Below are 57671 nucleotides of genomic sequence, written 5' to 3' on the forward strand. Positions count from 1 at the left end.
CTGCGGTGCCTTACATCGTCTTAATGCCCGATGCGCTGCCATTGTGAAACTAAGAGAAAAACAAGGTTTTTCGAACATTCTTTGGCAGGCTTCCGCCAAACCAATAACCGCCAATCTCCGGAGGGGGCGACCAATTGGGGGGCGGGATGCGCAAAAAACAAGCGGACTTTTTGAAACATGTTCAAATGAAAGGCTCATTCACATTCCAAGCGTCACAGAAGTGATTGCGGCAATTCAATGCGAGCGAAACAGAAGGCTCGGCTCGCAACCTGCATCAACTCGACCGCACACAACCATCATGATGGTTGTTCCGCAGCGACTTCAGCGACTCGATCACGTCGCGGTAATTTGCGCCGGCGCGATCACATCGGCGTCTTCTGGGACGCCTGACCATTTGGGCAGGTCCGTGGCAGTGGCTTGCCAACCCGGATGGACCAACTTGGCTTGACCGGATGCGGCGGAAGACTCACCGACCCAGCGGTAACGCGCAGGGGAGGCATCTGAAGATACCGGGATCGATTCGTTCTCTTTGGCATCGACCAGCTTCTCAATTTTCAGCATCCGGTCGAGTGATTGACGGCATTGTTTCAAGCATGGCCGCGCCGCAGCACCGACTTGGGCGTCTTGGTATTGATCGAGGTCTTCGTGGATCAAATCGATCAATCGAGCTTCCCTCTGCAACGTCGCCAACAACGTGATCGCCGGGTTCTGTGCCGGCGCGGCCGGTTTTTTCTCCGGCGCAGGCTGTGGTTTCTCGGGCGTGTGCGAGATCGCAGGCACGGGGTTTTCGCCGTCGAGCGCCAACGCCATCCGCTCGGCCGCTTCGCGGTCAAACATCGCTTTGAAAAACGCCCTGAAGGCTAAACCGATACGCATTGATTCGTTAAATAGTGAAGAGTTAGAAGATCGGACGGACTCGACAGATCAGACCAATCGGTCCGATCTTGGTTATCCGATCATGATCCGACGGCCAATTCGGGATTACTCGGTTTGGACGACGCCAGGCACTTTCCGATTTGGCGGACCGCTTGGCGGAGACGATGTTCGTTCTCCACCAACGACATTCGCAAATAGCCTTCACCGGCCGCACCGAATCCGCTGCCGGGACTGACGGCAACGTTGCCTTCCTCGAGTAACTTCATCGCAAAGTCCATCGTGCTCATTTGGCTCTTCCACGGTTCGGGCACTTCGGCCCAAACGAACATGCCGGCCTTGGGCGGATTGACGTTCCATCCCAGTCGCCGCAAACCGCTGACGAGGACGTCGCGGCGCCCTTGATAAATTTTGGATTGGGCGAGCACGTTCTCTTCGGTGTCTCGGAGTGCCACGATGGCCGCGATTTGGATGGCCGCAAACATGCCGTAATCGTAATAGCCTTTGATCGTCCCGAGTCCGCGGACCATCTCGGCGTTACCGGCACAAAAACCGACCCGCCATCCGGCCATGTTGTAGCCCTTGCTCATCGTCGTGAACTCGACGCCCACGTCTTTGGCACCGGGCGCGGACAAAAAACTAGGCGGCAGATAACCGTCGAAAGCGACGTCTGCGTAGGCGAAGTCGTGAATGACCATCAAACCGTACTTTTTGGCCAGACGCACGACTTCGACGAAGAAATCCGGTTCGATCACGGCCGACGACGGGTTGTGCGGGTAATTGACGATCAAAATCTTCGGCACCGGCGTCATGTTCTCGCACGTGTAAGCCACGTTGCTCAAGAACTTGTCGGGATCGGCGACGTCCAGCGCGACCACGTTGCCCGACGCCAAAATCACACCATACATGTGCACAGGGAAATACGGCGATGGAATGATCGCCGTGTCGCCGGGGCCCATCAGCGCCAGACACATGTGCGAAAATCCTTCCTTGCTGCCCAAACAGGAAATGATTTCGCTTTCGGAATCCAGTTCGACGCCGTACTTGCGTTGGTATTTTTTGGCGACCTCGCGGCGGAGGTTTCGAATTCCGTTTGATTTGCTGTAGCCGTGGTTGCCTTCGTCGGCGGCCGCATCGGCGAGCTTTTGAATCACGCTCGGATCAGGCGGGTCGGACGGATTGCCCATGCCCAAATCGATCACGTCGTCGCCGGCACAACGTTTTTGGTACAGCGAATTGTTGATCCGACCGAACATGTACGGCGGCAAACGATCCACGCGAGAGGCAAACTTCACCTCAAATGGGTGGGGAACCGGATCGGTCGTCGGCGAACCGATCGCCGGTGCGTCGATGTTGGGATGATCGGAATCGAAGGAGTCACTCATGTCGACGCTGGAAAAACGTGTGGAGGGAAATGGACGGCAAAATTCAACCGGACGGGTGCATTGTCACACGCATTGCCGGTTGGCGTGTAGGGGGAGCGAGCGGTTTTTCGGTCAAAAGGTTCGTGCCAGCCAATCGGTTACCGTGATCGCGCCGGCAGCGACCACCGCCACGGAGAGGATTTTTCGTGCCGCCATCGAAGGCCAATCTCCGGTCCAAACGCATTTCAGCCCCATCAAGACGACGGTGATCGCCACCGCCGCCAACGCGGTCCCGCCCGCATTGACACGAAGACTCGTGGCGAGCTCGCCCCTCATGAAATGGCTCCACGACGTCGTCATCCCGCAAGCCGGGCAGCGGATGTCAAACAGGACTCGCATCGAGCACGGCGGCAGCCCGAGTTGCTGATGCGTGCCGAGGCCGGCAGGATCGGGGCTCAACAATCGGGCTGTCAGAAGAGGAACCGACAACACCATTGCCACGGCCGCCCCGAGGATCCGAACCCGGGCGGCCTGGGAGGGACGTCTGGCCGCGTCAGGTCCCACGTCGATTGCCGTACCAGCGGATCTGCATGCGGTCGCAATAGCGATATCCATGGGCTTCGCACCACGGACGCAACCACGGGGCCGCCGCGTCCAATTGATCGTTCGTGACGCCTTGAGGCATGATCCACACGGCCGAAGATTCAACGGTTAACGACTTGACGACCGATTCGATCTCTTCAAATTCATCGGGCGAGTCGACGACGAATTTTACCTGAAACGAAGGTGCCCGCTCGATCAAACGTCGCATCGTTTCGACCGGCAGACGGCGTTGTTCGTGTTTTATTGCCCATCCAGGATGCTCGGCCGGGTCCGGCGTGCTGGCCGACAACTTGGGGCTCAGCGACAACAAATCGCACCCGATCGCGACATCGACGGTGCCGGCCGTTTCGATCGTTACGTGAAAGCCTCCGGCACGAAGTTGATCGGCTAAATCGCCGATGCCGGCCGCGACAAGCGGTTCGCCGCCCGTCAGGACGACGTGGGAAATCGGCTCGTCCGAACCGGCCACGCGGGCCGTTCGGGCTTCGTCGACCAACGATTCGATCGACCGCCGCTGGCCTTCGGGGTTCCAAGACGCGTAAGGTGTATCGCAGAACCAACATCGCAGATTGCAACCGCTGGTTCGGATGAAGAAGCTCGGTGTGCCCGTCAAAAGACCTTCGCCTTGGCGGCTGGCGAACGTTTCGGCGATCCGCAAGGTGGCCGAATCGTCGGCAAACGAAGAAGCGTCGGCGAATGCCGAATCGGAAGAACTCAACGATTCCCGCCCCTTCATGGTTTTCGCGGCGATCGGTACAACAACACTCTGTCTGACCAAAACGATTGACCCATTTGATTTGTGATTGAATCTCCGTGAGCAGTTTCCGCGACACCCTCGAAGTTTTCGACAACCCGGCCCCGCAGCGTGATTTCAAGATCGAGCACCATTGCCCCGAGTTTACCTCGGTGTGCCCCAAAACCGGGCAGCCGGATTACGGCACGATCGTGTTCACCTACATTCCCGACGAAGTCTGCGTCGAGCTAAAGAGCCTCAAAATGTACCTGCAACGCTTTCGAAATGAAGGCATATTCTACGAACAGGTCACCAACCGGATTCTGGACGACTTCGTCGCCGTCGTCAAACCACGCCAACTCCGCGTCGAAAGCCGCTGGACCCCCCGAGGCGGACTCAACAGCAACGTGATCGTGGAGTATTCCGCCAGCGACCGTGGCGTCGAGCTTTAGTGCGTCGACAGCCTACCTGATGTACTCGACAAACGTCCAAATGATCTGAATTCGGGCCCAATGGTAACCCGCAGCGTGAGCGAGGGATGAGCCGGAATCCCTCGCTTACACAGCGGGTTACTATGTCAGCGCTGCCTACCTATCTCGGGGGACACCATAGCGCTGTGCACATTTGGTCCGGTTGTTGCGTAAAGTGACGTGTTGGTTGCTCGAATGCCAAATTGACGCTTCCAAACGTTGATTTTTGGCGGGCGAACCAAGATTCGATTTCGCATTACGAATTCGAACAAAACTACTCACACTCACCAACAGGGTCTCCCACCTCGATGATTTACTTTCTGTTCGTTTTGCCTCCCTTCCTGCTTGGTCTTTACGCCCAGTACAAGGTGAAATCGTCGTTTACGGCGATGAGCAAGGTGCCCGCACGGATGTCCGGTGCGACGGCGGCTCGCCGGATGCTCGACGCGGCCGGGTTGCAGTCGGTCGGGATTGAGCAAGTCCCCGGCCAATTGTCCGATCATTACGACCCCCGCGCGAAGGTTTTGCGTTTGAGCCCGGACGTTTACGGCGGGCATTCGATGGCTGCCCTCGGGGTGGCTTGCCACGAAGCGGGACACGCGTTCCAGGATGCCGAGCGATACGCTCCGCTGGTGATTCGCAACATGGCGGTGCCGGCGGCGAATTTCGGCAGTGGCATCGGGGCGACGTTGTTATTTGCCGGTGCGATCTTCGCGATCCAGCCGCTGATGTGGATCGGCGTGATACTGTTTTCGGCCGTCGTGTTCTTCCAGGTCGTCAACTTGCCGGTCGAATTCGACGCCTCTAATCGGGCCCGAGCCCACTTGGTCGAGTACGGTTTAATCTCCGCTCAAGAAGAAAGGTATGTCGCGAAGGTTCTCAACGCGGCGGCGCTGACGTATGTTGCGGCGACTTTACAGTCGATCATGACGCTCGCGTATTACCTTTACATCTTGACTGGACGACGTGACTGAGATTCCATCGAACTTCCTCACGCCTGAGGATTATTTCGCCGCCCTGGATTCTCCGGAATCTCTGGCGACCAAAGCGGACGGCCCCACCGGACAATTACCGCTGACCGACGAGATCCTTCGTCAATGGACCAGCGGAGATTTGTTCGGTTTGACCCAAAGCGTCGGCATGGGATTCGACCCTCGACGCGTTCTTGGGGATCAATACTTGATCCTCAGCACCCAGGGCGGCGTCCGCAACCCTGACGGAACGCCCGTGGCGCTGGGCTATCACACCGGGCACTGGGAGGTCGGCTTGCTCGTGCGGGCCGCCGCCGAGCAAATCGAAAAGCACGACGGCGTTCCGTTTGCCGCGTTCGTCAGCGATCCCTGCGACGGTCGCACCCAAGGCACGCATGGGATGTTCGATTCGTTGCCCTATCGCAACGACGCAGCGATCGTGATGCGGCGGCTGATCCGTTCACTGCCGCAGCGAAAAGGCGTGATCGGGATCGCGACGTGCGACAAAGGTTTGCCTGCGATGATGATGGCACTCGCCGGAACCGGCAATCTGGCCAACGTGCTGGTCCCCGGTGGCGTGACGTTGCCCCCGACCGTCGGCGAGGACGCCGGCAAAGTCCAAACGATCGGGGCTCGATACTCGCGCGGCGAAATGACCTTGGAGGAAGCGTCCGTCGCCGGTTGCCGGGCGTGCGGAACGCCAGGCGGCGGTTGCCAATTCTTGGGCACGGCGGCGACCAGCCAAGTCATTGCCGAAGCACTCGGGATGACCGTGCCGCACGCGGCGCTGGCCCCCAGCGGCCAACCGATCTGGACTCGGATGGCCCGCGATTCGGCTTCGGCCGCTGCGGCGATGCACGCGGCTGGCATGTCGATGCGAGACGTGTTGACCGAGGCCGCCTTTGAAAACGCGATGCGGATGCACGCGGCCGTCGGCGGCAGCACCAATCTATTGCTTCACATCCCCGCCATCGCCGCAGCCGCCGGCATCCGCCGTCCCACCGCCGCCGATTTCCGACGCGTTAACCAACAGGTGCCCCGGTTTGTTGATTGCCTGCCTAACGGTCCGGTCGGCCATCCGACCGTGCAATTGTTTTTAGCCGGCGGGGTGCCTGAGGTGGCTTGGCACTTGCGCCAAGCCGGACTCTGGAACGGCGACGCCAAGACCGTCACAGGGATGACCTGGAACGAACTTCTCGATGCCTGGGAATCCTCGCCCCGTCGGGAAGTTTGTCGCGAACGATTGCGGTTGGCCGACGGCATCGACCCCGACGACGTGATCATGTCGCCCGCCGTCGCCAAGCAACGCGGCCTGACGAGCACGGTGTGTTTTCCCGCCGGTAACTTGTGCCCGGAAGGCTCCGTCATCAAGGCCACCTCGATCGACCCATCGGTCATCGATGCCGACGGGGTTTATCGAAAACGCGGCAAAGCGAGAGTGTTTGTGACCGAACGCGATGCCATCGCGGCGGTCAAAGGCCAATCCGCACAACCGATCCAAGAAGGCGAAGTCATCGTGTTGATCGGACGCGGGCCGATCGGCTGTGGAATGGAAGAGACCTATCAAATCACTTCCGCCTTGAAGTACCTCTCGTTCGGAAAGACGATCGCGTTGGTCACCGACGCCCGATTCAGCGGCGTGAGCACCGGGGCATGCATCGGGCACGTCGGTCCGGAAGCGCTCGCCGGCGGACCGATCGCCAAAATCCGCGACGGCGACGTGATCGAAATCAGGGTCGATCGAAATACGCTCGACGGCAGCGTTGATTTGGTGCAACCGTTTGATGGAATCAGCGTCGCCGAAGCATTGCGAGATCGGCCGCCGCATCCGAGCCTACACGTCGAAGACGCGATCCCCGACGACACCAGGTTGTGGGCCGCCTTACAACAAATCGGCGGCGGTACATGGGGCGGCTGCGTCTATGACGTCGACGAGATTCTGCGTACGCTTGAGGCTGGCCAAAAAGCCCTTCAATCCGAATCCGCCACGACTTCTGCTCGGTGAGTTTCCCGCCATGATCGACGATCCCATTGCTTACCGTCCCGAAGCGATCGAACGCGTGGGTGATTCGGGCATCCGAATCCGCTGGAGCGACGGCGAGACGTCCGACTGGAACGCCCGACAACTCCGCGATGCATGCCCGTGCGCCACCTGCCGCGAAAAACACAGCAAGTCGGCATCGGACGCCGAAAAATCCGCCGCCAATCCCAAATCGCTGATGTTACCGGTCCTCAGCGCCGCCGAAGCCCGCCCGATGCGGATCGAAGGCATGCAACCGGTCGGCACCTACGCCTACAACATCGCCTTCAGCGACGGTCACAACTCAGGCCTATTCACGTTCGCAAGACTGCGACGCGAAGGGTTGTGACCACCAGAACTCCGTATGTGGTTCTGTTTGTCCTCGAAATGAAGTAGGCGAAACCGAGGACCAGAGCATCGGGCCTTGATGCTCGCCGTTTCATCGACTTGCTCGTGCCGGTGAAACACCGAACCGAATGACCGATTATAGTGCTTTGTTTAAGCCCGCCGTCCCCCTATCGGTATGCGATATGAAATTCAGATCACTTCAAACACTCTGCTCCCTTTCGTTCTTCTTTGTCGCGATCCACTTCGTCGTCGCGTTCTCGACACCCTTGACCGCGAATGCCGACTCGCCCAATGCGAGTGAATCAGCTTCTCGTCCGAATGTCCTGTTCATGATCTCCGATGATCTGAACTGTCGTTTGGGTTGCTACGGTGATCCGCTTGTCAAAACGCCCAACATCGATCGTTTGGCGGCCCGAGGTGTTCGATTTGAAAACGCCTACTGCCAATTCCCGCTCTGTGGCCCGTCCCGCAATTCGATGCTGTGCGGACTGTATCCAGACGCGACTGGGATTCTGCGAAACGCGGAAATCTTTCGACAGTCGATCCCGCAACACATTAGTTTGCCTCAGGCGTTTCGCTTGAGCGGTTATTTCGCCGCCCGGATCGGAAAGCTGTATCACTACAACGTGCCCAATAGCATCGGCACGAACGGTCACGACGATCCAGGCTCTTGGGAAATGGAAATCAACCCCGCCGGTTGCGACCGCATGATCGAGGAATCGGATATTTTCACGCTCAAGAAAAACAGTTTCGGAGGCACGTTGTCTTGGTACGCTTCACCACGGCCGGACGCGGAACACACCGACGGGATGATGGCCGAGGAAGCCGCTTGGGTACTGGAACGTTGCGCGAAACGGAAAGACCGACCGTTCTTCTTGGCCGTTGGTTTCTTTCGTCCTCACACGCCGTACGTTGCACCCAAGGAATACTTCGAACCCTACGCGTTGGATGAGATGCCGCTGTACGACGACGTCGAACAAGATCGACTGGACTTACCCGCACCTGCATTGATGAGCCACAAGCGGGAGCATGATCTGCTCAATGATGATCTTCGGCGACAAGCGATTCAGGCGTACTATGCCAGCACGACTTTCATGGACGCTCAAGTCGGCAAGGTACTCGACGCCCTCGATGCCAACGGTTTGAGTGACAACACGATCGTGGTCTTTACCAGCGATCACGGCTACCACTTAGGCCAAAAAGGCTTGTGGCAGAAACAAAGCCTATTCGAGGAATCCGCCCGCGTTCCAATGATCATCGCCGGGCCGGGTTTTGATGGCGAGGGCAAAGCCGCCGAGGCTCCAGTTGGATTGATCGATCTCTACCCGACCCTTGCCGATTTGTGCGACGTTGAGGCACCCTCGAATCTTGCCGGACAATCGTTGTCACCGATCTTGAACGACGTCTCCGAGCCAGGCCGTGGTTACACGATCTCGCAGGTCATGCGTGGCCGCTCGATCGAACAAGACGCCTTCCTGGGTTACTCGATCCGCACACCCCAGTATCGTTTGACGCTATGGGACGACGGCGAGCGAGGCATCGAGCTTTACGACCACCAAGCCGATCCGTTGGAAAAGCGAAATTTGGCTTATCGGTCCGACTCATCCGACATCGATCCGGCGACCCAGACCACGATTGATTCACTTGCGAAGACATTGCGAAACCAAATCAAAGAAGCGACCCCCAAGGAAGGCCGACCGATGGTGTTGCAAACAGACTGGGCACCGAATCTAACCAATCCGTGATCCGATCGGATTCACATTCGGATCATTCATATGACATCTGTTCATGATGATTTCGGCGCCACCACGGCGATCAACATCCCGGCCAGTAAGCCGCCGACGTGGGCACCGTTGGCGATGCCGCCGAGCAGACCGGTCATGCACAGCACCAAGAACCCGAGCATGAACTTCACGTTGAACGAAGGGATCTCGACCGGGTAGCCTGATTCGACTTTCGGTCGAATCCATACGAATCCGAACACCCCGAACACCGCACCGGAGGCCCCAATCGCGAGCGGCCATTCGAGCCAATCGGGCAGTAGGATTTGCGTCAACGTCGCGGCGGCTTGGCAGATCAACAACAATAGCAAATAAAACCGTCCCCCGTGGATTCGCTCGACGACACCGCCGAGGATGTACAGGTTGAACATATTGAAGACCAAGTGCATCGGGCTGCCGTGCAGTAAGGCCGGTGAGAACAACCGCCAGACCTCGCCCTGCTTCATCGACAACAGAGCGTCGCCGGTTCGTTGCCACACGCTCGGCTCGACGCATGACAACGCGTTGTAGATCCGTTCTTCGAGCAACTTCGGACCATTCAATGTGACTGCCGGATCAGCAAACTTGGTCGCGAAGGCAACGATCGTGGCCGCGACGATGATGGTGATCGTAACCGGGATCGGCCGGTTCATTAGCCCGGGACCGCCGAGACTGCCTACCCCTTGTCCGGCCGACGTGCTGCGAAGTTTCATCTTCGCTTTCTTCTGCAGTTTCAGCTTTCGCGCGACTTCCTCAGATCTCTCGCGTCGGAGCCGTTCCGCTTCCTTGCCGACGTCGTAAACCGACGACGTCGGATCGGCCTGAAACGATTCGAAAAAGTTTTGAGCTTGGGCAACGTCCTGCTCGTGACGAATCCAGATATCATGGGGCGTTTCCGCAGGCGAATCAGCCGGGGCTCCCGCTTCGGCTTTCGCTTCGATGGATTTGGTTTGCAAAAAGTCGCAAAAACGATTGGCAGTCGCGTCGCCCGTCAGGGTGCCGATTCGCCGCATAGGAAACGTCCAATTTTCAAATAGTAAAGAATTCTTTGGTCATGTTCTACGAATTTACGCGTCTGGACGCACCCCGGCCTACCAAGGTCGCGGCGATTTTCGCGATTCTTGTCTATTCGCTCGCAATCACTTTCTCGGCGACACTCGCCCAGTCTCCCGATTCCTTCCCCCAGGTGGACGACACCGAACCGCTCGCTGACGAAACCCCGCTGCCGACGCCAACTGAGTCAGCGGCCGCAATCTCGCTGCCCAACGATTTTCGCGTTAAGGTATTCGCCGCCGAACCGGAGGTCCGCAACCCGATCGATTTGGCGTGGGACTTTCAAGGTCGTTTGTGGATCGCCGAGAACTACACCTACGGCCAACGATCGCTCAGGTTTCGTGACGATTTGCGAGATCGCGTGCTCGTGTTTCAGGACGATGACCAAGACGGCACGCCGGAGAAACGGACCGTCTTCCTGGACAATGTTTCTAAGTTGACAAGCGTGGAGGTCGGTCGAGGCGGCGTTTGGTTGATGTGTCCACCTCGATTGTTGTTCGTTCCCGACGCCGACCACGACGCCGTGCCCGACGGGCCGCCGCAAACGGTGTTGGACGGATTCACCGTCGCCGATCAAAACTATCACAACTTCGCCAATGGATTGCGGTTCGGTCCCGACGGCTGGCTATATGGCCGGTGCGGCGGATCGTGCCCCGGCAACGTCGGGCCACCCGGCGCATCGGAATCCGAACGTGTGGCACTCGAAGGCGGAATTTGGAGATATAGCGTCGACCAAAACCGTTTTGAGGTCGTCTGTCACGGCACGACCAACCCCTGGGGACACGACTTCAACGAGATCGGCGAGTTGTTCTTCATCAACACCGTCAACGGACATTTATGGCACGGCATTCATGGCGCCCATTTCATGCGTCCCTTTACACTCGACCCGAACCTGGACGCATATGAACTGATCGACCAACACGCCGACCATTATCACTTCGATACAACGGGCAAATGGACCGACTCACGCGACGGGGCCGCCAATGATTTCGGTGGCGGTCATGCTCACTCGGGCATGATGATTTACCAAGCCGACGCGTGGCCGGCCGCGTACCGCGGATCGTTGATGACGTTGAACTTCCATGGACGTCGCGCGAACGTTGAAAAACTCGTCCCGAGCGGAACCGGATATGTGGGCACCCACCAGCCGGATTTCTTTGTTTCGTCGGACGTTTGGTTTCGTGGAATGGAGATGTCGCCGGGGCCTGATGGCAACGTCTTCGTGCTCGATTGGAGCGACCTCGGTGAATGCCATGAACACACCGGCGTGCACCGCAACAGCGGCCGAATCTTCAAAATCGTCCACGCTGGCGAAGGCTCCCCGCCGTTTAACCCGAATGAACCGTTCACGGCGATCGGTTCGGCCGGTCCGCTCGAATTGGCCCGCACTCAACTCAGCACGAATCGATGGCATTCCCACCAAGCTCGAATGCGGTTAGTCGAAATGTGCCGATCGGGAAAACACGGCGAGGCCATCAACGAGGCCGTCAAGTTCTTGCAAGCGACCGCCGCGAACTCGTCCGACGTTCCGGAAATATGCCGATGTTTGTGGACGCTTGATCAAATCGATCCCGAGTTTTCGCCAAAAGATTGGATGAATCACGCGTCGCCGGTGGTTCGCGGTTGGGCGATCCGGATGATGACCCAGCGATGGCCGATCGACGATTGCTACGGACCGACCGCTGACAGTCGAGCGTCATGGAAAGACATTCACGCCGAGGTCTCCACGTGGATCGCGGATTGGGAAACTTTGAACCTTGATCAAGACGCCGCGTTGCGTTTGATCGTCGCGTCGACGTTGCAGCGATTGCCCGGCGATCTTCGCTCCGGTGCAGCGGAACGTTTATTGACGATCAGTCGTGATCGCGACGCCGGTGATCACAACCAAGGCAAATTGATTTGGTACGGGATCATGAGCCGAGCCGCCGAGCATCCCGACGAGATGATTCGCGTTCTGCGTGTGTCCAAGCTGCCCGATTTGACCAGCCTGATCGCCCGCAGTTTGGGCGAACAAATTCAATCGAAACCAGAATTGCTGGACGAAATTTTAGAGTCCCCGATCGCGGCAGCGGACGCGGATTGGTGCCGAGCCGTCTTGACCGGTTTACAAAAAGGGGTCGTGGGTTTGCAACGTGTCCCCATGCCCGCAGCGTGGCCTGATTTTCGGCAACGGGCGGTTACGTTGGACCCGACCTCGGCACCGTTATGCGAACCATTGGACAAACTCTTCAGCGACGGGCTCAGCCCGAGCGAACTGATCGGAATGGTCCACGACTCGTCTGCCGACATTCAAGATCGGCTGTCCGCCATGGTGGGGTTGATCGAGAACTATCACCGAGACGATGTTCAACCAAACGACGGGCCGGACGACCGGGCTGGAGACTTGATTCGTTTGGCCAAACCGTTGATCGGCGATGCGCGAATCAACCTAACGCTCGCCAGATCACTGAGCACCATTGCCGACGTTCGGGTCGGCGATTTGCTGATCGATCAGTACCAGCGATTCCGGGCGCCGCTTCGTTCGAGCGTCGTTTCGCTGTTGTGCGGCCGAGTCGAATTTGCGGGTGTGTTGCTCGATGCGATCGAGGAAAAGAAGCTCGGCAAAGACGTTTTATCGGCGGCGCAAGTGCGAGATGTGATCGCGTTGGCCGACGAAGCGTTGACGCGCCGGATCGAAACGGTGTGGGGCCGCGTAAGGGAAACATCCGGCGAACGACTCGCTGAGATCGATCGCTTAAAGGATCACTTAAAACCCACCGTGATCGCCGCCGCGGATCTTTCGGCCGGACGTGTTTTGTATGACCGGGCGTGTGCGTCGTGCCATCCATTATTCGGCAGTGGTGAGAAGGTCGGACCTGATTTGACGGGCGCGCAGCGTTCAAGCTTGGATTACTTGCTGCACAACATCATCGATCCTGATTCGGTTGTCGGTGCGGACTACCGCGCCAAGAAAATCCTAACGGTCGACGGCCGACTGCTGGTCGGATTGGTAACCCAGCGAACACGTCGCACACTGACATTGGCCTCGGCGACTCGTATTCAAACGATTCCGTTGGACGAGATCGAAAACGAATTCGATACCGAGCAATCCCCCATGCCCAGCGGTTTGTTAACGCCGATGTCCGACGAGCAGATTACCAACCTGGTCGCTTACTTGATGTCGCCGACGCAGGTTGAGTTGGAATGATCCTGGCGAAGCAATCGATTTAGTAACCGGTTACTTGGCACGTTTATGTGGTCCCGAAACCGGGGCTAGCGGGCTGTTGATTGAGTGCACGATTGGGCGTTTTCGTTTAACGGCAAGCCGCAGGCGTCTGCGTTCTCAAGCTCTGTCGCCTGCGGCTTGCCGTTAAACGACTAAATCAACAGCCCGCTAGCGTTGGCCTGTCAAAACGTTGATCTAGACAGAGGCCTTTCACCATTGCGTTTCTTCGATTGGTCGCTGCGCTGTCAAAAAGTTGGCATTGACACTGTGATTCCTGTCGATGTTTTACTTCCGCGTGTCACCTCTCCCGAACGCAGTTTGGGGGAGGTCGAGCGACGACGTTCAGGATTCCGCGAGGGAGGGGGCTCCGGCGTTGTTTGGTTGGATCGGCTTGGTTTGCCCTGGGGATGCCCCCTCCCGGATCTTGCTTCGCTCGATCCGACCTCCCCCAACTTCGCTGGTGGAGGTGACAGGAAACTCTCGTAACCTATAAATCGCCGTATCAACAACGTTTTGACAGTCCAGGGCACGCCCGACGGTAGCATCGCTTGGAGCAGAGTATGTGCATTGGCACAAACTCGAAACGCGAAAACCCCAAGTTTTGAACAGCCCAGCTAACGCCCAAAACGGCTAATTCGATCAACGGTCTCTGCGGTAGCGGATCAATCCGCCTACCGTTTGCACGAATGCTTTCCAACTCGGGGCCAGCGATTCGTCGAGCATCTCGCCTTCAAAGCTGGTCGGGACTTCCATCACCACTCTGGCCCGGCGGGCCATCTTGGCGGTGACTTCGGCGTCAAATCCTCGGTCGCACTCTTGTAGTTTGATCGAGCGGATCAAGTCGCCACGGAACGCCTTATGCGAACTCTCTAAATCGGAGAGTTTCAGCCCCGTTGTCCAGTTCGCTACCAACGTGGTCATGCGATTGGACAGACGGGCCACGAGTCCGACCCCACGTCGCGTGTCGCGACGCAAACGGCGCGACCCGTAAACGGCATCGGCTTGGTCTTCCAGGATCGGCCAAATTGCTCCCAATAAATCCGCAGGATCATAAGCCATGTCGGCATCTTGAATCGCCACAACGCGTCCGGTCGAATGACGTAGCCCCATACGGATCGCCGATCCGCGACCGTGACTTCGTTTACGCTGCAGCAGCGTTAAGTTGGGACGGTGATTCAGACCGCGGACGTAGTGCGAACTGCCATCGGTGCTGGCGTCGTCGACGACGATGATTTCGCAGGACGTCGGCATGACTTCGTCGATTCGGGCGAGCACCTCAGGCAGGGTTTCGCGAGCATTGCGAACGGGAATGATGATCGAAATGTCGATCTGACCGACGGGCATGCGGGTTTGGTCGATCGCTTGCGCCTCTGCGATCAGATCCAACGTATCGTCGATGCGTTGCAGAATCTCGTCTGTATCGAGCCGCTCAATCTGCGGCTTGTACGTCAACGAACCGTCGTCTTGGGTGAACAACAAATCGCGTTCGCCGTGGCACGGGTCGGTGTTTTGGTCGGCCGAACCGGGCGAGTTGGTCGGGATCGAGTGAAGGATCGTGGAGGTTGCCATAGCCAATGCCCATAGATTCGAAGTCGGCGAAAATCAATTCGGCGACTCGTCAGGTGGGGATCACAATCGGATCGACCCAAGGTTCGCCATGGGAACTATGGGTCACGATCGCGGGGTAAGTCGCACTGGGAGGCAAAAACCGAGCAAAACAAGACGGCTCTAACCATCCAAATAATCGGAAGATGACAGTTATGACGAATGCATCAAGGCGAACTACATACCCACATTCAGTTAGACCTCTTCAGGAAAACCACTGGCCTGACGGTATTGGTCCCGGTCGTATTGCTGACCTAACCATCCATGATCGCTTCTTTGATCATCCGCACCACCGCCTGACGCGAAAGCGCGACCGCTTCGAGTTGATCGACGTCGAGCCCTAGCTCTCGGCCGATTCGTTTAGCCAGATCGACGTCACGAACGCCGTAGTACTGATTAACGGCGCGACGACCGTGCTGTTCATCGGCAACGTAAATCGTTTGGCTGCTGATGCGAAAACTGGATTCATAGGCATCGGCAAGCTCGTCGATCCACTGCGGCGGCACACGACGGAGCTGGCAATGCTCGATGCTCCATAGGTCGTCGCCGGTGCACTCGTCGAGCAACGACAACGCCACATCTGGCCGAATCGTCATTTGAAGATCTCGTCAATTTTTGCGGCCAAAATAAAATCGTTCTCGCTCAGCCCGCCGATCGCATGGGTGGTTAATTGAATCGTCAGATGACGATATCCAGTCAAATGCAGGTCGGGATGATGCTGTTCCGATTCGGCTAATTCGGCGATCCGATTGATCGACTCAATGACGCCCATGAAGGTTCGGCCGTTGACTTTTTTGGCGATCATTTTCGATTCCCCGTCGAGTTCCCAGCCCGGCAGAGACTCAAGATACGCTTCTGCTTCGGTCCGATGAACGGCCGGTACTCCCCCTTCGCAGGGCACGCAGTGGCGATGAATCAAATCGGTCATGAGGGCTCCTTGAAAGGGTAGATCTTGTGTCGTTCGATTGTAGGGCGGCGGGTAGCGAAAGTCTCCAAGACTCTCGGCGACCGGCACTCGGCCGAAACTCTCGGCGAGTTTCGTTATCCTAAGATTCAATTTTGGCTGAAGACAGGTTCCGTCTATCTTAGAGCCTATCCGAAAAGGGGTCTGACCCTCTTCGGCGAAACCAGAAAAGCAACGAAAATTGACTCGCCTTCAAAGAGTCAGACCCCTTTTCGGATAGGCTCTTAAGAAACCGGGTAGCCGTCATGCTATCGAAACCGCTCGGAGTTGTTAAATTGCGTGGATGAGCAACGCGAATCGTAAAGCAAGCGGGAACCCCCAGGCGAATCAATCGGCCGACTTCTCGGACTCCGACGCGGCGTCGGCGGAAGAGGCTCGTTGGGTTGAATCGATTCGCTCGGGCGACGAAGCGGCTTGGCGAAAACTGATCGATAGCTACGAAGGGCGTTTGCTCGCTTACGTCCAACGGCGACTTCATGATCGCAGCATCAGCGAAGACATCGTGCAAGAAACCTTCGTCGGATTCCTAGTCTCATTGCCCAACTACGACCCGCGGCGTCGGCTGGAAAATTATCTCTTCTCGATCTGCAGCTACAAGCTGACCGATCATTTGCGAGCCTCCGGACGCCGGCCGACGCTGCCGCTGATGGGGCGTGGTGAGTCCTTCGGAACGTCCGGTTCCATGTTGCCGATCCCCGGTCCCGGGCGGGTGGCCAGTTCCATCGCTCGCAGCGCCGAGCGACAGGACCTCGAACAAAATGTGATCGCCGATGCCATCCGGGAACAAATCGAGCGATGGCGAGAAACGGATAACCTGATCAAACTCAAAGCCATCGAGATGATCTTCGTCGGCGGAGCGGGCAACATCGAAGTGTCTGAAAAACTTAGCTTGACTCAGCAACAGGTCGCGAACCTAAAGAGCGATTTTTTGACACGGCTCAAGGCGATCATCTCGCGTCAAGACCTCGACACGGGCGTGTTCCCCGAATTGGCGGAACCACCCTGTTAAAGTCCGTTTGAGTAATGTTCCGTTTGCGTTAATGCCCATCGACAAACTTCATGTCGTCACGGACCGTCAGTCGGCCCAAGATATCGGTGGCGATCGACGTCTCCAGCGTGCGTACGCTGCCGTCACAAAAAACGAAGTTCACACCACCGGTATGGTAGCTTCCGAAACTCAGTTGACGATCTTCCATAGGGAACCGGGCTAACGGATAACCGGGACCACCGCAACGCGAGAAGCTGCCCGGATGATCGCCGTTGTAGATCGCACCGTCTTCCTGCGCGATACCTTGACGTGTCGGACGGACGTGTTTTTCGCCGACCAAGATCGTATGACTCGTTCCGTCGGTCAGGCTCGCGTAAGTCGTCCGGCTGCTCCAACTCACCAGCTTTGCTCCCGGTGGCGCGTAGTTGCCTTCTGGGAAGGTTTCCGGATCGGTGACACCGCGTCCCATCACCAATGCGCCTTTGGAATGAATCCAATTCCAACCATCGCCGAAGCCTGCCGAACACGCGTAGTCGCTGACGATGCCGGGCACATGACCGCTGGTTTCAAAGGGCGACAGGATGTCATCGTTCTGAATGCTTATCACACCGCCTTCACGCCGTGAGGGGCATGAATACACCGGGATGTTGGTTTGCCGTGCCGTGTCGCTCTGGTAATAGTATTTCAACTGGTCGTCCCACTGGTCCGGCAACGCGATCTGCTCCAAGAACGGCAAGATCAAAAATGCCCAGCTCGTGTAGTGGTCGTAGTTGCGGCTGGGCGGCAGCTCTTTGCGTTGGCTTTCGAAGTTCTGCACCGCGAGCCCGATTTGTTTCAGATGATTGATACACTGGGTTTGCCTGGCCGATTCGCGAGACGCCTGAACTGCGGGCAAAAGCAATCCGATCATCACGCCGATAATAGCGATCACAATCAACAATTCGATGATCGTAAACGCCGATCGATGCGGTCGTAAACAAGATCGCTCCGATGAGACGCTCCGATAGGCGGCTCTGGAACGGCCCCAACTCGAGTTCGACATCAACCCATTAAAAAGAATTTCATTACCCATCGGGTCGCCTACCTGTTAAAAAAGGTACCGAAATGAAGCGGCGAGACATCCGTCGCTCTGGACTCGATCTCAGTGATTCGTCACCCCATGACATTGTTTTACATTAAAACCGACCTTGATGTTGCTGGTCCATTCACCGGAATTGAAATCCGGGAAGCTTCCTTGGCCGGCATTATCCGTCCACAAACTTACCTTTCCGGTTCCGCCGACGGCCCTTGGGTGGCCGCCGAACATGCGGGTTTGTTTTCCGAAACGGGCGTGGCATTGCCCCATCCTCCAGGGACCGCCGTGCCGATGTTTCAGACGCGAGGAATGCCCGGCGCGTTCATGGGGCCCTTCAAATTAAGGGAGTTAATCGGTTTTGCGTGTCAGGGAATGCTGCCGCCCGGAACGGAACTGCAGAGCGATCCGTCGCGTCCCTGGATTCCGATCACCGGCACGGGGATCCTGCCGGCTTGTTTGCGAGGCGACTTGGTTCGCATCGAAGAGAACGGGCGGTTGTGCCTGCGGACGGTGATTCCGGCGGACTTGGAACAACGCCGGCAACAACTCGAAACCCTCCAATCGCCGATCGACCGAGCCAAACAAATTAAAGCTTCCGGTGCGACCGCCGCTCCGTCGCATTCCAAAGCGGTCGTCCGAACGGACCAGGACGCGGCCGTCGTCCCTCCGCCGATTACTTCGCCATCGATCGCCGCATCACCGACGCCTTCCCGTTCCGATGCGACTACGGACGCGGTCGCATCGGCAGTCCCGGTATGGAATCGTTCGCTTGGCGGCCTTTCAACGAGCCTCGTTCGCCTGGGGGCGTTGGTCACTCGGCCCAAGGTGGCTGCGGCGGTCTTGCTGGTGGCCATGTTGACGATCGGGTTGCCGGTCGCCTATTCGTCTTGGGCGCGTCAGCCGATCCCACGTCAGAAAATCTTGGGCGAGTGGGTGTCATCTCTCCCGAGCACATCCGAAACCGCAAGGCCCTCCGTCGGAGTCGGTTTTTTCGAGGACGGATCTTGCGTCTTGGTTAATGCTTCGGGAGAGTCCTGGACCGGCGATTTCGAATGGGCCGAACGCACCGATCAGGGCAGCAAGTTCCGCCCGCTCGATCAGGTGACCGTCCGCTACGATTCTGCCGCGCCGGGCCACGTTGAAGACACTGTTGTCCCGAGCGACGGTTATTTGCGGTTAAGTGGCTTCGTGAAAGAGCCACCGCGTTTGAACGGTCACCCGGTCCGCGATTTGTTTGTCCGGCGGTCCGGCGATCTTCTGAAAGTGGGCTATTTGACGCAATCCCATTGGGTCGACGGGCGTCATGGATTGCTCGCGGCTTGGGTAGAACTGCAGCGAGTGCCAGAGACTTCACGATCGGTCGAAGATATCCTGCGGGACCTGCCCGAAGAGTTGCCAACGGGAAATCAGTCGGCCGAGAACGCGAAAACCATTTGCCTCGCGATCGATGAAGCCATCCGCGGGCGTGAATTCGAATTCAAAAACCAGAAAGCATTTCGTCACGGATGCTTTACGTTTTCCCAAACCGTCGACGCGGGCTATCTACTCAAGCACCTCGGTGTGCCGGATGTCGCCCGCCCGTTACGCGAATTTGAAAAACAGCCGTCTTACAATGGTCCGTCGATGGACGGAGCTCAGTTGTTTCGGTACGACTTCATCGACCTGTTCCTCAGCCCCGAGGGCGAGCTGATGTTTATCGAAGTGGATTTAGACGCAGTATAGATTCGATGCCGCGCTGACTAGATGTTGTCCCGCGACGGACTCATTAGCCTTCGACGATGATGCCCATGCTGCGGGCGGTTCCTTCGATCATCATCGCGGCTTGGCCGATGCTGCGAGCGTTGAGGTCTTCCATCTTCGTTTGCGCGATCTCTTCGCACTGCGCACGGGTCACTTTGCCGACCTTGTCCTTGTTGGGAACACTGCTTCCCTTGGCGATTCCAGCGGCAGCCTTGAGCATCGACGCAGCGGGTGGGCTCTTGGTGATGAAGTCAAAACTGCGATCGTTGTAAATGGTGACGACGACCGGAATCGGCGTTCCGTTGTATTCCTTGGTGCGATCGTTGAATTGCTGAACGAACTGGCCCAAGTTGACGCCGTACTTACCCAGCGATGTACCGACCGGAGGTGCTGGGGTGGCTTGTCCGCCGCGGACTTGGAACTTTGCTTGACCGGTAACTTGTTTTGCCATGGGAGTAGCTGTTAGCTGTTAGCGATTGGCGAATTGCCTGTTTCGAAGGTCAGCGGAACGCTGACGGCAATGCAATCAATGGTTGGTGGGATGGGTTAAATGAAGATGGTTTGAAAGCAAGCAGCTAACGGCCAAAAGCCAATAGCCAATAGCCCTCCTAAAGCGGTTCGACTTGCCAGTGATCGAGTTCCATCGGGACGCTGCGTCCGAAGATGTTGATGATCACGGTCACGCGACCGTTGGCTTCGTCGACCACGTCGACCTCGCCTTCTTGGTTTTCAAAGTTGCCTTCCTTGACACGAACGCGATCTCCGACCTTGAAAGGGATTGAAGTTTTGATCGGAGTGTCGTCTTCGTCGTCGACCAGTGGTCGATTAATGAATCGTTCGACGTCCTCGGGTTCCATCGGCATCGGCTTACCGGCGGCACCGGTGAAGTCGCTGATTCCACCCGTTTCGCGGACTAGGAACCAAGTGTCGTCGTTGATGGCCATGTAGACCATGATATAGCCTGGCAACAACTTGCGTTTGGTAACGCGACGCTTGCCATCGCGGCTGAACGTCGCAACGTCCTCGCTCGGAACGACGATATCGCCGATCTGATCTTCCATGCCTTCCATCTTGACTCGCTTGCGCAGCGCGTCGGCGATGGAGTCTTCGCGGTTAAACGCCACCTTCAAGATGTACCAATCCAGCGTCGACTCGTCGGCATCCTTGGGCGCAGGTGCGTTAGGATCCTTCGGAGCCGGGGGCGGTAACGAAGGCGCGGATGTCTGCGTTACTTCGCCTTGCTCCGAGGAGTTGGGTTCCGAGGAGTCGGATTCGGAGGCGGATTCGTCGTTGATGATTTCGTTCTCGATTGATTCGTGGTCGCTCACGAGGTAACCCCGACGGAGCTAAAGATGAATTGCCAGATGACGTCGAACGCGAAAAGCGTAATCGCCAAGAAGAAGATTGTGAAGATCACCACAATCGCCGCGCGGATCAGCTCGTCCTTACTCGGCCACGTCACCTTGTTCATTTCGGCTTCAACGGCGATCAAAAAGTCCGCAAATCGCGGCCAATTGACTAGTCGAAATCCGAACCACAAACCAGCCGCCAACAGGACTCCGGCGATCGAGCGAGCGACCACGGCGTTGTTCATCATCCCCGGCAAGAACGTGTACAACCGCCAACATCCCAGAGCGACGATGACAAAAATCGCCAGCGCGGTTAATTGACGAACGATCCGTCCCTGCGTCGGTTTGTAAACCGCCGAGTGAAACAGCTCGCTCATCAGCGGTGATCCGGCAGTCCCGGATTGAGTTAAATCTTTCGACATCCGTATGGTCCTTCGCCGCCAATCATTTGACGACCAACGTTTTACGTAGTAGGCGTTTCGGTGTGGTGGTTAGCAGGGGCGGCGAGAGTCGAACTCACAACCGCTGGTTTTGGAAACCAGTGCTCTGCCAATTGAGCTACGCCCCTGTGGGAAGCTATTAACGTTTGGCCAATAGCTTTTGGCTTGTATCGACGCTTCAGCCTTGGTCGGAAACTCCGACCAAGGCTGTCGCGAGGCTTTTTTATCCTACAGGCTTGGATCGATCGGCCAAATGCCAATCGCTAAAAGCCAATCGCTTATTGAACGATCTTCGTCACAACGCCCGAACCGACGGTACGGCCGCCTTCGCGAATCGCGAAACGAACACCGTCATCGATCGCGATCGGCTTGTGAAGCTCGACGGTGACCTTGACGTTGTCGCCGGGCATGCACATGTCGGCATCGACGAGGTTCGCCGTTCCGGTCACGTCCGTGGTACGGAAGTAGAACTGAGGGCGATAACCGCTGAAGAACGGCGTGTGCCGTCCACCTTCGTCTTTGCTGAGGCAGTAAACCTCGGCTTCGAACTTGGTGTGTGGGTTGATGCTCTTGGGCTTGGCCAAAACTTGGCCGCGTTGGATGTCTTCACGTTTGACACCACGAAGCAGGCAACCGACGTTGTCACCTGACCGACCTTCGGTCATTTCCTTGCGGAACATTTCGACACCGGTGCAGATCGTCTTTACCGGGGTGTCGGACAAACCGACGATTTCGACTTCTTCGCCGACTTTGACCACACCACGCTCGATTCGACCGGTCGCCACGGTACCGCGGCCTTCGATCGAGAAGACGTCTTCGATCGCCATCAAGAACGGCTTATCGTCTTCACGGGTCGGCTCAGGAATGTACTCGTCGAGTGCATCCATCAGTTCGCTGATGCCCCTGCTGGCGTCCGGATCCGAAGGATTGTTGTAAGCCGGCAGCGAGCTACCCTTGATGACGGGAACGTCATCGCCGGGGAAATCGTACTTGCTGAGCAATTCGCGGACTTCGAGTTCGACCAATTCGAGCAGCTCTTCGTCGTCGACGAGGTCGCACTTGTTCAGGTAAACGACGATGTAAGGCACACCGACCTGGCGGGCCAACAGCACGTGTTCTTTGGTTTGGGGCATTGGTCCGTCGGCGGCCGAAACGACGAGAATCGCTCCGTCCATCTGGGCGGCACCGGTGATCATGTTCTTGACGAAGTCGGCGTGGCCGGGGCAGTCAATGTGGGCATAGTGACGATTGGCGGTTTCGTACTCAACGTGAGCAACCGCGATCGTCACGGTCTTGGTGGCGTCACGAACGGTACCGCCCTTGGCGATATCCGCGTAGCCTTTGGCCTTAGCCAGACCCTTGGCCGCTTGCACGGCAAGGATGGCACCGGTGGTGGTGGTTTTACCATGGTCAATGTGGCCGATCGTGCCGACGTTGACGTGGGGTTTAGTACGCTGAAATGCTTCCTTAGCCATCTTGTTCACCTGCATTCGCGACCCATGCCACTATTCCCCAGAGATACGCCCTGAAAGAACCCTCCTCGCCCTCGACCGTGTTCACACCCACGGTGGTCCGATGACGACTCGGCCGCACGAATCGCATTCGATTGATTCAATCGAAACGAAACGGAAATTGTGTCAGACGCTCAGGTTCAACTGAACGCCAAAAAGCTGCTGATGGGATTTGAACCCATGACCTCATCCTTACCAAGGAGGCGCTCTACCCCTGAGCTACAGCAGCGAAGCGGCGTTGCCGCAGCGATTGGCTTTTGGCGGTTAGCGATTGGCTCGAGGAAACAAGCCTCGAAAGCCAATTGCTAAACACCAATCGCACAAAGCTTCGGCGACGCCGCAAAGCGGGTGAAGGGAATCGAACCCTCGTATTCAGCTTGGAAGGCTGCTGCACTACCATTGTGCTACACCCGCAAAAATCGTTTTTCGGCAATCATTTGTTGACAGTCGGCTTTTCAGCCCGCCCTTGGCGGCCATGTATTTTCGAAAGCTAACGGCTAACAGCTAATCGCTAAAAGCTTCTTCAATGGGGGCTACAGGATTCGAACCTGTGTAGGCATAGCCAGCGGATTTACAGTCCGCCCCCTTTAACCACTCGGGCAAACCCCCCAAAAACTTGTCGGTCGTGTATGGAACTGATTTACTTAGTAAACGGCAATCTCTTCGTGATTCATCAGGTTGTTTGAAATCGGGCTGACGCAGAAAGCCAACGGAGGGATTCGAACCCACGACCGGCTGATTACAAATCAGCAGCTCTGCCAACTGAGCTACGTTGGCCGGTGTTCCCCATTGACTGGGGACGCTTGGCCGGCAATTTCATCGCTGAAACGCCTGGTCACTGCTTGTAGCAACTTCCTACAACTTCCTGTTCAAAATTTCAATGCTTCCCTTCGGCATTCGTCCAAATGGACCGAATCTTGGGCGGTTCGGCTAGGTTCGTCGGCGAAGGGAAGGCAGAGTGTACCGATCAGCCGTTCGGCGACAAGATGGAATTGAAGCAAAAATCTGCCTTGAAAATAAAAAATTCTGGTCGCTTACGCCTTTATGGTCCGAGAACGGTTGTTCAAGACCGAACGAGAGCTAACCCAGCTCGTCTTGATGCGACGACGGATGACTTTTTTTGAAAGAATCAAAAAAGGCCACCTTGGTTCGCCGCCGGACCCCTGGTATCACAGCCAAGATGATTGAAAACACTGAAAATTCTTTTCCCCCGGACTCTCCGGCGGACGAACAACCGGCTGACGGCCACGCGGCGGGGGAACAACCCGCTGGCGAACATCCTGCTGTCGATTACCCGGCGGACGCGCGAATCGACAACCAGGGCGAGGATACTTTCGAGGCCGCGTTGGCTCGTTACGGGATGGAGTTAGATGAACCTCTCGCTGCGTCGCTGAAAACCTACGCCGAAACGATGTGGCGATTCAATGAGCAGTTGAATCTGACCCGCCATACGACCTGGGACTTGTTCGTCGGTCGCGACCTGCGGGATTGCTTGCAATTAGCCCACCTGATCCAACCTGACGAAGAGATTCTCGATTTGGGCAGCGGCAACGGAGTGCCCGGCATCCCGTTGGCAATCATCCGTCCGGATATTGAAGTGAGCTTGGCCGAATCGGTCGGCAAACGGGCGAAAGTCCTGGACGAATTGGTTACCGAGCTCAATCTGAACGTGCCGGTCTACGCCGCTCGTGGGGAACATCTGCTGGATGACTTTCGCTTCACCACCATTGTCAGTCGTGCCGTTGGCAGTCTGTTGAAATTCTGTCGCTGGGTCGAGCCGCATTGGGGGAGCTTTGATCGATTGCTGCTTGTCAAAGGACCTAAATGGATCGAAGAACGTGGCGAAGCCCGCCACCACGGCGTCCTCAAGGGACTCGAATTGCGGGTCGTCGCAAGCTATCCGTTGGGGAACCCACTTGAAGCCGAAGAAACGATCGATACTGATCCAGCATCCGGCAGCGGCGAAGGCGTGATCTTGCAGTTGTCACGCAAAGGACACTTAACTTGAAGCGGCTACGCCGCGATAACTGAGTCCAGCTAACCCAATCGGGCAGATCACACGCAAGCGGACGAAACACCCGCCCTGCGAAAAACAGATACTGCGGACTATACTCCCGACGGCCACTCCGATTTTCAGCGGCCCCTTTTCGACGGCCGACTTTGCCTTACTCCCTCAGCCCTTCCGAACCATGTCAGATTACAGCCTCACTCACTTAAAACAGCTCGAGGCCGAGAGCATCCACATCTTCCGGGAAGTCGTCTCGGAATTTCGAAACCCTGTCATGCTCTACTCGATCGGCAAGGACTCGGCGGTGTTGCTGCACCTTGCACTCAAGGCGTTTCATCCCGGCAAGCTGCCCTTTCCGCTCTTGCACGTCGACACGACCTACAAGTTCAAGGACATGATCGACTTCCGCGAGAACTACGTGCGGAAGGAATTGGGGATCGACGTTCTCGTGCATACCAACCATGAGGCGTTGAAACTCAATATCTATCCATGGGTCGATTCCGAACGACACACCGAATTGATGAAAACCGACGCGCTCAAGGCCGCTTTGGACCATCACCAATTTGACGCCGCTTTCGGCGGTGCCCGCCGTGACGAAGAAAAAAGCCGGGCCAAAGAACGTGTATTCAGCTTCCGTGACAAATCTCACCGTTGGGACCCCAAGAACCAACGCCCCGAACTTTGGAACCTATACAACGGTCGGGTCAACAAAGGCGAATCGATCCGCGTCTTTCCGATGAGCAATTGGACCGAACTGGACGTTTGGCAATACATTCACATGGAAAACATTCCCATCGTGCCGCTGTATCTATCGGCCCCTCGGAAGGTCGTCAAACGTGACGGCATTTTGTTGATGCGGGACGACGACCGCATGCCGCTGTTGCCCGGTGAAGTCGAAGAAACCAGAATGGTCCGCTTCCGAACCCTCGGTTGCTACCCGCTCTCGGGTGCCGTCGAAAGCAACGCGACGACGCTGCCCGAAGTCATCCAAGAGATGCTGTTAACGAGAACCAGCGAACGCCAAGGCCGGATCATCGACCAAGACGAAGGCGGCGTCGGCATGCAAAAGAAAAAAGAACGCGGCTATTTTTGATCGCTGCGCGATCGCGATTGGCTGTTGGCTGTTGGCTTTTTGAAAAGCCCGGTCTAATTGCAAACAACGAATCGCGTCGTTGGACCCAAACCTTTACCCGATTCATCCTTGTCGGCTGTTAGCCAACGGCCAACCGCCAACCGCCAACCGCTACCTATGTCTCATCAATCTGATCTGATCGCGACCGACATCGACGCTTACCTGAAACAGCACGAGCAAAAGCAATTGCTGCGTTTCATCACGTGCGGCAGTGTCGACGACGGCAAGAGCACTCTGATCGGTCGCTTGCTTTACGATTCCAAGTTGGTCTATGAAGACGAACTCGCCAAAGTCCAAAGCGATTCGGTGCGTCAAGGTAGCGTCGCCGGAGGTTTCGATCCTTCACTGTTCATGGACGGCCTGAAAGAAGAACGCGAGCAGGGCATCACGATCGACGTGGCGTACCGATATTTCAGCACCGCCAAACGCAAGTTCATCATCGCCGACACTCCCGGCCACGAACAATACACCCGCAACATGGCGACCGGGGCGAGCACCGCTGACCTGGCAATCATCTTGATCGATGCACGGCACGGCGTCTTGACCCAAACTCGCCGTCACTCGTTCATCGTATCCCTGCTGGGTATCCGTCACGTGGTCGTCGCGATCAACAAAATGGACTTGGCGGAATACAGCGAAGATCGTTTCAACGAAATCTGTGCCGACTATCGATCCTTCGCGACACGCCTGGATCTGCCCGATCTGAACTTCATCCCGATCAGCGCCCTCAACGGTGATAACTTGGTCGATCGCAGCGAGTCGATGCCGTGGTACACCGGCAGCACGTTGATGAACTTCTTAGAAACCGTCTACATCGGTTCGGACCGCAACCTGCAAGATTTCCGAATGCCGGTCCAGTATGTCAATCGCCCCAACCTGAACTTCCGCGGTTTCTGTGGCACGATCGCTTCGGGCATCATTCGTCCGGGCGAAGAAATCACCGTCTTGCCGAGCAAACAAAAATCCAGGGTCAAGAAGATCGTTACGTACGACGGAGACCTCGACGAAGCGTTCGCACCGTTGTCGGTCACGTTGACGCTCGAAGACGAAATCGACGCCAGTCGCGGCAACATGATTGTTCGCAGCGGCAACTTGCCTCGTAGCGAAAGGAACGTCGAAGCGATGCTCGTCTGGATGGGCGAGGATGCGATGGTTCCCGGCAAATCCTATTTGATCAAACACACCACGCAGACATTGCCCGGCAGCATCCAAACGTTGAAGTACCGCGTCGACGTGAACTCGTTGCACCGCACCCCCGCGCCGACGCTCGAGCTCAATGAGATCGGACGTGTGTCGCTGGAATTATCCGGCCCGATTCACATGGATCCCTATCGCCGAAACCGCTCGACCGGCGCATTGATTGTCGTCGACCGGATCACCAACGCGACCGTCGCGGCCGGCATGATCCTCGACCGCGGTGCGACCGGTCCCCAGCGTTCCGTGTGGGACGATGATCTCGAGTCGGCCGATGCCGATGGGAGCGAAGTATCAAGCGTCTCGAGCGAAGAACGAGCCGCTCGGTTCGGCCAAAAGCCAGCGACGGTCTTGTTGACCGGATTGACCGGCAGTGGCAAGACCTCAATCGCCCAAGCCGTCGAACGTAGGTTGTTCGATGCCGGTCGCGCCGTCGCGGTGATCGACGGCGAACAAATCCGCCGCGGACTAAGTCTTGATCTCGGCTTCACCGCCGAAGACCGCAGCGAGAACCTCCGCCGTGGCGGTCACCTCGCCCACACGCTCAACGACGCCGGGTTCATTTGCGTGGCATCGATGGTGGCGCCCTCGGAAGACGTTCGTCAAAAGGTCGCCAAGTTGATCGGCGAAGACCGATTCCTCGTCGTTCACGTCGCGACGCCGGTGGAGGTGTGTCGCCAACGTGACACGAAGGGCCAATACGCTCAAGCTGACGCCGGTGAACTGGAGAATTTCCCCGGCGTGACGGCGGAGTATGAACCACCCTCTGCACCTGATTTGGTGATCGACACTTCGAAACAATCCATCGGCAATTGTGCCGACGCAATCATCGAGTTACTCAAGTCCAAAGAAATCATCAAAGCGTAGCCCCATACTTCACGTCCGGTTGATGTCATCGTAACCCGACGCGTGACGGCGTGTTGATTGAGTGCACGTTTGGGCGTTTTCGTTTAACGGCAAGCCGCAGACGCCTGCGTTTTCAAACTCTGTCGCCTGCGGCTTGCCATTAAACGATTCAATCAACAGCCCCCTTAAACTTAAACTTAAACTTAAACTTAAACTTAAACTTAAACCTAAACCTAAACCTAAACCTAAACCTAAACCTAAACCCCCAGAAACAACCGCCCCCCCCCGCTCGAAGTTTAGGTTTAAGTTTAGGTTTAAGTTTAAGTTTAAGTTATATTGGGCAGAGCGATCACGATCCTTGAACCTAAGGCAATCAATCAGTCGATGACCATCTTTCACCCAACCACTTCCAAGCTCGCCATGTTTTCGGCGGGCTTGTTTCTTTTTTCAACGTTCGCCTACGTTCAGGAACCCGCCGTGAGTGCTCCATCGAATTCGTCTGACATGCTTGCCTCCTGGCCCGGTCCCTACGGCGGTGTCCCGCCGTTTTCAACTGTTCGTGTCGATGAATTCTCCGCCGCCTTCGCGGAGGCCTTGGCCGATGCGGCGACGGAGTTCGAAGCGATCGCGAACCATCCCGATCCTCCTACGTTCGAAAACACAATCTTGGCCATGGAGACGGCGGGCAAGACGCTCGATCGTTTGGAAGTCCTGTTCGACGTTCACGCTTCGAACCTCAACGTCGGTCCGATTCCCGACTTGGAACGTGAGATCAGCCCCAAGCTCGCCGCGCACTCCGATTCGATCACCCAAAACGCCAAACTGTTCGAGCGGATCGAAGCGATCCACCGCGACGTGTTTGAATCGCAAACGGTCTCTTTGGAGCCCGATGCAAAACGTTTGCTCGATGAAACATTCAAGAACTTTGTGCGGTCGGGAGCCCGCCTGAACGAGGGCGACAAAGCCAAACTGTCCCAGATCAACACTCGCTTGGCGCGACTGTTCACGGACTTCAATCAAAACGTTCTCGAAGAAGAAAAACAGCACGTCACTTGGATCAACGATCAATCGGACTTGGCCGGTTTGTCGGAATCAACGATCGAATCGATGGCGGCGGCGGCCAAGGCAAAGGGCGGCAAAGCGTCCTACGCGATCACCAATACCCGATCCTCGATGGATCCGTTTTTGACCTATGCCGAAAACCGAGATCTCCGCGAACAAGTTTGGCGAAATTTTTATTATCGATGCGACAACGGCGGTGAGCACGATAACCACGCGATCATCCGTGAAATCTTGAGCCTGCGGGCCGCCCGTGCGACGCTACTCGACTATGAATCGCACGCTCACTGGCGGATGGAATCCACGATGGCGGCGAAGCCTGAAGCGGCAATGGATTTGATGATGCGAGTTTGGAAGCCCGCCGTCGCCCGCGTCGCCGATGAAGTGGCCGACATGCAGGCCATCGCCGATGCCCAGTGCGACGCCGCCGGACAACCGCGTATCAAGATCGAACCTTGGGATTATCGCTACTACGCCGAGAAGGTCCGTAAACAAAAGTACGATCTCGATATGGCGGAGGTCCGACCGTACTTGCAATTGAGCAAGATGACCGAAGCGATGATGTACTGCGCCGAAGAACTGTTCGGGATGAAGTTCCAACGGATCGGCAACCTGCCGACGTTTCATCCTGATGTCACAGTTTACGAAGTCATCCGCGATGGCCAACACATGGGTTTGTTCTACCTCGATCCGTTCGCCCGCGAAGGCAAACGCAGCGGCGCGTGGATGACCGACTACCGCGAACAATCCGGTTTGGGACTCAGCGGTGACAGCGGCATCCCGGTGCAAACTCCGATCGTTTCGAACAATAGCAACTTTGTCGCCGGTGGTGCCGGTGACGGCGACGAGTCGTCAGCCGTGTTGATTTCCTGGGACGACGCGACCACTCTATTCCACGAATTCGGACACGCCCTGCATGGGCTATGCAGTCGCGTCCACTATCCCTCTCAATCGGGCACCAACGTGGCTCGCGATTTCGTCGAGTTTCCTTCGCAGATATTGGAACATTGGCTATCGACACCCGAAGTCCTCAGCCGCTTCGCGGTCCATTTTGAAACCGGCGAACCGATGCCGCGCGAACTGCTCGACAAGATCGAACGCTCGTCCAAGTTCAATAGCGGATTCGAAACGGTGGAGTACCTAGCCTGTGCGATCTTGGATATGAAGTTGCACGACCGCGACGCGGCAGGCATCGACATCACCGAGTTTGAAAAAACCGAACTGGCGGCGATCGGAATGCCCGATGAATTGCCGATGCGGCACAGACTGCCGCACTTCAGCCATTTGTTCAGCAGCGATGCTTACTCGGCCGGCTATTACAGTTATCTGTGGAGTGACGCGTTGACCGCCGATGCCGCCGAGATGTTTGAACAAGCCGACGGTAAATACTTCAATGAAGAAGTAGCCGGTAAATTGTTTGATCACATTTTGAGCGTCGGTAATACGATCGACCCGGCGGAAACCTACCGAGCGTTCCGAGGCCGCGACGTCAACACGGACGCACTGCTCCGCAAACGCGGCTTTCCGGTTCAGCGGTGAGGGCTGGGCTCAGTTTCCAAATAACTTATCCAACCGCAATCTTTCGAGGCTTTTGTTGAGTCCTTGTTCGAGTTGTTGTTGGCCGCGTCCGAGTTGTTCTTGAAGGAAGTTTCCGGCGGCGTCCTGGGCCGCTTTCATGCCCAATTGGGAAACGACTTTCTGAATCCCGGCTGAGTCGAGACTGGGCCGATTGAGCGTTCCGTCGATCGGCAGGCTCATCGTTTGACCGGCAAGTGATCGCAGATCGCTGCCCAACCATTTTGCGTCGAGCGGCACTTGGGCCATCAGATTCAAGCGGCCGTCGAAGTCGACTTGACCACTGGTGATGACGCGGGCGCGATCAACGTCGAGTAGCAGCGCGCGGTGATCGACGACGCCACCGGCGACTTGAAACTCGATCGTTTGGGCGGGTAACGAGATCAACGTGCTTCCGGTGCTCGGCGGGCGGACGTTCGATCCGATCGCCGCGAGGGCTTGCAATTGTCGTGCGCCGGCGATCACTTGATCGGCCAACGGGCCTGCGGTCATGCGAACCTGGTCGATTTCCAAACGACCGCGAATTTGGCTGCGACGGGGGTCGTCGATGTAGACGACGGCTTGCTGCAGATCGGCTCCGAAACTTCCTTCGACGCGGGCGGCGTCCGACGCGATCGGGGCGAGATATTTGAGCCACTTGTTGGTCATGTCGGGCGTTAGCTTGACGTTCTTGGCGACCGGCCCGGGCGTTAACTCGATCCATAATTCAGGCCGGTAATGAACGTCGCCGGCAACGTAGATCTCGCCATGGCCCGGGCTGATGCTCGAGCCCGCGATCGGTTCCAGCGGGGCGACTTGGGGGCCGATCATTCGCGGCGTCAGACGGCTCGGCCCGAGCACCGGAATCGTGCTCGGTGAGATCGAGACGGTGTCTTCGGTCATCTTGAACGGCACCTCGGCCGGCCCGAACAACATCCCCGCCGTGTCAACGGTTTCCCAACCCAAGTTTCCTTTCACGGTAAACGCGTACTGGCCCTGCTTGTTTTGGGCGTACATGATCTCCAGTGGTGTTTCGTGCATGCCTTCGGCGACGATGCTCGTGCCGCTGAGCTTGGTCAATCGGTTCGAAACCTGGTCCATTTGGAACCGTGCCGGGCCGCGGAGTTGGACGTCGGCGATCTCGTTGAAATACGAAGCCGTGCCGGCGAGGTTCACGCCGCACCAATCTGTCGACGCTTGCAACGATTCGCTCTGAATACTCATCCGGGCGATGTCGAGTTTGAATTTACCCTCGACCTCGACGGCCGGTTCAGACCATACCGAGACAGTGGTTTTGCCGGTCTCGAGCAACTCAACATTTCTCGCCGAGATTTTGGTGTCGACGTGCAAGTTCAACGAGTCACCGACCAAGGTGGTGTTGCCTTCGAGTTTGCCGCGAACTTTCCATTCGCTCGTGTTCGCAGTGGCGTTGGCGGGTCGAGTGAAGTTGGTCAGCGCGGTCGGCCGGTCACCGGCCACATCGCGGGCAATTCGTTTGGCGGTCGTCGTTTGCAATCGATCCAAGTCGGCCCGCCATGCGATCTCGATATCGGTCATCGAGTTGATCCACTCGCCTTGCATCGCTGCAGATAAGGCGTCGCCGACGACGGTCATCGATTGAATCGTGACTTCCTGGCGTGGCCAGATCGCTTTGCCGTCGAAGTGAACCTTCACGAGTTCTTGTTGAAAGTCACGATCGGACATTGGCACTCTCAACGAGCTGAGTTGACCGTCGATCGCTTGCAGCGAGACTTCACCATTTCCGTTGAACGATGCTCGCGCGGTCACGTTCAGTCCGCCACGGCATCCGATCAGGGACTCGGGCATCCATGGCATCGCCAAGTCGATCAGCGACTCGATTTTTCCTTCACTGCGAACGCGCAGCGGGATCATTTGATTGCGGTCGAGCCCTACGATCGTTTGAACCAACTCGGCGTCCGCTCGAAAGCCGTCTCCGGCAAGTGTGATCACGCCACGCGAAAGTTCCTCCAACGACCAACCGCCCGCCGAAGTCGACGTACTGGCGCGATTGATCAATCGTCCTTCGACGTCGATGATGGATTTAAGTTGCTTTTGTTGCCACAGAGTTTGTGGGGCGACTTGGAGGGCCAAGTCGTTGATGTCGCTTTCCCCTTGCAATCGCCAAATTCCGTTGGTCGAGGAGTTCCATCGTAACTTCGCAACGATATCGCCCTGAAGTTCTTGGCCGTTTGTTTGAATGATCGGTTGCAACATGCGGGCGAGTTTGCCGAAGTTGATTTCCAGTTCGGCGGAACCCGACGCGAGATCACCCAGGCCACGGATGCGAGCGAAGGGACTGAGCATTTCAAACTGTTCGGCTCGCAATTGGGTCGCGTCACTGGCGACGATCGCGGTCGCGTCCATCGGAGCGATTCGGACGGGCTTCCCATCGGCCGTCGCTTCGATCACGTCGCTTTGCACCACCAAGCGACGACGACGCTGAGAGTTTTGATTCGATGAATTTCGAGTGGCCACCGATGGCGCCATCGGTTCGATTGTCGCGCGGACGACGCCTCGCTGCAGCGTCGCGCCCTCCCGCAGCGGAAGCAATTCAGGTAGCGCGGTATTCAATCGTGGCAAATCGATTTCGATGTTCGCCGTCGCGTCGACTTGGTCCAACCAAGCCAAAGGATTGGACTGGGAACCGGAGAGAGAGATCGAATCAGCGAAGGAACCGTCGATCGACACGGCCGCAAAGTCGGTCTTGGCGGTGACCTGGCGAGCGAATAGGCGCCCCGGTTGCCAGGTTGCGTCACCGTTGACTTGCATCAACTCGTTGCTCCACAAACGGCGACGGTCATTCGAATCGAAAGCCGCCAAGTTGCGAAGTTCGATCTTTCGCAACGACACGTTCGGGTAACCCGATGAAGGAATATCCAGTGTTGCGGTTCCTGACAAATCTCCCGTAATCACCGCCGGCAATTCACTTTCAGGGAATCGCCGCGCGACCAAACTCAAGATCGACATCGGCAGCGATTTCGATTCGATCGAGAGCGATGCCGGCAAGGCGTCCGCCATCATCGAACAGACCAACGTTCCTTGGACCGATCCGTCGCTGCCACCGGGTTGGCTGAGGACGCCCTGCCATTGCGATTGCAGTTCGGTCGGCGTGATGACCGCCGAGGCGTTGGCCTGTTTGAAAGACCACATGGCATTGGTGACCGCGTCGGTCAAGTCGATTTGCAGTCCTTGGATTTGAACATTGCCATCGGGCGTGAAGGTGGTCGGCTCGTCGGTCGGTGCCAGCAAGTCCACCAAATCTTCTTCGACCGATGAGTTGCGATCAGAGATCCGGCCGCTCAATCGCACGTCTCGCAAGACGATCTCGCCGAATTTCCCGGCATTGACTTCGCCACCGAGCAATTGCGGCAGGGTGAGGTTGGTTTGTAATTCGCCGATGGAAACTTCGGTACCGGCGCGCGCGCCGACCATTCGCAAACCGACCACGCGGGCAGGCGTAATCCAACCGATTTGCAGTGAATCGGCGTCAGCCTGCCAGCCGTACGCTTGCATCGTTTGTGCTAAATAAGAACGCCCGATCGGTGATCGGCTGACCAAACTCGGTAGCGCCAGCACGACCAAAGCAACAAATACGAGCGTCGTGATCGCCACGGTCCGCTGCCGTCGCGAACGGTCGGCCCGTCGGTGAAGAGTGCGTTCGGTTTGAGCCCGCTGGATTTGGGACAGTTCGTAGTCGATTGCCGAGCTGTCCATTGCCGGTCTGCGTCGCATCGGTGCGTCTCGCTGAAAAGAGTAGATCCCAACCTTCTCTATAGCGAATCGAGCTGCCTCAGCGCAAGACCGAATTATTTTCCACCGATCCAATCCTCCTGGAACCAAAATTGGATCCGCAGACCTAGCGGGTATCCGGCCGTGAGGGTTTCAGCCTGGAATCGAATGCCTGCTTGATGACCGATCGATGGATGCCGGGGAGTTACTAAGAGACCTTGAAAATGAGGCTGAACCAAACGCAAGCCGTCATCCCCGGATGCATCACGGTCGTGCTTGGTCGGCAGGGGGCCTCCGTTGAGGGCCGCGAGGGCGGGGAAAGGAAGACGGTCCGAAGCGCGCGGTTGGATGACTTTCCAACGCGTTTCAAACGACTCGCGCGACGCCGTACGAATCCGAATCGGTTCCCCACAAGTCGGACGCAAGGTGCCCATGTGTTCGGGCGACAACAGCGCGATCAACTCCAGGTCCCCTTCACCGACGATGTTCATCAACGTATCGCCTTCACTTAGATACGTGCCACGAAGGGAGGCGAGATTTGCCGCGACGACATGTCCATCACGATCCGCCCGGACCAATAAATCGGAATGACGACGCTTGACCTGTTGCCATTGTTGTTCGATCGCGACGGCTTGCTGTTTCAAACTCAAAACCTCCGCCTCGTCGCTTTGACTGAATGCTTGTCGCAACAGCACTTCGACGCGTTGTTGATCGATCTGCAGCGACCGGAGTTCTTGATCGAGTTCTTCGTTGACCAATCGCAGCAAGGGTTGACCTGTTAAGACTTGCTGTTGATCGGCGACATAGATTTTGTCCACAAAACCGCTCGCGCGGACGCGAACAACGGTCGACGGTGAGAATTCCGAAATCACCGGAATGCAGACGAGCGACGGCAGTGGCATCCAAAACACAAACGCGAGGCTCACCAGGCCCGTCGCACCACCGAGAACGATCCCTCGAAAGAACTGAATCGGGTTTCGATCTTTCAAAGTCCGCATGAATCCGATTAGGCGCGCGGCCGGGACGCCTAGCCACAAGACGCCGCCGATGACCGCGATGACGACGCCCGCGCCGTGAAACATGACCGACGCGGCGAGACTCAACGTCAAGCAGACGAGCACCTTCCATACGATCGCCGCGATTCCGTAAACCTGAGTGAATCGCTGCCGCCAACCGATCAAGCCGCTTGCGCGCCTTTCCGATTGCCCTAGAAAAAAGCGGCGGGCAAATCGTCCAACGCTGGCTTGCCCTTCGCCGGCCAGGTTGGGGATGTCCACCCAATCGGCGAGGATGTGATAACCGTCGAATCGCATCAGCACGTTGGCATTGAAAAGAATCGTCGTGACACCGGCCGTCATCACCACGCCTTGGCAGATCGAACGTGACAAAGGCTCGTCGTGAATCGTCCAAACGATCATCGCCGCCGCTGCGATGACGGCCTCGACCCACATCCCGGCGGCCGACACCCACATCCGTGACCAACGTGATTCCAATCGCCAACAACTCGTCACGTCGACAAACGCCAATGGGGCCATCAAGACAAATACGACACCTCCACGATTGACTCGACAACCTTGTCGATAACAGGCGATCGCATGGCCGAGTTCATGGATCGCTTTCAATCCGACAAAACCGATGCCCAACCAAACCCACTTGCGAGGGTCAAACAGTTCCACGCTTTCGCTGACAAACTCCACATGATGGCATCCGAACAGGATCAACGCGATCAAGATCAAGACGGCACCGGCCCAAATCGCTGGCGGAGCGAGGACCGGAGCCAAGCCGATCGCAAGCGGCGCGAGCCAACGTTCGACTCGCGGGATCGAAAATGGAACCCAAAACGGATTGAAACGGCCCATCAGCCCGCCGATCGTTTTCGGTTTCCCGGCCACAGAACTCGAACCAGAATGATCGGTTGATCGATCAGGGTACCGATGGCTGCGCCGCGACTGACCCAATGCTTGCTCGTCGACGTCGTGAACGATCTTGTTTTGCAATAACCATCGGACGATGGTATTGGCCTCGTCGGCCGTTGGTGCTTCGCGTCCGAGTCTCGCGGTTGCCAAACTGCACGCCTGCGGCAACGAGGTTTGTCCGTCGAGCAACGACATCAGAAAGTATTCGCGATAGCCGACGCGAAAGAACTGGTGCGAATGTGGGAGCTCGACGCGGTAAACCAATTCACCACGTTCGTGGACAGGCCACACTCGGACGTCGTCGGCAACACACAAACGCATCGTCTACCACCTCACCCAATCACGTAGGGCGTACCACGGTCGATGGAACCAATTCCAACCGATGGCATATTGATCGGAATAGATCTTGCCGCGGCCGCGCATTCCAGGTTGCAGTCGATTGTCACGATTGGGCAACCGCACCTCGGCGACGAACACATTATCATGATCCCGAATCTCGGCCCGGGGGTGAACGTGCTCGATCGTGCCGACATGTTGCTGGTCCGGATCGGCGTGCGTGGCGATTCGGACGGTCATCCCGGTTCGAACGTATGCGATCTCGGACTCGGGAATCCACAACTGCACGATCATCTCGTCAAGCGGGGCGACTTCGAACAGCGTCTCGCCGCGAGACAACGGCATCCCCTCGCTGCTTCGCCAATCACCGCTGACGATCATACCAGCGACGGGGCTTTTGATTTCTAAATTGGTTTGACGTTCGATCAACCGTTGCGTTTGGGACTTCAGACGCCGCGACTCCAGTTCGGCCAGTTGTCCGGCGGCGAAATCGTGTTCGGCGATCCGGCCCTTGCGGGCTTGTTCGGCCTGTTCCCATTGCGATCGTACGCCGACCAACTCGTATTGAATTTCGCGTGGATCGATCTCGGCCAACACCTCGCCTTGGGCCACCACGTCCCCGGGACGCACCCGGCACTTTTTCAATGGGCCATCGAACGGCACGGCGACATACCGCCGCATCACCGGCTGCAGTTCCAACGGAACCGAGACGCTGTACGTTGCAGGCATGAACAAGAACGCGACGAACATGACGACCGCGATTGCCATCATTCGCCATCTCGCCGGTGAAACGGTCGAACGCGTGATCGATCGCCAAAGCGTTTCCAAACGTCCCGGTTGCAGTCGTTCGATCGCGACCAAACGGCCCGTCAGCAACGGAGCCATCGCATCCAAAAAGCGGGAGACGGAATCCGAGCGAGGTTCGACCACAATGAGCACCCCGCGGCACCCATCGCCGTCGTCGATCAGCGGGATTGCGATCAAAGATTGGCTTTGGGTCGATCGAGCGAACTGTTCGATCGCGAGCGTTCCACCGCGACGACTCGGTCGATCGGAATGCCAATCAATCCGTTCGCCGATCACCGCGATTTCTTCCCCCGCAGCGATGGTCTCGGCGATCTCCGCTTGAACGTTAGGCCGGTCGCGTGGCGAACCATGAAGGTCGAACGTCGTGTCCGCCAATAATCGCATCGGCGAGGTGTCGCCGGTCCGCCAAAGTATGCAAACGCGATCCGCCAACACGATGTCAGCCAATCGATCTGCGAGTATGCCCGCCGCGTCTTGCAATCGGTCGGCTTGGTCGAGCTGCGAGTTCAATTCGATCGCCGCCGCCAAAGCTTCGTTCTCGCTCATGACGTCGGAGCTTGATAAACCAGACGTACACGTAGGCCCCGGATGGAAAGACTCCAGTAGGTTGTCGGCGATCGGCGAAAATGAAGTGTTGTTCATTAACGTTTCAATGCACCGGACACATTCTTCGCTTTTTCGCTTACAAAACTCGCCGGTGATCGTTCCAGGTCCCAGCGGCAGACGACACCACTTCGCAACTTACCGTCGGAGTTTTCGATCCGAACCGTGACTCGGACGGAAGCACTCTCGGCGTCGGCTACGGGAGCGATCGTTTCGATGACTCCCGTGGTCGAAAGGTTTTGGAAACCTGTTTGCAGCGAAACTCGCTGATTGGTTTCCCATTGGTCGACTTGATTGACAGGCACCGAAAAGATAACCTTCAGGCGATCAAGTTGAACGATCTGCATCACCACCGGATCGGTCGGAGAAACAAACTCGCCGACATCCTTGGTGATCGAAAGCACCACTCCGTTTAGCGGAGAAGCGATTCGTCGCTGTTGGATTTGTGCGCTGATTCGCTTCAGTTCCAAGTCACGAATTTGCATGTCTTCTTGGACGGCGAGCAACCTCGTCGTCGCTTGCCAGAAGTTATTCTCGGCGCGATCGACTTCTCGCTGCGTTGCATTGCCGGCGGTGAATAGCTCTCGATAGCTGCGGAGCTGCTGTTCGGTCAGCGATCGTTCGGCTTCAGCCGCACGCTGGGAACTGACCGCGTCCCGGCTTGCCTGGGCCAAGGACTTTGACACCTGCAAAACAGTGTCGTCGAGGCGGGCGACCAACTGGCCTTGGCGAACCGTACCACCCTCACGCACGAGAATCTCCGCGAGCACACCCATCTCCGCCGCCGGAACGTCGATGCTCGCGTACGGCTGGGTGAACGATTCCAATTCGATCGCGGAGGCTTTGCCCGGCAAGATCCCTGAAACCACCAAGACCGCTGAAACAATCGCCGAAACGGTAGTGAAGAACGCTCGCAATGAGTATGACGAAAACATTTAGATGGCCCAACATTCGGTCGGTCGGTCAGAAGCAGTGCTAGACGAAAGCGATGATTGATCGCTGATCTCAACGGCCAATGCATCAGCCCGCCGCGTCGCCAAGCGTTGTTGTTGTTCGGTTTGAATCCGCTCGATCGCTCGGACGATGGCCGGTCCAGCGATCTCTTGTCCACGACGAAAGACCCGCTCGATCGCGCGGCAGACCCAAGGTCCATGATCGACCAATAAGGGGTCTTCGGCGGAGACGAAACATCGGGCCGATCCCGGATCGCCGCAACGGGCCCCGCGTCCGATCAGTTGTCGGTCGACCCGAGCAAGCGAGTGCATTTGCGTCACGATTACGTGCAACCCGCCCCGGTCACGGACGTCGGGTTCCAATGCGATGTCGGTTCCTCGGCCGGCCATGCTCGTCGCGACGGTGATTTGTCCGGTCCGGCCTGCGGCCGCGATCACGCTCGCTTCGTCGGCGTCTTGGACTCCGTTGAGCACTTGATGAGGCTGCGACACGGCGGCCAGTCTCGCCGATACGTCACGGCTCTGATCGATACTCAACGTTCCAATCAGAACGGCACGTCCTTGGGAGGCGAACTTGATCGCCTCGTCAACGACGGCATCGTATTTGAGCGTCCTGGTGATAAAACACTTCATCGGCAGAAGTTCTCGACGACTGGGCAAGCGGGTCGGAATCTCGTGCACGATCAGTTGGTAGTTCCGTACAAGTTCTCGTTCACAACCTCGGGCCGTACCGGTCATGCCGGCAAGGAATGGGTAGCGACGGAAGTAGCTTTGCTTGGTCGTTCGCGCCAACGTTGTCGGCTCAGGCGTGACCGCGAGCCCCTGGTAAGTTTCGACGGCTTGCTGAAGACCACGCGACCATGTTCGATCTTGGAACAAACGACCGGTGGCACCATCGATCAACTGGACTTTGCCCTCATGGATGATGTAATGGACATCACGTAGGAACGCATGACGCGCCCGTAAGGCGGCGTCCACGTATTCGTGCCAAGTGCGTTTCATGGGCGTCGACGGCGTGAAGTCCCGGTAGATGACGTCCATCCCCGCCGGAGTCAATGAGCAGGCTTGGTTGCCGGAGAGCTGATACTCCGTCCCGGCTTGTAAGTGTGCGGCGACTTCCTGGGCCAGATTGAGGGTTGCGGAGTCGTCCAAGTTGGAATCGCTCGAATACGGATCCACACCGCTCAAGATCAGCGGCGAAATGGCGTCGTCTAGGAGCACATCGTCGACCTCGTCAATGATCGCTGCGTGAGGGCGACGCTGTCTGGGCGTGAACGAATTCTGTCCTCGCAACGCGTTGAGAAGTCGGGACCCAGGTTGTCGGGAAACATGTATCTTTCGCTTCCACGCGTCACGGAGGAAATCAAACCCGAACGTGTGTGAGGCGGCGAAGGTCACATCAGCACGATAGCCCAGACAGGCTTCCCGGTCGTTCGCTTGATCATGAACGTATCCACACGTCAGACCGAGCACCGCGTAGACATCGCTAAGGAGCACGTGATCGCGTCTTGCAAGGTATTGGTTTGGGGCGGCAACATGAACGCCCGCTCCACTTATCGCTTGGACCACGGTCGGCAACACCGCCGACAACGTTTTGCCTTCGCCGGTTTGCATTTCCGCGACGCCGCCCTGGCACATCACGAGCCCGGCTTGAATCTGAGTATCGAACAGTTCGATCCTGTGAACCCGCTTGATCGCCTCAACCACGATAGCCGCCGCTTGAACCCAAGTTGGTTCTTGATCGGCACGAATACAGTCGCGAAGGGATCGCAGGACATCATCGGGTCGTTCGGCCAGATCCTCGGCAAGCTCGCGGATACGTTGGATCGTCGGTTCAAAGATGTTTTTCAAGGGATCGACTCCATTACGTCGCTCGCCGGTTCGAATGGAACGTCGACTTCCGTATGAACCTGCAAGAGGATTCCCATGGCCTTGCGAAGTTGAATCCACGACATCGCGTAGGCGGCCTGCGATGCGGCAACGGCGCGTTCTTCATCCGCCGTTCGTTCTTGGGCATCGAGCAAATCTTCGATCAACAAGACTGCCGACTCGGAGGGATCGGGCAACCAACGCCAACGCTGATACAGGTAGTCGACTTCCGCTGCGGCGGCGGCCACGGACTGTTTGCGTGCATTGAGTTCGGCGTAGCTGGCCTGGGTTTCCCGGACCGCGATTTCGACGGCGGTGATCGCCGACTCGGTGGTCTGCTGAAACTCATAAATGCTGCGGGTCAATTCCCACTTGCCGCGTTGCAAACGGGCTTCATTGGCACGATTTCCGACCGGACGTTCGAACACGAATCCACCGGCAAACGAAGGGCCGCCTTGGGTGAACTGGTTGCCGATCGCTCCGAACGTGTTCGTGCTGCCATCGAGCCCGGCGACGTAGCCGCTCAAAATCAAATCCAAACGCGGCAAGACTTGATTGCGCGCCGCACCGACTCGCGTTGAAACGGCCTGGATCTCCCGGAGAGAACTCGCGATGTCAGGGCGTTGATCCAACGCCGTCAAAGTTGCCTCACGCGTCGAAACATCGATCGGTTGATCCATCGGCATGTCCTGTGGCAACCACTCCCAACCGGAGGCACTAACCACCGCAGCATCGCCGGTTAATAAACGTAGCCGGGACTGTGCATTGGCGATCCGAGTTTGGATGCGAATCAGTTCACTACGTCGCCGGGTGATCGCGACCTCCGCTCTCAGGATCTGCCGCTGTTGCGAATCCAACTCGACGCGGCCCTTCAGCGTCGCGTGCAAGTCGATCGCGGCTTGAGTCAGTCGCATCCGTTGCACATACTCGGCGCGGGCTTGGTACAGTTCCCAATACGCTCGCGTGACATCCACAAGATGGTCTTCGATGTCGTTTCGTACTTCCGCTTCGGTAAGTTTGACATCGATCGATGCCAAAACCACACGCGTCATGTTGACCGCCCGCCCGCGATCGCGAAGCAAAGGTTGCGAAAAGTTGAGTTCTAGTCGAGAAGTCCCTTGGCCGTTGGGAACCAGGAACGTGGAGTTGTTCGACTGAAAGCCTCCTCGCTGAACCAGTTCCACGTTTCCGCCTGTGCGGTTTTGTTTTCGCAAACCGATCGCGGAGCCGAATAGGTCATCGCGAAATCGAGTCGATGCATCACCGGTCGTCAACACGCTACCGATCGGATCGTTCGTGCCGGTGAACTTGGCGTCGATGAACGAGAGCGTGTCAAACTGAGCGTCCGCGATAACGAAGTCGTTGCACCGGATCTTCGGCTCGGTCAACAGGCCTAAAATGTACGGAGACGACATCAACGAAGTCTCAACAAGCAACGTTGCGTCGACCGGGACGGGACGACCCAGATCCAACGGTTGCGCGACCATGACTTGCCACCACATCGGCCCGGCGACCTGGGGAGAAGCAAGTGGAGTGTTCACCGGCAACGTTGCTACGGGCGGAGGAGCCGTATCGCTTTGAATTCTTGATCGATAACTATCGAGCCGATGGGAATGTGGTCCCGGATAGACAGGCGGCGGGATATCGGCGGAGACCGATAAGCCAGCAGGAAACGCGGGACCGTCTGCCATCGCCGCCCATGGTACCCAAGCCGTGACGGCGAACACAACCAACGCGAGTCCATCAATCAGCGCAGCAAGCAACGATCGCCGAAGGCGACTGAGCGATTTCGCTCTCGTTGGTTGCCCGGTTTGGAACAAAGTTTCACAAACGTTGTCAAAGGAAGACGCCCGGCAGGGAGCGTCGAAACCCGCGTTGCTAGTACAACGCAATCAACATGAGTTTTCGGCACAAACGGCGGGTGATGAACATACGGTACTCAGTTTTTTCGTCAGTCCCGTGAGGGAAGCCTCGGAATAGTCGCCCCAAAGCGAACCAACGGAATCGTTCAGCCAATCTTCCCAACTTGCCTGACCCAGAGTTTCGGCGTGTTCCTGCATCATCGGGTAGCGTTCCCTGGACCATTCTCTCCCGCGCGCAGTTTCACATGGTGTTTCAAGATCACGACTGGTTGCAACGATTTCGCATCACGACGGATCAATTGCTGACAAAGCTCCGCCGTGAGGTCGCCAGCGACGCGGCGACCGTGCGGCTCGGGAAATTGGAACCGCGGTTGCTATTTAGCGCCACGCCGATCGACCCCGCGCTGGCGGAACCTGCTTTCGTTGACAGCCAAGAAGATGCGGCAATGGTGATGTCGGTCGTTTCCGAGGACATTCAAGACGGTGCCGTCGCCTCGACCGTCGCCGGACCGACATCCCAAGCGACCGACTTGATCATCATTGATTCATTGGTACCCAATCTGCAGGAATTACTCGATGACCTGAACCGGTCACGTCCCGACGCGTCCGTCTTCATCTTGGACGGAAACCGCGACGGTGTGCAGCAGATCACCGAAATCTTGGACTCCCATTCGGGCCTCGCGTCGATTCACATCGTCTCGCATGCCGAAGATTCCGCCGTTCGTTTGGGCGACGCTTGGCTCGGCCCTGACAATGTGAACGCTTACGCCGGTCAACTCGCACAGTGGCAGTCGGCATTGTCGGTCGACGCCGATATTCTGTTCTATGGATGCGACCTCGCCTCAGAAAGTTCAGGACGTGAGTTCCTGGAATCGCTCGCCGCGTTGACGGGTGCGGATGTCGCCGCCAGTGACGATGACACGGGCCATTCGCGGTACGGCGGTGATTGGGATTTGGAATTCACCGTCGGCATGATCGATTCGCCGATCGCCGTGAGTGAATCATTCCAAGAGAGTTGGCTGGGCAAATTGGCGATCATCCAAGTCGATACGTTTGACGACGAGGACAACTCCAATGCGACCACGTCTTTACGTGAAGCAGTCGAGCAAGCGAACTCGGGCGATACCATCCTACTAGGCGTGGGGACCTATGAAATACGATTCGGTTTGATCCAAATCAACGAAGACATCCGCATCGAAGGTGCCGGTGCCGGATCAACCACGATCGCACGGACCCAAAATAACGGACGAATATTCGAAACGAACAATACCGCCGTTGTTAGTATCTCCGGCGTCACCATCCAAGGCGGAGAGGAAAACAACGGGGGAGGAATCTTCGTGAATAACGACAGCGTTTTGTATCTTTCTGACGCCGTGCTGCAGGACAATACGAGCAACAAGGGCGGTGCGATTCACGTTCACGGGACCGCTCACTTGAATCGGGTCTTGCTCTTCAACAATACCTCTACGAACGACGGCGGCGCGATCTCGTTTCACGGTAGCAACGGCGGATCACTCACCAACGTCACGATCAGTGGCAACACCACCGCCGGACTGGGCGGTGGTCTATGGACGGATTCGGACGTGACGATCACGAATTCAACAATCACTAACAATGCCGCCGCCGATGGTGGCGGAATTTACGAGGACGATGCGGATGTCGAGATCGCTAATTCCATCGTCGTCAACAACTCCGCTTCGACCACCAATGACGACGTCTTCGGAGTATACATTTCGAACGGCCACAACATCATTGAGGTCATCGGTTCTGCCACCGGTCTTGCCGGCGACATCATCGGTGACGACGCCGGATTGCTCGCCCTGGCCGACAACGGTGGGCCGTTCGCGACGCACGCCATCACCTCCACCAGCGCCGCGTTGAACAGCGGTTTGGCCCTTGGCGGATTCACAAACCCTGGCGGAATCACGACCGACGCTCGAGGATACCAACGCGATTCGCAAACCGACATCGGCGCGTTCGAACTTGGCTGGACGCCTGAACTTTGGTTGACGACGAGCAATGACGTCGCTTCGCCAAGCGGGGTCAACGGTCTGAACGCATGGGACAAAAGCGAGATCATCGGACTTGGAGATCCCAACCTGTCTTTGGGAAGCGGAGGAACCAACGGAACCCTTGCATCGAAGTTCGATCTAAACGCGTTCGCCGACGATGGTTCCGCCAACATGAACGGCTTTCATTTCGTCAGCCGAAACATGACGATCGGGGGTGCCAATGCGATCGAACTTCGGCAAGGCGACCTATTGTTCACAACCGGTAGTGAATCGTTTCACTCCGGCGCAGTCAATGTCTCCAATAAGGACGTCGTCTTGTTTCGACCCGACACCGTTGGTGACTATTCCTCGGGTACCTTCTCGATCGTCCTCGACGAAATGGCGTCGGGCAATCTGTATGCGATCACGCTTGTCGAAAAAACCACCATTCTCGGGGATGTCATCCTCGAAGCTGGCGATTTTCTCTACAGCAACGTTGTTACTTTCATCGCTAACGACATTTATTGGTATCAGACATCGGACGTCGGTGACGGGACCACGGACGGAGTCCGCGTCAAGCTGATTGATGGCGATGACCTCGGGATCAGTTCCTGGACAGGGGACATTCAAGGGATCGATCTGATCGAAACCCGAATCACGATTGGCGGACAAACATTGGAGTCGGGAACGTTGCTCGTCAACGTCACAGGGACCCAAGACGATGTCGGTGCCAACGGAATCACCACAACCGAGGACGATATCATCGCATTCGATCTATCGACGACGACACACGGAAGTGGCACCGCCGCAGGCACCGCATCGATCTTGATGAAGGCCAGCGACATCGGGCTCGATTCGACACCGGGTCGTCCCAACGGATTCTCGCTCGCCTATTCAATGCCGGCGACCGCAGCGCCTAACGTTGCCCCTACGGCGATCTCTTTGAGCACGACAAGTATCGATGAAAACGTCAATACGTCGGGTGGCCTCTCGATCGGTAGTTTCACCACGACGGATGCCGATACCACCGAAACATTCACCTACGAAATCGTCGGAGGGGTCGATGCGGCGCTGTTTACTATCGGGGGTGCCAACAATGATGAACTGCGGATCGATGATGGTTTGCTCGATCACGAGCGGCGTTCATCCTACCAAGTCGAAGTTCGGGTGCGGGATTCAGCGTCAAATTCACTGACATCCGTGTTCACGATCATGGTGAATGATCTCAACGACGTGGCACCCGTGATCACCGCCAATCAAGTTTTCAGCGTTTCCGAATCCGCCGCCAATGCAACCGTTATCGGAACGGTCGTCGCGACCGACTTGGACAGTCCCGGTTCGCTCACCAATTGGACGATCACGGGAGGCAACTCAGAGGGCGTTTTTGCAATCGACGCGTCGACCGGGATGCTCCGCATTGCCGACAATTCGACATTGGATTTCGAGAATCAAACGACCTACACCCTTAGCGTTCGTGTCGGCGACGGAGTATCGCAGTCTTCCAATGAAACCATACAAATTAACGTCGTCAACGTTTCCGAAGTGAACGCGGTTTGGTTTTCGACGTCAAGTGATGTCAGCAATTCCGGCAACCCAGATCTTGCCGCTTGGGACCAGGACCAAATCATTCAACTCACCGACCCGAACCTGAACTTCGATCCCAACGGCGGAACGACCAGCGGTCTACTGGGAACGACCGGGTTCAAAATATCAAACTTCAACTCCGGCCCATCGGCCCGCATCGAGGGAATTCACGCGGTCTGGTCAGACTTGACCGTGGGTACCGGGGCCAATCAATTTGAACTACGTGCGGGAGATTTGATCCTAACGCTGGCATCCGATAACGTGACGTTGAACAGCGAAACCGAACCTGACCGCACGTTTGACAAGAACGATGTGTTCGTATTCCGCCCGACAACCGAGGGCGATTACACGGCGGGCAATTTCTATCACCTACTCGACGATCCGCTGAACGCCGGACGCATCCGGGGTGTTTCGTTGGTAGAAAACGCCGGCGGCGTTCAAGTCGGTGACACGACTTTGGCTCAAGGAACGTTTTTGTTGGTACGTGACGGTGCAAACGAAGAAGACCGAGTCTATACGTTCCAAGCTGACACGATCGGGCTGGGGAGCACTTCCGGAACGAGTCAGATCTTGCTCGAGGGCAGCGGTACTGCCGAGACCGCAGATGGTGGCAATCTCGGCTTTTCTGAGCGAATCGACGCCGTACATATCGTTGCATCCGACCGCGTTATTGGCGGTACCACATTGCTAGCGGGCGACCTTCTGTTGTCAACCTACCAAGTCAATTCGATTGCCGGTACCGCGGTGGAAGACCAGGATGTGGTACGACTAAGAATGACGACGACTCGCATCGGAGGCACGCACTCGACAGGATCGGCAGTCGTGTTCCTTGACGCCAGCGACATCCAAATGCAACCGGGAAGTTCGTCCGAAGATATTGATGCGGTCACGCTCGTCGAAGGCGCACTGGCCAATCGAGCTGTCGGACCGATCGCGGATACCAACACCGCCGCGAACGGTATCCTCGAAACCGCGACGCCAGGAACATCGGTCGGCATCACGGCGTTCGCGACGGACCCGGACACGGGTGACACGGTCACCTATACGCTCGATGATGATGCATCAGGGCGATTCCAGATCAACACGGTGTCCGGTCAAGTCACGCTCAATGACGACCTAAACTACGAAGCCGCCTCGAGCCATCAGATCACGGTTCGCGCTACCAGCAGCGATACGTCCTTCCGCACGCTCGCGTTCACTATTGCGGTTCTCGATGTCAATGAAGCACCGACGTTGGAATTGTCCACCGACGCATTGACGCTCGCCGAAAACACCAATACATCCACGTCCATCACCGTGGCCACGCTCACCGTGAACGACGACGCCTTGGGCACCGAAGTGATTACCTTGTCCGGTGCCGATCATCAGAAGTTTGAAGTGATCGGGAACACACTGAGGCTGCGTGCGAACACCGTGTTGGATTTCGAAACGCAATCAACCCTGGAAGTGATTGTTTCAATCGACGACAACACCGTAGGTGCCACACCGGACGATTCCCAACGATTCGAATTGACCATCACGAACGCGAACGATGCCGCGACGGGGGCACCCGTCATTCAAGGCGACTTCGTCGTCGGACAAACATTGAGCGTCGACACATCCTTGATCGCCGACGAGGACGGCTTGGGAGCGTTTAACTACCAGTGGTTGCGTGGCGGAACCGAGATCACCGATGCGGTCGATTCCGTTTATACCTTGCGACCGGAGGACGTGGGCGAAACGATTCAAGTCGAAGTGCGTTTCATCGATGGGCAATCCAATCAGGAAGGCCCGCTGACCAGCATCGCGACGACGACGGTCGCTCGGTTCAACACCGCACCGACTCTGAATGATCATCAAATGAACGCAGTCAGCGGCCAAGAAATCTTTGTTCCTAAATTAGTGTTCGAGTCGCTGGCAACCGATCCCGAAGGCGATGAACTGACGGCCGTTTTGGTGACTCCGCCCGAACATGGAACGCTGAATCTCGCCGCCAACGGGCGTTTTTTGTACAAGGCGGAGGACGGATTTATCGGCCAGGTAACATTCCAGTGGATGGCGAGCGACGGTTCACTGATGAGCAATGTCGCGACAGTCACCATCAATGTTAGGCCTCCCCGAATTTTAGTCCCCAATCCACCGACGGATTCACCAACGAACCCAGGCGGCGAATCGACGAACACGGGTGATTCGGACAACTCAACGAACTCATCCGACAATGACGACACCAGTTCGGAGAATTCCGATACATCATCCAGTTCCGACGAAACCTCCGAAGCAGCTGACCAAGCGACCAGCCCGATCGCCAAGATCAACGGCGGTGAATCAACCGACGGCACAAGCACCGCCCAGACCGGCGCGAGCGGAGAGTTGTCCCTGGCGCAACCATCTGGTACCTCGACGAACGAAAAAACGGCTTCCGACCAAACGGACATCGTCGCTTCGTCGTCCGCCTCGAATACGGCAGATGCGTCTGATCGATCAAATCGCTCTACACGCACCAACAGCATGTTGGAATCAACCAACATCACCCGCATCGATAACGAAGGTGCCGCTCTGGCATGGGAGGACATGGTCGCGTTGACGCGTCCGGGCGTGATGTGGGACGACTTGGACGATCGTCGAGATCAAGTGGAGTCACAAATCCAAGGCGACTTGATCGTGGTCGGTTCCGCCGGCGCGGCCGCTTCAAGCATGACCGTCGGGGTTCTGGCCTGGGCGATGCGAAGCGGATTCCTGGTTTCAGGACTCATCGCACACATGCCCGCGTGGAGTGGTGTCGACCCGTTGATGATTATGCAGGGCGTGTCGGCCGATGGTCGGGGTGCCGACCAAGAAACACTGGAAGAACTCATGGATCGCCAATCCAAGGCGATCGATTCGGAGGAGACCGCCGTATGAGATCACCGCTCAAGCGATTCACATCTTGTTACAACCGCATTCCCGTGCGTTTGCGATTGTCTTTCGGCCTGGTCGGATTGATGACCGGAAGTCTGCTCGTCGCCAGCGCCGCCGGGTTCTTTCCCAACGAACAGCGTGAAATTTTGCGGAGCCGCTCGCGGATCTGTGAAACCCTCGCGATCAGTGGCACGGCGATGGCCTCGACCGGACAGATCGAGTCACTGCAGGTAACCTTGGAATCGGTCGTGCACCGAGATCCGCAAATCCTTTCGATCGGCTTAAAAAGCGTCAATGGCGGTTTGGTTGTTTCGGCCGGACCGCATGAAGAAGTTTGGCTGCATCCGGATTCGCAAGACGCTACCCACATGAGCGTCCCAGTTTACCGCCAAGGCAAACAATGGGGCGAAATGCAGATTCGATTCGAGCCAACCGGCGGACTTTGGGGACTGAACCATTGGGGGCCCGCTTGGTTGTTGATCGTCCTGATTCCCGCGTGTCTGATCCAGTTTTCGTTCTTCCTGCGTAAGACATTGCAAAGTTTGGATCCTTCCGGTGCGGTTCCCACCCATGTCGAGAAGGCACTCGATACCTTCACCGTCGGGTTGGTGTTGCTCAACGCCGATCAACGGACCTTGTTCGCGAACAAACGTTTGACGCAGTTACTCGATATACCCGCGAGTGAATTGGTCGGGAAGTATATTTCGGCGTCCGACTGGATCATTGCCGACCGCGATGAAGGGGAAAAGACTCTTCCATGGGAAGAAGCCCGACAAATCAACGATTCGGTTCACGATCGAATTCTGCAGATGGACGTCAAGGGCCGACGTTTAACCTTCACGGTCAATTGCACACCGATTACCGGCCAAGGGTTCTTGACCACGTTCGATGACATCACATTGATCGAAGAGAACAAAGTCGCATTGGCTCAAGCACGCGATGCGGCACAACACGCCAACGAAGCCAAGAGTGAGTTCCTCGCCAACATGAGCCACGAGATTCGCACGCCGTTGAACGCCGTCTTGGGGTTCACGGACGTGCTGCGTCGTGGATTGGTAACCGATTCCGATGAAGCCGTCGATCATCTAAACATGATTCACCGGTCCGGTGCCCACCTACTTGAACTCATCAACGATATCTTGGATCTTTCCAAAATCGAAGCCGGTCGGATGGAAGTCGAGTCGATCGACACTTACATCGACGCAGTCATTATGGATGTCGCCAATACGCTCAAGGTGCGAGCAGACGAAAACGACCTTGAATTGAACGTCCGTTTGGAAACGGCCATCCCCCGCGTCATTACGTCCGATCCGACGCGTCTGCGGCAAGTGATCATGAACTTGGTCGGCAATGCGATTAAGTTCACCGAATCAGGAAGCGTGTCGATCATCGCGGCGATGCGTCAATCCGAATCATCCGCCGGATTTGAATCGTCAAAGGTGTTGCGAATCGATGTCATCGACACCGGAATCGGAATGACGCCGGAACAACAAGCAAGGATTTTTGAGTCGTTCTCCCAAGCCGACAGCACCACGACGCGGAAGTTCGGCGGCACGGGGTTGGGATTGTCGATTAGCCAACGTCTGTCTGAATCACTCGGCGGACGTCTGACCGTTGAGAGTAAACCCGGCATGGGCAGTACGTTTCGCGTGGAGTTGCCGATCGACGATGAGGACACGTCTGATCTGATGTCGCCGAGCGAGTTCGAGGATCTGCGACGTCGTCGGACGAACGAAGCCGTCGCCGCGAAGTTGATTCGATTACCTGCCAAACGCGTCCTGGTCGTCGACGATGGCGAATCGAATCGCCGATTGATTGAACTGGTTTTGACACGAGCCGGAGCTTTGGTCGCGACCGCCGCTAACGGTCTCGAAGCGATCGAAAGCATCGCCGAGGAAACTCCCGCATTGGTGCTGATGGACATGCAAATGCCCGTGCTCGATGGCTATACCGCCACCGAGCGATTGCGGGCCGCCGGATTCACCATTCCGATCATCGCTCTGACGGGCAATGCGATGGTCGGTGACCGTGAGAAGTGCATGGATGCGGGATGCAACGACTTCCTCAGTAAGCCGGTCAATATCGACCTGTTGTTGCAACTCGCAGCAACTCACCTTGACTCGGCGTCCGAGCCACATGAGTTCGTATCACCCATGTCCGTTGGCACAGCCGACGCGATCGAGTTTTCATCATTGTTACCGTCCGCTTCAATGCCTTCGAAAACGGATCGCCCGATTTTCCCAACGCTGCCGATGGATGATCCTGACTTCCGAGAAATCACAATGGGATTCTTGGATCGACTGCCCTCGCGATTAACGAATATCGAAATCGCCATCGCGGCGATGGACTTTGAAACCGTTCACAGCGACGCTCACTGGCTTAAAGGTGCCGGTGGAACGGTCGGCCTGGACGTCTTCACCCCCGTTGCGAAACAGCTCGAGGAAGCCGCCAAGGCGAGAGAAACGGAGTTGGCCAGCGAGATCCTACGACAACTTTACGAATTGAGCGATCGAATCGTCATTCCGGCAACACAAACGCCTCATGCGACAGCCCCGCCCGCCGAGGATCGTTCAAGCGGATCGTTAGATGAACGATCTGATGAGGGGCCGGTCCTCTGCACGTTACCGATGGACGATCCCGATTTTTATGAAATCGTTATCGGATTCGTTAGGCGACTCGACGAGCGCTTGCCAAAGATGGCCGAGGAACTCAATGAAGCGAGGTTTGAAGATCTCGCGACTAACGCCCACTGGCTTAAAGGGGCCGGCGGGACCGTCGGTTTTCCCTCGCTGACTCAACCGGCGTCGGAATTATTGATTGCATCGAAACGCCGGGATCCTGACGCTTGCCGGACCCAATTGGACTATTTGCGATCAACCCGACAGCGAATGGTCGTGGGAAATGCTGCTACAAGCGGCATAACTGACAAACCCCCAACCGTGTCGTGTTGAGCAATCCCACAATGACGAACACAACCCGTCGCTGGTCAAGGTCGAGTCTTATTTTTCATCAGTGAGGGTTCGCTCTTACATACTGAAGGCTAATCCGATCAATGGTAGGCCCCGTTTCGGATCGGCATATTTCAAACTTTTGTCTGGGTTCCATGAGCGATTCAACGATTACCGTTGCACCTTCCAGTACCGCCTTCTCCGCAAACCCGCTGGGGGCGTTGCCGGCGGCAACGTCCGCAGCCAAACCAGTTTTGGCGGATCGACCGGCGCATGTGTTGCCTGGCAAAATCATGATCGTCGACGACGAGATCGCCAACGTATTGATCGTCAAGAAATACTTAGAGCGAGCCGGCTATCGTTCGTTCGAGACCACGACGGATTCGGCTGCCGCGATACGGATCATTAATGCGACGAAGCCGGATATCTTGCTGCTGGACATCAACATGCCGAGCGTGGACGGTATTGAGATCTTGCGAGAGCTCCGCCGCACACCCGAATACAAACACTTGCCGGTTCTGATTCTGACGGCCAACACGGACGAAAACATCAAGTTGACTTGTTTGGAACTTGGCGCGACCGACTTTCTGCTCAAGCCCGTTGATCCGATGGACCTCACTCCGCGGGTTCGAAACTCCTTAAAAATGAAGTCGTTCCAAGACCGTTTGCAGCATCACGCGACGGAATTGGAAATCAAGGTCGAGCAACGCACCCGAGAATTGGAAGCGTCACGTCGCGAAGTCGTTTACTGTTTGGCCCGTGCCGCCGAACTTCGCGACAACGACACCGGTAACCATGTGATCCGAGTCGGACGTTTTGCCGGGATCATTGCCAAGAGTATGGGCTTGCCTGAATGGTTCATACGCGACATCGAGATGGCCGCTCAACTGCATGACGTCGGCAAGATCGCGATCCCTGATGCGATTCTGCTCAAACCCGGAAAGCTTGAACCCGAAGAGTTCGAGATCATTCAAAACCACGTCAAGTTCGGTCATCAAATCATCGAACCGCACGCCGGTACGGATGCCCGATTGCTGCGTCAACACGTGGACTTCGGCAGCGATATGCTTCGCAACGGTAGTGCATTGATGCGATTAGCGGCCAGCATCGCGCAAACGCATCACGAACGATTCGACGGCACCGGATACCCGCTCGGGTTAGCCGGAACGGATATTCCGCTCGAAGGACGAATCACAGCGGTCGCGGACGTTTTCGATGCGTTGTCGGCCGAACGTCCTTATAAGAAAGCGATGCCGCGTGAAAAATGTTTCTCGATCTTACGAGAAGGACGCGGGACCCACTTCGATCCTGATGTGCTCGATGCATTCTTCGCCTCGACAAAAGAAATCGTCCGAGTCCAACTCGACTTCATGGACCACGTCGAACCGATCAAACCGATTGTTGCCGCGCCGACCTCATGACACCGGCTATCGGTCTTATAGAGATCCAGGTTCGGCCTGAGCACACCGCGTCTGATTCAGATCTCTCTCGATTTGAATTGTCGAATGGCTGATTCGAAAGTCGTGCTCCAAATCGTGCGCGATCTGGCGCAATAATGCGTCGTCGCTTTCAATGCTGGATTTGACCAAGTGAACCGTGAGCGCCGTTTCCGTCGTGCTGATCGCCCAAACATGCAGGTCATGGACCGCTTCAACACCAGGCAACGCCGCAAGGTAGTCCTCCACGTCGCCGATACAAATGTGTTTGGGAACCGACTGCACGGCGAGTTCAAACGAATCACGCAGCAACCCGAGCGTGGCAACAAAGATGATAACCGCGATCAAAAGGCTCATGAGCGGATCGATCCACTGCCAGCTAGTGTAAAGGATCACGGTGCCGGCAATCGCCACGCCCAACGACAACAGCGCGTCGGCGGCCATGTGCAAGAACGCACCTCGAAGATTGATATCGTCGTGCCTGCCCTTCATGAACAACAACGCGGTCACCGTATTGATCACGACGCCGATCAACGCGACCACGATCACGGTCGGTGCCGCCACTTCGCTGTCGCTGGCGAACCGTCCGATCGCTTCCCAAGCAATTCCCCCGACGGCCAACAGAAGCAACAGGGCGTTCAACAACGCCGCCAAAATGGTGGTGCTGCGAAGACCGTAGGTGCGAGTTTGGGTCGGATGGATCTTGCCCAATGCGTAACCCGCCCACGCCAGCAGCAGTCCCAGAACGTCGCTGAGGTTGTGTCCCGCGTCGGCGAGCAGCGCCAACGAATTGCCGTAAACGCCGTAAGCCGCTTCGATCACAACAAAGATCACGTTGAGCGAAACGCCCACGGCGAACGCGGTGCCGTAGTTTTGTTCTGTGACATGATGGTGAGAGCATTGGTGCATGGACGGTAATCTAACACGGAATCAAGATCGTCGGGCCGGGGTCGCCCCATCGCTCGAAGCCATTCCAAGTTCAAAGGAATTTTCGCGAGTTTTTTTGGGTGTTTTCCCGCATCAATGATCCTGTGTCCACGGTCGATGATATATCCAGGGCAACAAGACGAACGGCTGACCCCTGGGGCACGGGGGCGGTCGTCTCGTCTTGTTTTTTGCGTCGAAGGCATCTCAGGGCCGGCGGGATGTTGATTTAGTCCGCATCGCAACCCGCTGCGTAAGCGAGGGATCATTGGTATTGGACTCATCCCTCGCTTACGCAGCGGGTTACGATTAAACCAACAGCCCGCCAGCATCGATTTGTCGTACTACGAAGTCGTGCGAAGCGAATCCTTGGAGTATCATGGTGCGGTTGTTCCGCTCCCACCTCCCCCCCCACCCCGCTTCCCACCATGCCCCCACGTTTGTTCCGGCAGATTGCCGTAGCTGTTCTCGGCGTTTTCTCTCTGTTCGCTTGGCCGAGCGACCTGTCCGCGCAAGGTCCCGCCGCCGAAGCGACCCGCCAAACCGAAGTCGATGCCCGTTTCCAGATCCTTTTTGATGGCGAATCACTCACCCGCTGGAAAGGCAACCTGGAACTTTGGTCAGTCCAAGACGGTGCGATCGTAGGCCAGACGACTGCGGAAAATCCGATCAAGGCCAATACCTTCTTGATTTATCAAGGCGGCGAAACGGCGGATTTTGAATTCCGATGCAAGGTCCGTTTCGAAGGCAACAACTCGGGGGTTCAATACCGCAGCGAGCTGGTGGATCCGACCGGGTTCGCGCTGGCGGGCTATCAGGCCGATTTGCACCCCAATCAAGAATACTTCGGCATGATGTACGGTGAAAGAACAGGCCGCGGCATCATCGGCCAGCGGGGCCAACGCGTCGTCGTGTCGCCGGACGGCAAGTCCAGCGTCGTCGGACAAGTCGGCAACAAAGAGGTTTTTGTCGATAGCGAATGGAACGACCTAAGAATCGTCGCGGTGGGCAACCGGATGATTCATCAAGTCAACGGAATCACGACGCTTGATCTGACGGACAATCATCCCGACGCGAAACGAACCGGCAAGCTCGGCTTGCAACTGCATCAAGGCCCGGCCATGAAGGTCGAGTTTCGCAATCTGATGATGCGTCCGCTCAGCGGCCCCGAGGCGGAGCGAACACTCGATGCGGCCGTTAACAGCGTCCCACCCAAGACCGATTCACCCGATGATTCCGCGTCAACCCAACCGAAGGACTCCGACTGGCTCAAACAGAAGCCCGTCCCCCAATGGGTTTGGGCTGATCGATCGGCATCGAATCAAAAGGTTTGGTTTCGCAAGACCTTCGCGATCAACGGGGACGCCAAGACGGCACAGCTTTACGCAACTTGCGATAACCAATTTCAAATTTGGATCAACGGCGAGGCCATCGGCAACAGCAACGCTTGGGAAAAACCGATCCAAACCGACGTCGCCAAACACCTTCGCCCCGGCCAAAACGTGATCGCCATCGAAGGAAAGAACGACGGCGGGGTCGCGGCTTTGTTGGTCAAAATGCGGATCCAAAACAAAGACGACTCCACTCAAACCGTCGTCACCGACCGTGGTTGGTTGCTGACCGAGACGGAACCTCAGAACTGGCAAGGCGTTGATTTCAAAGACGAGACATGGTCCCAAGTCAAAGTCATTCAAAAGCTCGGCGAAGGACCTTGGGGGATTCCCGGATATCAGGCACCGGGTTCGTCGTCCGGCAAGAACGCGGATCCCCTGCACGCCAAAAACGTGATCGTGCCACCCGGGTTCGTCGTCGATCGTATCTATCGATTGACCCCCGACCAAGGCAGCTGGGTTTCATTGGCCACCGATCCGAAGGGACGCATTTATGCTTGTGACCAAGCCGGGGCAGGCTTGTACCGTGTCACGTTACAAGAGAATGGACCCGCCCAAGTCGAAAAGGTGTCGGTCGGTCAGTTGGCCGGTTTGTCTGGAGCCCAAGGATTGGTGTGGGCGTTTGATAGTTTGTGGTTTCACCGAAACGGCGGCCATCTTTATCGACTGACCGATTCCGACGGAGACGACGTTTTGGACACCGCCCAAGAATTCCCCGGCGGCACCGGCGGCGGCGAACACGGCAACCATGCCGTCGTCGTCACCGAAGACGGCGAGGCGATTTACATGGATGGCGGCAACCACGCGGACTTGGCCGAAACCGAATCAAGCCGTGTGCCGACTTGGTACGAGGGGCTGTTGCTGCCGCGTATGTGGGACAGCAACGGTCACGCCCGTGGCCGAATGGCACCCGGCGGCTGGGTGACGCGTTTGAATGTTCAGACGCAAAAACAAATCCTGCACGCGATCGGTTTTCGCAATCAATACGACATCGCGTTGAACCGATTTGGCGATCTGTTTACCTACGATGCCGACATGGAATGGGACCTGGGATTGCCGTGGTACCGACCGACGCGGATCTGCAACGTCGTCAGCGGTGCCGACTTCGGATGGCGAAGTGGCAGCGGCAAATGGCCGACCTACTACGAAGATACTTTGCCGCCGGTCGTCGACATCGGTCCCGGCTCGCCCACCGGCGTGGTCTCGGGTACCGGGACGGCGTTCCCGACTCGCTACCAAGACGCGATCTTTGCCCTCGATTGGACGTTCGGTACGATCTACGCGATCCACCTGCAACCTGACGGTGCCAGCTACACCGGCAGTGCCGAACCGTTCGTCTATTCGGTTCCTCTGCCCGTAACCGACGCAGTCGTCGGCCAGGACGGTTCGTTGATCTTTGCCGTCGGCGGCCGCGGCACCGAGTCAGCGATGTTCCGCGTTCGCTACGTCGGCGACGAAGCCACCACGGCTCCGGTCGCGCCGGGCATTAATGACCCGGCCACGGTCGCGCGTGGTCAACGTAGACAATTAGAAGCTTTCCACGGGGTCGAACATGCCGA

At 56.9% G+C, this 57671-nt stretch carries 37 protein-coding genes and 5 tRNA genes (1 of these 42 running past the window's edge); 16 read left to right on the plus strand and 26 right to left on the minus strand.

From position 1 onward, the window contains the following. Positions 1–333: 333 nt before the first annotated feature. The 4 genes from Pla100_RS03590 to Pla100_RS03605 all read right to left on the minus strand — a co-directional run bounded on the left by Pla100_RS03590 (position 334) and on the right by Pla100_RS03605 (position 3558). A complete protein-coding gene (locus Pla100_RS03590) occupies positions 334–876 on the minus strand; it encodes a DUF2760 domain-containing protein (protein ID WP_146576251.1) in 543 nt (180 codons plus the stop codon). 80 nt (positions 877–956) lie between these two features. Continuing rightward, positions 957–2258: an aminotransferase class I/II-fold pyridoxal phosphate-dependent enzyme gene (locus Pla100_RS03595; RefSeq protein ID WP_146576252.1), complete on the minus strand. Its 1302-nt coding sequence runs from the start codon at positions 2256–2258 to the stop codon at positions 957–959. Positions 2259–2369: 111 nt separating this feature from the next. After that, entirely contained in the window at positions 2370–2801 is a 432-nt protein-coding gene (locus Pla100_RS03600; RefSeq protein ID WP_197167670.1) for a DUF2752 domain-containing protein, read from the minus strand. Further along, positions 2791–3558 (minus strand): 7-carboxy-7-deazaguanine synthase QueE, encoded by a 768-nt coding sequence (locus tag Pla100_RS03605; protein WP_231602641.1) that lies wholly within the window; start codon positions 3556–3558, stop codon positions 2791–2793. Before Pla100_RS03605 ends, Pla100_RS03600 begins: the two co-directional genes overlap by 11 nt. A gap of 95 nt (positions 3559–3653) precedes the next feature. Between Pla100_RS03605 and queF the strand changes: the two genes are divergently transcribed. From queF to Pla100_RS03630, 5 genes are all read left to right on the plus strand, one after another. Next, positions 3654–4025: a preQ(1) synthase gene (queF, locus tag Pla100_RS03610; RefSeq protein WP_390620549.1), complete on the plus strand. Its 372-nt coding sequence runs from the start codon at positions 3654–3656 to the stop codon at positions 4023–4025. A 326-nt stretch (positions 4026–4351) separates the two neighbouring features. Then, on the plus strand, positions 4352–5017 hold the full coding sequence (locus Pla100_RS03615; protein ID WP_146576619.1) for a zinc metallopeptidase: 666 nt from the start codon (positions 4352–4354) through the stop codon (positions 5015–5017). 1 nt (position 5018) lies between these two features. Further along, on the plus strand, positions 5019–7019 hold the full coding sequence (locus Pla100_RS03620; protein WP_146576620.1) for a YjhG/YagF family D-xylonate dehydratase: 2001 nt from the start codon (positions 5019–5021) through the stop codon (positions 7017–7019). A 10-nt stretch (positions 7020–7029) separates the two neighbouring features. Then, a complete protein-coding gene (locus Pla100_RS03625; protein WP_231602643.1) occupies positions 7030–7383 on the plus strand; it encodes a DUF971 domain-containing protein in 354 nt (117 codons plus the stop codon). Between the two features lie 181 nt (positions 7384–7564). After that, positions 7565–9127: a sulfatase gene (locus Pla100_RS03630; protein WP_146576255.1), complete on the plus strand. Its 1563-nt coding sequence runs from the start codon at positions 7565–7567 to the stop codon at positions 9125–9127. Positions 9128–9168: 41 nt separating this feature from the next. Here Pla100_RS03630 and Pla100_RS03635 read toward each other — a convergent pair whose 3' ends face one another. Further along, entirely contained in the window at positions 9169–10155 is a 987-nt protein-coding gene (locus tag Pla100_RS03635) for a rhomboid family intramembrane serine protease (protein ID WP_146576256.1), read from the minus strand. Between the two features lie 41 nt (positions 10156–10196). On the opposite strand from Pla100_RS03635, the gene Pla100_RS03640 reads away from it, so the two are divergent. Continuing rightward, positions 10197–13382 (plus strand): PVC-type heme-binding CxxCH protein, encoded by a 3186-nt coding sequence (locus tag Pla100_RS03640; protein ID WP_146576257.1) that lies wholly within the window; start codon positions 10197–10199, stop codon positions 13380–13382. Between the two features lie 657 nt (positions 13383–14039). Here Pla100_RS03640 and Pla100_RS03645 read toward each other — a convergent pair. The 3 genes from Pla100_RS03645 to Pla100_RS03655 form a co-directional block, all read right to left on the minus strand. Continuing rightward, positions 14040–14969: a glycosyltransferase family 2 protein gene (locus Pla100_RS03645; protein ID WP_146576258.1), complete on the minus strand. Its 930-nt coding sequence runs from the start codon at positions 14967–14969 to the stop codon at positions 14040–14042. A 290-nt stretch (positions 14970–15259) separates the two neighbouring features. Beyond that, positions 15260–15601: a hypothetical protein gene (locus Pla100_RS03650; protein ID WP_146576259.1), complete on the minus strand. Its 342-nt coding sequence runs from the start codon at positions 15599–15601 to the stop codon at positions 15260–15262. Further along, complete coding sequence (locus tag Pla100_RS03655) at positions 15598–15933, minus strand: 4a-hydroxytetrahydrobiopterin dehydratase (RefSeq protein ID WP_146576260.1); 336 nt, start codon at positions 15931–15933, stop codon at positions 15598–15600. The genes Pla100_RS03650 and Pla100_RS03655 overlap by 4 nt, the downstream gene beginning before the upstream one ends. A gap of 319 nt (positions 15934–16252) precedes the next feature. Here Pla100_RS03655 and Pla100_RS03660 point away from each other — a divergent pair, with 319 nt between their 5' ends. Further along, positions 16253–16978, plus strand: a complete 726-nt coding sequence (locus Pla100_RS03660) for an RNA polymerase sigma factor (RefSeq protein ID WP_146576261.1) — start codon at positions 16253–16255, stop codon at positions 16976–16978. A 28-nt stretch (positions 16979–17006) separates the two neighbouring features. Here Pla100_RS03660 and Pla100_RS03665 read toward each other — a convergent pair whose 3' ends face one another. Then, a complete protein-coding gene (locus Pla100_RS03665; RefSeq protein WP_390620557.1) occupies positions 17007–17906 on the minus strand; it encodes a DUF1559 family PulG-like putative transporter in 900 nt (299 codons plus the stop codon). 210 nt (positions 17907–18116) lie between these two features. Between Pla100_RS03665 and Pla100_RS30315 the strand changes: the two genes are divergently transcribed. After that, a complete protein-coding gene (locus Pla100_RS30315) occupies positions 18117–19754 on the plus strand; it encodes a hypothetical protein (RefSeq protein ID WP_231602646.1) in 1638 nt (545 codons plus the stop codon). A 43-nt stretch (positions 19755–19797) separates the two neighbouring features. Here Pla100_RS30315 and rplK read toward each other — a convergent pair whose 3' ends face one another. From rplK to Pla100_RS03715, 9 genes are all read right to left on the minus strand, one after another. Further along, complete coding sequence (gene rplK / locus Pla100_RS03675) at positions 19798–20223, minus strand: 50S ribosomal protein L11 (RefSeq protein ID WP_146576263.1); 426 nt, start codon at positions 20221–20223, stop codon at positions 19798–19800. A 157-nt stretch (positions 20224–20380) separates the two neighbouring features. Next, positions 20381–21100 (minus strand): transcription termination/antitermination protein NusG, encoded by a 720-nt coding sequence (nusG, locus tag Pla100_RS03680; RefSeq protein ID WP_231602648.1) that lies wholly within the window; start codon positions 21098–21100, stop codon positions 20381–20383. Next, positions 21097–21543: a preprotein translocase subunit SecE gene (gene secE, locus Pla100_RS03685; RefSeq protein WP_146576264.1), complete on the minus strand. Its 447-nt coding sequence runs from the start codon at positions 21541–21543 to the stop codon at positions 21097–21099. The genes nusG and secE overlap by 4 nt, the downstream gene beginning before the upstream one ends. Positions 21544–21616: 73 nt before the next feature. Beyond that, positions 21617–21689 (minus strand) — tRNA-Trp (locus Pla100_RS03690). A 150-nt stretch (positions 21690–21839) separates the two neighbouring features. Continuing rightward, complete coding sequence (gene tuf / locus Pla100_RS03695) at positions 21840–23036, minus strand: elongation factor Tu (RefSeq protein ID WP_146576623.1); 1197 nt, start codon at positions 23034–23036, stop codon at positions 21840–21842. A 193-nt stretch (positions 23037–23229) separates the two neighbouring features. Further along, a tRNA-Thr gene (locus Pla100_RS03700) sits at positions 23230–23301 on the minus strand. Between the two features lie 114 nt (positions 23302–23415). Next, positions 23416–23486, minus strand: a tRNA-Gly gene (locus Pla100_RS03705). A 113-nt stretch (positions 23487–23599) separates the two neighbouring features. Further along, positions 23600–23681, minus strand: a tRNA-Tyr gene (locus tag Pla100_RS03710). 95 nt (positions 23682–23776) lie between these two features. Further along, positions 23777–23849, minus strand: a tRNA-Thr gene (locus tag Pla100_RS03715). A 583-nt stretch (positions 23850–24432) separates the two neighbouring features. On the opposite strand from Pla100_RS03715, the gene rsmG reads away from it, so the two are divergent. The 3 genes from rsmG to cysN all read left to right on the plus strand — a co-directional run bounded on the left by rsmG (position 24433) and on the right by cysN (position 28273). Further along, the gene (gene rsmG, locus Pla100_RS03720) at positions 24433–25080 is read left to right on the plus strand and encodes a 16S rRNA (guanine(527)-N(7))-methyltransferase RsmG (protein ID WP_146576624.1); all 648 of its coding nucleotides are present in this window, start codon (positions 24433–24435) and stop codon (positions 25078–25080) included. 181 nt (positions 25081–25261) lie between these two features. Further along, a complete protein-coding gene (cysD, locus tag Pla100_RS03725; protein WP_146576265.1) occupies positions 25262–26173 on the plus strand; it encodes a sulfate adenylyltransferase subunit CysD in 912 nt (303 codons plus the stop codon). A gap of 156 nt (positions 26174–26329) precedes the next feature. Then, positions 26330–28273 (plus strand): sulfate adenylyltransferase subunit CysN, encoded by a 1944-nt coding sequence (cysN, locus tag Pla100_RS03730; protein WP_146576266.1) that lies wholly within the window; start codon positions 26330–26332, stop codon positions 28271–28273. Positions 28274–28282: 9 nt separating this feature from the next. Here cysN and Pla100_RS03735 read toward each other — a convergent pair whose 3' ends face one another. Next, a complete protein-coding gene (locus Pla100_RS03735) occupies positions 28283–28651 on the minus strand; it encodes a hypothetical protein (protein ID WP_146576267.1) in 369 nt (122 codons plus the stop codon). On the opposite strand from Pla100_RS03735, the gene Pla100_RS03740 reads away from it, so the two are divergent. Next, positions 28637–30850 carry a M3 family metallopeptidase gene (locus tag Pla100_RS03740; RefSeq protein WP_390620550.1) on the plus strand — a complete coding sequence of 738 codons (2214 nt, stop codon included), beginning with the start codon at positions 28637–28639 and terminating at the stop codon, positions 30848–30850. The genes Pla100_RS03735 and Pla100_RS03740 overlap by 15 nt on opposite strands. A gap of 9 nt (positions 30851–30859) precedes the next feature. On the opposite strand, the gene Pla100_RS03745 is transcribed toward Pla100_RS03740, so the two are convergent. The 6 genes from Pla100_RS03745 to Pla100_RS03770 all read right to left on the minus strand — a co-directional run bounded on the left by Pla100_RS03745 (position 30860) and on the right by Pla100_RS03770 (position 42862). Continuing rightward, positions 30860–34618 carry a hypothetical protein gene (locus Pla100_RS03745; protein ID WP_146576268.1) on the minus strand — a complete coding sequence of 1253 codons (3759 nt, stop codon included), beginning with the start codon at positions 34616–34618 and terminating at the stop codon, positions 30860–30862. A 74-nt stretch (positions 34619–34692) separates the two neighbouring features. Further along, positions 34693–36852, minus strand: coding sequence for an efflux RND transporter periplasmic adaptor subunit (locus Pla100_RS03750; RefSeq protein ID WP_146576269.1), 2160 nt, complete (start codon positions 36850–36852; stop codon positions 34693–34695). Positions 36853–36855: 3 nt separating this feature from the next. Then, a complete protein-coding gene (locus tag Pla100_RS03755; protein ID WP_146576270.1) occupies positions 36856–38316 on the minus strand; it encodes an efflux RND transporter periplasmic adaptor subunit in 1461 nt (486 codons plus the stop codon). Next, positions 38316–39212, minus strand: coding sequence for an efflux RND transporter periplasmic adaptor subunit (locus tag Pla100_RS03760; RefSeq protein WP_146576271.1), 897 nt, complete (start codon positions 39210–39212; stop codon positions 38316–38318). Before Pla100_RS03760 ends, Pla100_RS03755 begins: the two co-directional genes overlap by 1 nt. Continuing rightward, positions 39213–41081, minus strand: coding sequence for a preprotein translocase subunit SecA (locus tag Pla100_RS03765; RefSeq protein WP_197167672.1), 1869 nt, complete (start codon positions 41079–41081; stop codon positions 39213–39215). Then, the gene (locus Pla100_RS03770; RefSeq protein WP_231602652.1) at positions 41078–42862 is read right to left on the minus strand and encodes a TolC family protein; all 1785 of its coding nucleotides are present in this window, start codon (positions 42860–42862) and stop codon (positions 41078–41080) included. The genes Pla100_RS03765 and Pla100_RS03770 overlap by 4 nt, the downstream gene beginning before the upstream one ends. 263 nt (positions 42863–43125) lie before the next feature. On the opposite strand from Pla100_RS03770, the gene Pla100_RS03775 reads away from it, so the two are divergent. The 3 genes from Pla100_RS03775 to Pla100_RS03785 all read left to right on the plus strand — a co-directional run bounded on the left by Pla100_RS03775 (position 43126) and on the right by Pla100_RS03785 (position 53782). Further along, complete coding sequence (locus tag Pla100_RS03775; protein ID WP_146576273.1) at positions 43126–49416, plus strand: DUF4347 domain-containing protein; 6291 nt, start codon at positions 43126–43128, stop codon at positions 49414–49416. Continuing rightward, complete coding sequence (locus tag Pla100_RS03780; protein ID WP_231602654.1) at positions 49413–52364, plus strand: ATP-binding protein; 2952 nt, start codon at positions 49413–49415, stop codon at positions 52362–52364. Before Pla100_RS03775 ends, Pla100_RS03780 begins: the two co-directional genes overlap by 4 nt. A gap of 152 nt (positions 52365–52516) precedes the next feature. Beyond that, complete coding sequence (locus Pla100_RS03785) at positions 52517–53782, plus strand: HD-GYP domain-containing protein (RefSeq protein WP_231602655.1); 1266 nt, start codon at positions 52517–52519, stop codon at positions 53780–53782. Between the two features lie 15 nt (positions 53783–53797). Here Pla100_RS03785 and Pla100_RS03790 read toward each other — a convergent pair whose 3' ends face one another. Continuing rightward, the gene (locus Pla100_RS03790) at positions 53798–54706 is read right to left on the minus strand and encodes a cation diffusion facilitator family transporter (RefSeq protein ID WP_146576274.1); all 909 of its coding nucleotides are present in this window, start codon (positions 54704–54706) and stop codon (positions 53798–53800) included. A gap of 443 nt (positions 54707–55149) precedes the next feature. On the opposite strand from Pla100_RS03790, the gene Pla100_RS03795 reads away from it, so the two are divergent. Further along, a protein-coding gene (locus Pla100_RS03795) for a family 16 glycoside hydrolase (RefSeq protein ID WP_146576275.1) crosses the window boundary here: on the plus strand, positions 55150–57671 show its 5' portion. 1303 nt of this gene lie beyond the right edge of the window; the window shows 2522 of its 3825 coding nt (coding positions 1–2522); the start codon lies at positions 55150–55152; its stop codon lies beyond the right edge, outside the window.

Origin of the sequence: Neorhodopirellula pilleata, from assembly GCF_007859915.1 — a bacterium.
GTDB lineage: Bacteria > Planctomycetota > Planctomycetia > Pirellulales > Pirellulaceae > Rhodopirellula > Rhodopirellula pilleata.

Bases quoted from the DNA above. Each gene is read 5' to 3' on its own strand.
- Pla100_RS03590 (WP_146576251.1), bottom strand. From the start codon at position 876: ATGCGTATCGGTTTAGCCTTCAGGGCGTTTTTCAAAGCGATGTTTGAC.
- Pla100_RS03595 (WP_146576252.1), bottom strand. From the start codon at position 2,258: ATGAGTGACTCCTTCGATTCCGATCATCCCAACATCGACGCACCGGCG.
- Pla100_RS03615 (WP_146576619.1), top strand. From the start codon at position 4,352: ATGATTTACTTTCTGTTCGTTTTGCCTCCCTTCCTGCTTGGTCTTTAC.
- Pla100_RS03625 (WP_231602643.1), top strand. From the start codon at position 7,030: ATGATCGACGATCCCATTGCTTACCGTCCCGAAGCGATCGAACGCGTG.
- Pla100_RS03630 (WP_146576255.1), top strand. From the start codon at position 7,565: ATGAAATTCAGATCACTTCAAACACTCTGCTCCCTTTCGTTCTTCTTT.
- Pla100_RS03635 (WP_146576256.1), bottom strand. From the start codon at position 10,155: ATGCGGCGAATCGGCACCCTGACGGGCGACGCGACTGCCAATCGTTTT.
- Pla100_RS03640 (WP_146576257.1), top strand. From the start codon at position 10,197: ATGTTCTACGAATTTACGCGTCTGGACGCACCCCGGCCTACCAAGGTC.
- Pla100_RS03645 (WP_146576258.1), bottom strand. From the start codon at position 14,969: ATGGCAACCTCCACGATCCTTCACTCGATCCCGACCAACTCGCCCGGT.
- Pla100_RS03650 (WP_146576259.1), bottom strand. From the start codon at position 15,601: ATGACGATTCGGCCAGATGTGGCGTTGTCGTTGCTCGACGAGTGCACC.
- Pla100_RS03655 (WP_146576260.1), bottom strand. From the start codon at position 15,933: ATGACCGATTTGATTCATCGCCACTGCGTGCCCTGCGAAGGGGGAGTA.
- Pla100_RS03660 (WP_146576261.1), top strand. From the start codon at position 16,253: ATGAGCAACGCGAATCGTAAAGCAAGCGGGAACCCCCAGGCGAATCAA.
- Pla100_RS30315 (WP_231602646.1), top strand. From the start codon at position 18,117: ATGACATTGTTTTACATTAAAACCGACCTTGATGTTGCTGGTCCATTC.
- rplK (WP_146576263.1), bottom strand. From the start codon at position 20,223: ATGGCAAAACAAGTTACCGGTCAAGCAAAGTTCCAAGTCCGCGGCGGA.
- secE (WP_146576264.1), bottom strand. From the start codon at position 21,543: ATGTCGAAAGATTTAACTCAATCCGGGACTGCCGGATCACCGCTGATG.
- tuf (WP_146576623.1), bottom strand. From the start codon at position 23,036: ATGGCTAAGGAAGCATTTCAGCGTACTAAACCCCACGTCAACGTCGGC.
- rsmG (WP_146576624.1), top strand. From the start codon at position 24,433: ATGGAGTTAGATGAACCTCTCGCTGCGTCGCTGAAAACCTACGCCGAA.
- cysD (WP_146576265.1), top strand. From the start codon at position 25,262: ATGTCAGATTACAGCCTCACTCACTTAAAACAGCTCGAGGCCGAGAGC.
- cysN (WP_146576266.1), top strand. From the start codon at position 26,330: ATGTCTCATCAATCTGATCTGATCGCGACCGACATCGACGCTTACCTG.
- Pla100_RS03740 (WP_390620550.1), top strand. From the start codon at position 28,637: ATGACCATCTTTCACCCAACCACTTCCAAGCTCGCCATGTTTTCGGCG.
- Pla100_RS03745 (WP_146576268.1), bottom strand. From the start codon at position 34,618: ATGCGACGCAGACCGGCAATGGACAGCTCGGCAATCGACTACGAACTG.
- Pla100_RS03750 (WP_146576269.1), bottom strand. From the start codon at position 36,852: ATGCGTTTGTGTGTTGCCGACGACGTCCGAGTGTGGCCTGTCCACGAA.
- Pla100_RS03755 (WP_146576270.1), bottom strand. From the start codon at position 38,316: ATGAACAACACTTCATTTTCGCCGATCGCCGACAACCTACTGGAGTCT.
- Pla100_RS03760 (WP_146576271.1), bottom strand. From the start codon at position 39,212: ATGTTTTCGTCATACTCATTGCGAGCGTTCTTCACTACCGTTTCGGCG.
- Pla100_RS03780 (WP_231602654.1), top strand. From the start codon at position 49,413: ATGAGATCACCGCTCAAGCGATTCACATCTTGTTACAACCGCATTCCC.
- Pla100_RS03785 (WP_231602655.1), top strand. From the start codon at position 52,517: ATGAGCGATTCAACGATTACCGTTGCACCTTCCAGTACCGCCTTCTCC.
- Pla100_RS03790 (WP_146576274.1), bottom strand. From the start codon at position 54,706: ATGCACCAATGCTCTCACCATCATGTCACAGAACAAAACTACGGCACC.